This is a genomic window from Pseudoalteromonas aliena SW19, assembly GCF_014905615.1.
In the GTDB taxonomy this organism is placed as follows: domain Bacteria; phylum Pseudomonadota; class Gammaproteobacteria; order Enterobacterales; family Alteromonadaceae; genus Pseudoalteromonas; species Pseudoalteromonas aliena.
Window position 1 is genome coordinate 57672 of record NZ_AQGU01000024.1, and the last position, 57671, is coordinate 115342.

At 39.1% G+C, this 57671-nt stretch carries 50 protein-coding genes and 1 pseudogene (2 of these 51 cut by a window edge); 33 read left to right on the forward strand and 18 right to left on the reverse strand.

Going from position 1 to position 57671, the window contains the following annotated elements:
• The 5 genes from PALI_RS05280 to PALI_RS05300 form a co-directional block, all read left to right on the forward strand.
• Positions 1–571, forward strand: partial view of an iron-containing alcohol dehydrogenase gene (locus PALI_RS05280; RefSeq protein ID WP_193155132.1) — the final stretch only. Its footprint begins 575 nt before the window's first position; the window shows 571 of its 1146 coding nt (coding positions 576–1146); its start codon lies beyond the left edge, outside the window; its stop codon occupies positions 569–571.
• Between the two features lie 465 nt (positions 572–1036).
• Positions 1037–1357 carry a hypothetical protein gene (locus PALI_RS05285; protein ID WP_193155133.1) on the forward strand — a complete coding sequence of 107 codons (321 nt, stop codon included), beginning with the start codon at positions 1037–1039 and terminating at the stop codon, positions 1355–1357.
• Between the two features lie 160 nt (positions 1358–1517).
• Entirely contained in the window at positions 1518–2771 is a 1254-nt protein-coding gene (locus PALI_RS05290) for a TolC family protein (protein ID WP_193155134.1), read from the forward strand.
• A complete protein-coding gene (locus PALI_RS05295) occupies positions 2768–4021 on the forward strand; it encodes an efflux RND transporter periplasmic adaptor subunit (protein WP_193155135.1) in 1254 nt (417 codons plus the stop codon). Before PALI_RS05290 ends, PALI_RS05295 begins: the two co-directional genes overlap by 4 nt.
• A gap of 8 nt (positions 4022–4029) precedes the next feature.
• A complete protein-coding gene (locus PALI_RS05300) occupies positions 4030–7167 on the forward strand; it encodes an efflux RND transporter permease subunit (RefSeq protein ID WP_193155136.1) in 3138 nt (1045 codons plus the stop codon).
• 84 nt (positions 7168–7251) lie between these two features.
• On the opposite strand, the gene PALI_RS05305 is transcribed toward PALI_RS05300, so the two are convergent.
• Positions 7252–8487, reverse strand: a complete 1236-nt coding sequence (locus PALI_RS05305; RefSeq protein ID WP_193155137.1) for a TMEM143 family protein — start codon at positions 8485–8487, stop codon at positions 7252–7254.
• A 461-nt stretch (positions 8488–8948) separates the two neighbouring features.
• On the opposite strand from PALI_RS05305, the gene PALI_RS05310 reads away from it, so the two are divergent.
• The 3 genes from PALI_RS05310 (at position 8949) to PALI_RS05320 (ending at position 13246) form a co-directional block, all read left to right on the forward strand.
• A complete protein-coding gene (locus PALI_RS05310; RefSeq protein WP_193155138.1) occupies positions 8949–9533 on the forward strand; it encodes a YqaA family protein in 585 nt (194 codons plus the stop codon).
• A gap of 93 nt (positions 9534–9626) precedes the next feature.
• Positions 9627–10532, forward strand: a complete 906-nt coding sequence (locus PALI_RS05315) for a GGDEF domain-containing protein (RefSeq protein WP_193155139.1) — start codon at positions 9627–9629, stop codon at positions 10530–10532.
• Between the two features lie 68 nt (positions 10533–10600).
• The gene (locus PALI_RS05320) at positions 10601–13246 is read left to right on the forward strand and encodes a DUF2339 domain-containing protein (RefSeq protein ID WP_193155141.1); all 2646 of its coding nucleotides are present in this window, start codon (positions 10601–10603) and stop codon (positions 13244–13246) included.
• Between the two features lie 102 nt (positions 13247–13348).
• Here the strand turns inward: PALI_RS05320 and PALI_RS05325 are convergent, their stop codons facing one another.
• A complete protein-coding gene (locus tag PALI_RS05325) occupies positions 13349–16789 on the reverse strand; it encodes a PAS domain-containing hybrid sensor histidine kinase/response regulator (protein WP_193155142.1) in 3441 nt (1146 codons plus the stop codon).
• A 612-nt stretch (positions 16790–17401) separates the two neighbouring features.
• On the opposite strand from PALI_RS05325, the gene PALI_RS05330 reads away from it, so the two are divergent.
• The 16 genes and pseudogenes from PALI_RS05330 (at position 17402) to PALI_RS05405 (ending at position 36649) form a co-directional block, all read left to right on the forward strand.
• Positions 17402–17665: a DUF4212 domain-containing protein gene (locus PALI_RS05330; RefSeq protein ID WP_077538816.1), complete on the forward strand. Its 264-nt coding sequence runs from the start codon at positions 17402–17404 to the stop codon at positions 17663–17665.
• A 10-nt stretch (positions 17666–17675) separates the two neighbouring features.
• Positions 17676–19400 carry a sodium:solute symporter family protein gene (locus PALI_RS05335; RefSeq protein ID WP_193155143.1) on the forward strand — a complete coding sequence of 575 codons (1725 nt, stop codon included), beginning with the start codon at positions 17676–17678 and terminating at the stop codon, positions 19398–19400.
• Between the two features lie 101 nt (positions 19401–19501).
• Positions 19502–21340, forward strand: coding sequence for a DUF294 nucleotidyltransferase-like domain-containing protein (locus PALI_RS05340; protein ID WP_193155144.1), 1839 nt, complete (start codon positions 19502–19504; stop codon positions 21338–21340).
• A gap of 3 nt (positions 21341–21343) precedes the next feature.
• The gene (locus tag PALI_RS05345) at positions 21344–21967 is read left to right on the forward strand and encodes a 3'-5' exonuclease (RefSeq protein ID WP_193155145.1); all 624 of its coding nucleotides are present in this window, start codon (positions 21344–21346) and stop codon (positions 21965–21967) included.
• A 500-nt stretch (positions 21968–22467) separates the two neighbouring features.
• Entirely contained in the window at positions 22468–23739 is a 1272-nt protein-coding gene (locus tag PALI_RS05350; protein ID WP_193155146.1) for an IS4 family transposase, read from the forward strand.
• An 810-nt stretch (positions 23740–24549) separates the two neighbouring features.
• Positions 24550–25014 (forward strand): hypothetical protein, encoded by a 465-nt coding sequence (locus PALI_RS05355; protein WP_193155148.1) that lies wholly within the window; start codon positions 24550–24552, stop codon positions 25012–25014.
• Positions 25015–25069: 55 nt separating this feature from the next.
• On the forward strand, positions 25070–26746 hold the full coding sequence (locus PALI_RS05360; protein WP_226894498.1) for a methyl-accepting chemotaxis protein: 1677 nt from the start codon (positions 25070–25072) through the stop codon (positions 26744–26746).
• A 692-nt stretch (positions 26747–27438) separates the two neighbouring features.
• Positions 27439–27798: pseudogene (locus PALI_RS05365) on the forward strand (3'-5' exonuclease); the annotation flags it as partial.
• Positions 27799–27950: 152 nt separating this feature from the next.
• A complete protein-coding gene (locus PALI_RS05370) occupies positions 27951–28673 on the forward strand; it encodes an SIMPL domain-containing protein (RefSeq protein ID WP_193155149.1) in 723 nt (240 codons plus the stop codon).
• 15 nt (positions 28674–28688) lie between these two features.
• Positions 28689–28979: a hypothetical protein gene (locus tag PALI_RS05375; RefSeq protein WP_226894499.1), complete on the forward strand. Its 291-nt coding sequence runs from the start codon at positions 28689–28691 to the stop codon at positions 28977–28979.
• Positions 28980–29114: 135 nt separating this feature from the next.
• Complete coding sequence (gene epd, locus PALI_RS05380; protein WP_138584953.1) at positions 29115–30131, forward strand: erythrose-4-phosphate dehydrogenase; 1017 nt, start codon at positions 29115–29117, stop codon at positions 30129–30131.
• Positions 30132–30200: 69 nt separating this feature from the next.
• Positions 30201–31376 carry a phosphoglycerate kinase gene (locus PALI_RS05385; protein WP_077535831.1) on the forward strand — a complete coding sequence of 392 codons (1176 nt, stop codon included), beginning with the start codon at positions 30201–30203 and terminating at the stop codon, positions 31374–31376.
• Positions 31377–31575: 199 nt separating this feature from the next.
• Positions 31576–32640 (forward strand): class II fructose-bisphosphate aldolase, encoded by a 1065-nt coding sequence (fba, locus tag PALI_RS05390; RefSeq protein WP_182701777.1) that lies wholly within the window; start codon positions 31576–31578, stop codon positions 32638–32640.
• A gap of 862 nt (positions 32641–33502) precedes the next feature.
• Positions 33503–34192 (forward strand): phosphate regulon transcriptional regulator PhoB, encoded by a 690-nt coding sequence (phoB, locus tag PALI_RS05395; protein WP_006791869.1) that lies wholly within the window; start codon positions 33503–33505, stop codon positions 34190–34192.
• 65 nt (positions 34193–34257) lie between these two features.
• A complete protein-coding gene (gene phoR, locus PALI_RS05400) occupies positions 34258–35574 on the forward strand; it encodes a phosphate regulon sensor histidine kinase PhoR (protein ID WP_193155151.1) in 1317 nt (438 codons plus the stop codon).
• Positions 35575–35680: 106 nt separating this feature from the next.
• Positions 35681–36649, forward strand: a complete 969-nt coding sequence (locus tag PALI_RS05405; protein WP_138584298.1) for a PstS family phosphate ABC transporter substrate-binding protein — start codon at positions 35681–35683, stop codon at positions 36647–36649.
• Positions 36650–36883: 234 nt separating this feature from the next.
• Here the strand turns inward: PALI_RS05405 and PALI_RS05410 are convergent, their stop codons facing one another.
• From PALI_RS05410 to sfsA, 8 genes are all read right to left on the reverse strand, one after another.
• The gene (locus PALI_RS05410; RefSeq protein WP_193155154.1) at positions 36884–37120 is read right to left on the reverse strand and encodes a hypothetical protein; all 237 of its coding nucleotides are present in this window, start codon (positions 37118–37120) and stop codon (positions 36884–36886) included.
• A 31-nt stretch (positions 37121–37151) separates the two neighbouring features.
• Positions 37152–38000, reverse strand: a complete 849-nt coding sequence (gene panC / locus PALI_RS05415) for a pantoate--beta-alanine ligase (protein WP_193155155.1) — start codon at positions 37998–38000, stop codon at positions 37152–37154.
• Positions 38000–38794 carry a 3-methyl-2-oxobutanoate hydroxymethyltransferase gene (panB, locus tag PALI_RS05420; RefSeq protein WP_193155157.1) on the reverse strand — a complete coding sequence of 265 codons (795 nt, stop codon included), beginning with the start codon at positions 38792–38794 and terminating at the stop codon, positions 38000–38002. The genes panC and panB overlap by 1 nt, the downstream gene beginning before the upstream one ends.
• Before the next feature lie 31 nt (positions 38795–38825).
• Positions 38826–39311, reverse strand: coding sequence for a 2-amino-4-hydroxy-6-hydroxymethyldihydropteridine diphosphokinase (folK, locus tag PALI_RS05425; protein WP_077535824.1), 486 nt, complete (start codon positions 39309–39311; stop codon positions 38826–38828).
• A 1-nt stretch (position 39312) separates the two neighbouring features.
• A complete protein-coding gene (pcnB, locus tag PALI_RS05430) occupies positions 39313–40737 on the reverse strand; it encodes a polynucleotide adenylyltransferase PcnB (protein ID WP_193155158.1) in 1425 nt (474 codons plus the stop codon).
• A gap of 146 nt (positions 40738–40883) precedes the next feature.
• Positions 40884–41828: a tRNA glutamyl-Q(34) synthetase GluQRS gene (gluQRS, locus tag PALI_RS05435; RefSeq protein WP_138584017.1), complete on the reverse strand. Its 945-nt coding sequence runs from the start codon at positions 41826–41828 to the stop codon at positions 40884–40886.
• Positions 41829–41848: 20 nt separating this feature from the next.
• Entirely contained in the window at positions 41849–42292 is a 444-nt protein-coding gene (gene dksA, locus PALI_RS05440; protein ID WP_077535821.1) for an RNA polymerase-binding protein DksA, read from the reverse strand.
• Between the two features lie 255 nt (positions 42293–42547).
• The gene (sfsA, locus tag PALI_RS05445) at positions 42548–43267 is read right to left on the reverse strand and encodes a DNA/RNA nuclease SfsA (protein ID WP_138584018.1); all 720 of its coding nucleotides are present in this window, start codon (positions 43265–43267) and stop codon (positions 42548–42550) included.
• Between the two features lie 123 nt (positions 43268–43390).
• Between sfsA and pepB the strand changes: the two genes are divergently transcribed.
• Both pepB and PALI_RS05455 read left to right on the forward strand, forming a co-directional pair.
• Positions 43391–44686: an aminopeptidase PepB gene (gene pepB / locus PALI_RS05450; protein WP_193155159.1), complete on the forward strand. Its 1296-nt coding sequence runs from the start codon at positions 43391–43393 to the stop codon at positions 44684–44686.
• A 184-nt stretch (positions 44687–44870) separates the two neighbouring features.
• Positions 44871–45437 (forward strand): phosphoribosyltransferase, encoded by a 567-nt coding sequence (locus tag PALI_RS05455; protein ID WP_077535818.1) that lies wholly within the window; start codon positions 44871–44873, stop codon positions 45435–45437.
• A gap of 223 nt (positions 45438–45660) precedes the next feature.
• On the opposite strand, the gene PALI_RS05460 is transcribed toward PALI_RS05455, so the two are convergent.
• On the reverse strand, positions 45661–46317 hold the full coding sequence (locus PALI_RS05460; protein WP_077535817.1) for a Crp/Fnr family transcriptional regulator: 657 nt from the start codon (positions 46315–46317) through the stop codon (positions 45661–45663).
• Between the two features lie 283 nt (positions 46318–46600).
• Here PALI_RS05460 and PALI_RS05465 point away from each other — a divergent pair, with 283 nt between their 5' ends.
• The gene (locus PALI_RS05465; protein WP_193155160.1) at positions 46601–46837 is read left to right on the forward strand and encodes a uroporphyrinogen decarboxylase; all 237 of its coding nucleotides are present in this window, start codon (positions 46601–46603) and stop codon (positions 46835–46837) included.
• Between the two features lie 324 nt (positions 46838–47161).
• Here PALI_RS05465 and PALI_RS05470 read toward each other — a convergent pair whose 3' ends face one another.
• From PALI_RS05470 to PALI_RS05485, 4 genes are all read right to left on the reverse strand, one after another.
• Positions 47162–48859 carry an amidohydrolase gene (locus tag PALI_RS05470; RefSeq protein ID WP_138585756.1) on the reverse strand — a complete coding sequence of 566 codons (1698 nt, stop codon included), beginning with the start codon at positions 48857–48859 and terminating at the stop codon, positions 47162–47164.
• A 126-nt stretch (positions 48860–48985) separates the two neighbouring features.
• Positions 48986–49222: an EF-hand domain-containing protein gene (locus PALI_RS05475; protein WP_077535814.1), complete on the reverse strand. Its 237-nt coding sequence runs from the start codon at positions 49220–49222 to the stop codon at positions 48986–48988.
• A 160-nt stretch (positions 49223–49382) separates the two neighbouring features.
• Positions 49383–49610, reverse strand: a complete 228-nt coding sequence (locus tag PALI_RS05480; protein ID WP_193155162.1) for a hypothetical protein — start codon at positions 49608–49610, stop codon at positions 49383–49385.
• 24 nt (positions 49611–49634) lie between these two features.
• The gene (locus PALI_RS05485; RefSeq protein WP_138585754.1) at positions 49635–49868 is read right to left on the reverse strand and encodes an EF-hand domain-containing protein; all 234 of its coding nucleotides are present in this window, start codon (positions 49866–49868) and stop codon (positions 49635–49637) included.
• 645 nt (positions 49869–50513) lie between these two features.
• On the opposite strand from PALI_RS05485, the gene PALI_RS05490 reads away from it, so the two are divergent.
• Genes PALI_RS05490 through PALI_RS05510 form a run of 5 tightly spaced genes read left to right on the forward strand, consistent with a single transcriptional unit; the run spans position 50514 to position 55574 of the window.
• The gene (locus tag PALI_RS05490) at positions 50514–51971 is read left to right on the forward strand and encodes a sensor histidine kinase (RefSeq protein ID WP_193155164.1); all 1458 of its coding nucleotides are present in this window, start codon (positions 50514–50516) and stop codon (positions 51969–51971) included.
• A 1-nt stretch (position 51972) separates the two neighbouring features.
• A complete protein-coding gene (locus tag PALI_RS05495; RefSeq protein WP_193155166.1) occupies positions 51973–52518 on the forward strand; it encodes a hypothetical protein in 546 nt (181 codons plus the stop codon).
• Between the two features lie 2 nt (positions 52519–52520).
• Positions 52521–53870, forward strand: a complete 1350-nt coding sequence (locus tag PALI_RS05500; protein ID WP_138585864.1) for a sigma 54-interacting transcriptional regulator — start codon at positions 52521–52523, stop codon at positions 53868–53870.
• 19 nt (positions 53871–53889) lie between these two features.
• Entirely contained in the window at positions 53890–54390 is a 501-nt protein-coding gene (locus tag PALI_RS05505; protein ID WP_138585865.1) for a DUF1543 domain-containing protein, read from the forward strand.
• Between the two features lie 32 nt (positions 54391–54422).
• Complete coding sequence (locus PALI_RS05510) at positions 54423–55574, forward strand: murein transglycosylase domain-containing protein (protein WP_193155168.1); 1152 nt, start codon at positions 54423–54425, stop codon at positions 55572–55574.
• Between the two features lie 102 nt (positions 55575–55676).
• On the opposite strand, the gene PALI_RS05515 is transcribed toward PALI_RS05510, so the two are convergent.
• The 3 genes from PALI_RS05515 to PALI_RS05525 form a co-directional block, all read right to left on the reverse strand.
• On the reverse strand, positions 55677–56234 hold the full coding sequence (locus tag PALI_RS05515) for a GNAT family N-acetyltransferase (protein ID WP_193155170.1): 558 nt from the start codon (positions 56232–56234) through the stop codon (positions 55677–55679).
• Positions 56235–56434: 200 nt separating this feature from the next.
• Positions 56435–56887 carry a hypothetical protein gene (locus PALI_RS05520; RefSeq protein WP_193155171.1) on the reverse strand — a complete coding sequence of 151 codons (453 nt, stop codon included), beginning with the start codon at positions 56885–56887 and terminating at the stop codon, positions 56435–56437.
• A 182-nt stretch (positions 56888–57069) separates the two neighbouring features.
• The gene (locus PALI_RS05525) at positions 57070–57288 is read right to left on the reverse strand and encodes a hypothetical protein (RefSeq protein ID WP_138585867.1); all 219 of its coding nucleotides are present in this window, start codon (positions 57286–57288) and stop codon (positions 57070–57072) included.
• Positions 57289–57420: 132 nt separating this feature from the next.
• Here PALI_RS05525 and PALI_RS05530 point away from each other — a divergent pair, with 132 nt between their 5' ends.
• Positions 57421–57671: the start of a multifunctional CCA addition/repair protein gene (locus PALI_RS05530; RefSeq protein WP_193155173.1), read on the forward strand. 1000 nt of this gene lie beyond the right edge of the window; the window shows 251 of its 1251 coding nt (coding positions 1–251); it begins with the start codon at positions 57421–57423; the stop codon falls past the right edge of the window.

Sequence of the window (57671 nt, forward strand, 5' to 3'; positions counted from 1 at the left end):
GGTTCATACCTGTGAGCAATACTTAACGTTCCCACAAAATGCATTAGTTCAGGAAGGTTACGCCGAAGCACTTTTAAGAACGCTTAAAACACTGGGCGATAATTTTGAAAACCAAGACGATGCATGGCGTGCCAACCTTATGTGGGCGGCAAATCAAGCACTTAATGGCTTAATTGGTTCTGGCGTATCGCAAGATTGGGCAACGCACATGATTGGCCACGAGCTTACCGCAGCATATGGCGTTGACCATGCGCGTTCTCTTGCTATTGTTCAACCTTCTTTGCTACGCAACCAGTTTGCAGTTAAAAAAGTAAAGCTTGAGCAAATGGGTAAAAACGTATTTGGTCTTGCGCAATCTGACGACTTAGCAGAGCAAACAATTGCAGCAATTGAAGCGTTTTACCACAGCCTTGATGTAGCTACTGAACTTACTGAACATGGCGATGATAAAGCCGCTGCTATTGACAATATTATTGGCAAACTTGAATCCCACGGCATGATTGCCCTTGGTGAAAACCAAGCTATTACGCTAAAAGAAAGCCGTGAAATTTTAGAGCAAGCAGTTGCTTAACATTTAAATTATTAAAAACCACCGACGTTTTATTGTCGGTGGTTTTTGTAGTTCACAAAATGTTATTTATCTATTGTATATACCTAAACACCTCAAGGTGTAAGTTTCAGTTGGTGTAAAAGCGATGTAGGCAAGGCATTGATTGCAAATAATAGCTGTTCTATTTTTAAAATCAATAACGCAGTATATATCGCTTTAAGCCAACCATTTTGGCGCTCCACAGGCATTCACTCTCTGCGTTGCGACTGCTTAAAAGAAGTTGCCCTTGTTACAAAGTATCGCCTTGATATTAAGCGCCTGTGAAACGCTGAATTTTGCATCTTGAGGTGGTTTGGGTATAGATAATATAAGAGATCATTTTAATTTGTTAAAAGCGCTTTATTGTAGTTTGTGAGTAATATACTATGTGGCTTCAATTGGTTAGATATTTTACAGTAACCCTTAGTGGCAGGAACAGCATAAAGCATGCGCTCAAACCGTTTTTTAATAGTGATATTATTAGTGCTTGTACACAGCTTTATTAGCTGTGATGGCGCTGCGTATCATTTGCAAGAAGACGTTGATCATGTAACCAGTTCATTATCGCAAGACGGCTCTACAGCCGATGATAACCAAAGCGATAAAACATCAACTACCGAAATTCATGCCCACCAACATTGCCATTGTGGCTACAACAGCACCTCTAGCCATTCAATAAGCCCAGAGCAAAGTAAAGCAACTTCGCCTGCGTGCTATAACGGGTTAAATTACCCGCCAGACGTACCGCCACCTAATTTTTATAGCTAGTTTTTAATTTTAAATACTTTGTATATACGGCCTGCGCTTATGCGTTGTTTAGGTTCTGTTATATGCATATTTAGGTTACTTGATACACGTTTGGTTTGATTTTTTAATACCAATACCGTGCTCAAGTTAACTCTATTTGTTTAAAAAACGGACACGCTATATGAATAAAAAACCAATTATGCTGGTGGCGCTAATGTGCGCGCTACCTGCTTTTAGTACTTTGGCGAATGTTAAAACATTAACCCTTAAGCAGGCGCTGAGTAATACCGAACAACAAAATCCGGTATTAAAACGCTACCCTTATCATCAAAAAATATTGAGTGCGCTTAAATCTCAAGCTGCACTTTCGCCTAATCCTGTATTAAATGTTGAAGCCGAAAATTTACTGGGCACTAACGATGCGAGTGGTATTCAAGGCGCTGAAATAACGCTCGGGCTTAGCCAACTAATAGAGCTAGGCGATAAACGCCAAAGCCGTATTAATTACGCAACCGCCAATATTAAAGCCCAAGCAATACAGTATCAAAATACCCGTTTAGCCTTATTAGCAACCACTGCTGAGCGATACTACCAAGGGCTTAAATTTCAAACATTATTAAGTTTAAATAACGAGCGTAAACAGGTAGTAACCCAAGCACTTAAAGCGATTGAGCAAAGAGCTAATGCGGGGGCAGCGTCGCAAGCTGATGTAACGCGTATGCGCTATGCACTTAGCCAAGTAGAGCTTGATAAAGCGGTGCTTAACAGTGAATTTGAGCGAGCAAGTTTATCGCTTAACGAGCTATGGAGTGAGGAGCAATCCTACGATACTTTTGCTGGTAATATTAATGCAATTACTGCGCTTAAATCAGCACAAGCACTTTTAGATGCGGTTAACCAAGCTCCTGAATTTGCATTATTACAGCAGCAATATTTACAGCAAACAGCTAACTTAACACTGCAAAAAGCAAACGGACAAACCGATATTAATATAGGGGGAGGCGTGCGCTATAACCAGCAAAGCGACTCCAGCTCATTCGTGTTTTCGTTTTCTATGCCACTGCAATTAAGCAATTCAAATAGCGGCAATATTACAGCTGCTAATAACCAGCTTACACTTTTGAGTGAGCAGCAAGGGCAATTGCGTATTCAGTTACGCCAGCAGGTACGTACTTTGTACGCTTATTATCAAGGTCTAGCTAATCAGGCAAAGCTGTTATCTGATCAAATTATTCCTCAGGCACAAACATTGATTGAGCAAAGCTTAAAAAGTTATCAACGCGGGCAAATTTCGGTGTTGCAACTACTTGATGCTCAACAAGTACTTTTTGATTCTAAACGCACACTTATTACCACTCACGCAGAGCTGTACCAAGTGCTACTTACTCTTGAGCGTTTAACAGGCCAATCTTTAATTGAGACTCATCAATCATGAATAAAAATATAATCGCATTACTAGTATCACTTTCGTTTGCCAGCAGCTTTGTAAGCACAGATGTATTTGCCTCTGCTGAGCATGGCGAGTCAGGTCATAAAGAAACAGAGCAACACGAGCAAAAGCAAGGCCCGCACGGCGGCTTTTTATTAACTGACCCAAAGCTAACTCTTGAACTTAAACTGCAAGAATTTGCAGGTAATGTTGAGCTGCGCATATACGGCTATAAGCAAAATAAACCAATTAATATGAACGACTTAAACATAACAATGAGTTTAAAACGCTTAGTTGAAGCGCCGCAAAACATACAGTTTACAGCTGAAGGCGACTACCTTGTAAGCACGCAATCAATTAACGAACCACATTCGTTTGCACTTGCCGTTACTGCTAATTATAAAGGCGAGAGTGTTAGCTATGAATACGACCAACACCAACACGAAGGCCGTACCACGCTAACAGAGCGAGCTATTGAGCGCGCAGGTATTAAAACTGAGGTGGCGCAAAGTGGTGACGTTGATATTACCGATACGCTTTTTGGTGTTATTGCGCCAACGCAGCACGGCACGGTAGAAGTAATGGCGCCGTATATCGGATTGATCAGTGATATTTTTGTAAGCATTGGTCAAAGCGTTAAAAAAGGCGACGTACTTGCCAACGTAACTAACCGCGAAACACTGCAAAATTACGCCATTAAAAGCCCAATTAGCGGCGTTGTAACCGAGCAATATTTAAAGCGTGGTGAGCTTGCAAGTACCAGCGCGCTTATGCAGGTAGTTAACCTCGATATAGTATGGGTTGAGCTGTCAGCGTTTCCTGAAAATATTGAAAAACTAGCCATTGGGCAAAGCGCTAAGGTGTACGACCTACATCATCATTTAAATACGCAAGGCAAAGTGTTTTTTATAGCCCCAATGATGACTGGCGGGCACATAGCGCGTGCCCGTATAGAGCTTAATAACCCTGACGGGCATTGGCGCCCGGGCATGCATGTAAATAGCGATGTAAGTGTGGCTAAAATTAATGCCAGTGTGCGGGTAAAGCCACAAGCTATTCAAGAGTTTAACGGTCAACCAAGTGTGTTTGTCCGTAAAAACAATGTGTTTGAAGTGCGCCCCATTACCCTTGGTGCAAAAAATAGCGAGTGGGTTGAAGTACTGACTGGTTTAAACGCGGGTAGCGAATACGTAACAGACAATAGTTATGTCATTAAAGCTGATATTTTAAAAAGCGGCGCAAGCCACGCTCACTAGGAGGCACCATGATTAATTGGATAGTTTCTTTTGCGGTTAAACGCCGCATGTTGGTGCTTGCGCTTACGTTTTTATTTGCTGGATTTGGTGTATACAACATTCAAAATTTAGCGGTAGACGCAGTACCCGATATAACCAACGTACAAGTGCAAATTAATACCAAAGCGCAGGGTTTTACGCCATTAGAGGTAGAGCAACGCATTACTTATTTGGTAGAAACCGCCATGGCGGGCATACCTAAGCTTGATTACACCCGCTCGCTTTCGCGTTATGGGCTTTCTCAAGTAACAGTTATTTTTGATGAAGGCACCGATATTTATTGGGCGCGTCAGCAAATTGGTGAGCGTATTCAAAGTATTCGCTCCGACTTACCTAATAACGTAGAACCAAACCTGGGTCCTATTGCCAGTGGTTTAGGCGAAATATTTACTTATAGTGTGCATGCACAGCCCAATGCGTTAAAAGGTGATGGCACTGCTTACAACGCCGAAGACTTACGGACTTTGCAAGATTGGGTTATTCGTCCGCAGCTTTTAAAAGTAAAAGGCGTAACCGAAATAAACAGTCAAGGTGGTTTTGAGCGTCAATATCAAGTAGCGCCAGTGCCCGAAAAACTCATTGCCTATAAGCTTACTATTAGTGATGTAATTAGTGCACTTGAGGTTAATAATAGTAACCGAGGCGCAGGTTATATTGAGCGCTTTGACGGGCAATATTTAGTACGCTCGCCTGGGCAGTTAAAAACCATTGATGACATAGCTAATACCGTTATAGCTAAGCGCGACGATGCACCTGTACGCATTAAAGATGTGGCTAACGTGCTTTTAGGAAAAGAGCTTAGAACAGGTGCGGCGACTTACAACGGCGAAGAAACCGTGCTCGGCACCGCCATGATGCTAATTGGCGAAAATAGCCGCGTAGTAGCAAAAGCGATGGCTGATAAGTTAATTGATGTACAAAAAAGCTTACCCGCTGGCGTTATTGTAGAAGCGGTTTACGACCGTACTAATCTTGTCGATAAAACCATAGCAACCGTGCAAACCAACTTATTTGAAGGCGCTGTTTTAGTGATAGTGATTTTGCTATTACTGCTGGGCAATGTAACGGGGGCGCTTATTACGGCAATGGTTATTCCGTTAAGTATGTTGTTTGCTATTACTGGTATGGTGGGCAATCGCGTATCGGGTAACCTAATGAGCCTAGGTGCAATCGACTTTGGCTTAATTGTTGATGGCGCTGTAATTGTAGTAGAAAACTGCCTGCGCCAACTCGGCGTAGCTCAGCACAAACATGGCAGGCTACTTACTTTAAACGAGCGTTTAAATGTAGTGACTGCAGCTACCAAAGAAGTATTTACACCGGCTGTATTTGGCATTGTTATTATTATGCTGGTTTACTTACCTTTATTTGCACTAAGCGGCGTTGAAGGCAAAATGTTTCAGCCAATGGCGTTTACTGTAGTTGCGGCGTTAGTTGGCGCGCTTATATTTGGCGTTACCTTTGTGCCCGCTGCTATTGCTGTATTTGTTCGCGGTAAGGTTGATGAAACCGAAAACGCAGTCATGCGCGGCGTTAAAAAAGTGTATAAACCATTACTTGGTATATCGCTTAAATTACCGTGGCTTATGGTGGGTATTGCCACTGCATTAGTATTGGTGCTTGGTTTTAAAGTTAAAAATATGGGGGCAGAATTTTTACCGCAACTTGATGAGGGCGATATTGCTATGCATGCGCTGCGCATTACTGGCACCGGTATTGAGCAATCTGTGCAAATGCAAAAAGAGCTTGAGCAAGCCATACTAGATCAACCTGAGATTGCTAACGTATTTTCAAAAATTGGTACTGCCGATGTAGCAAGCGATCCTATGCCGCCCAATGTTGCCGATACTTTTTTAATACTGAAACCGCAAGAAGAGTGGCCTAATCCAGCACTTACTAAAGCAGAATTGGTTCAGCAAATTCGTACCCGTGTTAACGATGTCCCTGGTAATAATTACGAATTTACACAACCAATAGAAATGCGCTTTAACGAGTTAATTGCTGGTGTGCGCGCCGATGTTGCACTGCGTATTTATGGTGACGACTTAAGCGTACTTAAAGAGTTTGGCGAAAAAGCCACAGGGCTAATGCGTAATATTGCAGGCGCTACCGATGTACGTTTGGAGCAAATGGAAGGATTGCCAACACTTTCGGTAACACCAATGCGCGACCATATGGCGTTATTGGGTTTAAGCGTAAACGATATTCAACAAACACTTGCCGCCGCTGTTGGTGGTGTGCAAACCGGACTAATTTTTGAGGGCGATAAACGCTTTTCGTTATTAGTGCGCCTTGATAAACGTTGGTCTAGTGATGTATCTGCTCTTGCTCGTTTGCCAGTTGCTTTACCTAAAGATAGTAACCCAGAACTTGCATTTGTACCGCTTGGCGAAGTAGCGACAATCAGCATCGAAAAAGGGCCAAACCAAATAAACCGCGAAAGCGGCAAGCGCAATGTGGTAGTAACAGCTAATGTGACAGGGCGCGATTTAGCCAGCTTTGTAAGTGATGCGCAAGCAAGCATGAACGCATCACTTAACTTACCAAGCGGCTATTGGCTTGAGTACGGCGGCACGTTTGAGCAGTTACAATCGGCAAGTAAGCGATTATCGTTGGTTGTGCCTGTTACTTTACTGCTTATATTTGGTTTACTGTATAGCGCCTTTGGATCGCTTCGCGACTCATTGATTATATTTAGTGGTGTGCCACTGGCATTAACGGGGGGTGTGCTTGCGTTATTGCTGCGCGATATGCCGCTTTCAATATCAGCGGGTGTGGGGTTTATTGCCCTAAGTGGTGTCGCGGTATTAAACGGTGTGGTTATGCTGTCGTTTATTAAGCAGTTACGAAGCGACGGCTTAAGTTTGTTTGAAGCAATTTACAGCGGTGCATTACAACGCCTGCGCCCAGTACTGATGACGGCGCTGGTGGCAAGTTTAGGCTTTATACCTATGGCACTTAACACGGGAACGGGTTCTGAAGTGCAAAGGCCACTTGCAACGGTAGTGGTTGGCGGAATTATTTCATCAACGTTACTAACGCTGTTAATTTTGCCCGCGCTTTATAAGTTAGTACATGCGAAGTTTAATAAGCAACAAACAGCTTAGCTAGTTGCTGCTTAATATATATCGTAAAAAGCAGCTGAAGTTTCAGCTGCTTTTTTTTGAGTATTATTTAGTAAAAATACTACATTAATTGTATTGAAACAGGTTATCCCAGCGCTCATCCAAAATAGTTTTTGCGTGCTCCAAATTTATTGCGCTATACACATCACTAGTGCACGTTACTAAGCGCATACGTACCAGCTTTTCAAGTGCGTCGCTAATTTCAAAATCGAGGTCGCATTGATATTTTGCTTTAAACCAATGCTCTATTTGTTCATCAAGCGTTTGGGCGGTTAAGCCGCTTTCTGATTTTAGTAAAAAGGTATACGCCAGCAGGGCTTCTTTTATATCTTCTTCTTCGGCGGCGTCAATAAGCGTGTGAAAAACACCCGCGTTATTATCGAGGTTTTTAAAGTAGAGATTATCGCTCAGCGCTTTCATAAATTTTATTTTACGGTTTTTAAACTTACTCCATTCTTTAAAAATAAAGCTGCCAAAAACCCCCATACCAATAGCAAAGGTAATAAAATGTTGTTGGGTCATTGCTACAGCTTCATTTCTAAACCCACCCCAAAAAGCAAGTAAGGCAAACAGCAATACTATTGATGCACCAAGTTTAGTTATAAGTACCACTGCACCGCCAACTAAAGCTGATGAGCCAATAATGATTTTATCGATAGGGCGCATTCGTACTTCGCTATTAGGAAATAGCATTTCGAGATCAGCCTTTGGTACATTTTGAAATAGCTTTACTATGGTTGAACTGGGCTCAAACCCCATTGGCATTTTATTTTTAGCTGCAAAATACGCGCTGTCTTTAAAACGAATAAACACCGCAACACGGTCGTAATTAGTAAAGTGCAGCGGCTTTTTACGCATTCCCCAAAAGCTGGAAATGGTTTCAGTGAGTTGCGACTCGCCACGGCGATAAAAAACCACTTCTTCAAAGTCATCAAATTCAACTTCAAGGCGCACCTTAAATAGTGACTCTTCATTTAATGCCTCTTGTAAGTCTTCATTGGTGATCACTTCAAAATTAGCGGCATTAAGCACCTTAGCAAAATCTTTAGCAAACTCACGTTGGCACTGCGCTTTTTGATCAGCCGATACTGGCGCTAACGATCGCGTGTCACTGTTGGGATCAAACGGTGCGTAGTTGTTTTTAAGTGATTCAAGTACTGAGTGGTAATCGTAATGAATAAGGCTTGCTAGTAAATCGCAAAATTGTTTAAACGATGTTTGTTGTGTGTTGTTATTGAGCTCTTGGCTACACATATCAACAATATCTTGCTTTCTAAAGGGAATAAAACGCGCACTTTGCATAAATTAATAACTACTGTGATAGGGAATCTAACTGCATGGGCACATAATAAAATATTCTTATGAATATTACTAATTTGTTAATGCATTAGGGCGTGTTGAACATTGGTGGTTGAATTTGCAGCAGTGTGTTTGGTTTTTAGGCAAGGCAGAGCTTATGCAGTGTGGTTATTCCCCATAAATAGGTGATAACGCAGCATAAATACCAAACATGCACTGCCCTTTGGGTTCTTTCTAGGGACGATTAACCCTTTGTTGCTCGGTTTTTACTTAGCCCACTAGGTTACAAACCTCGCGCCGCGATTTAATCGCCCCTAGATTGAACAAATTTCAATCCACAAAGATCAATACGCCCTAAGGTCTGATAAATTTAGTGCATTGTTTTCAGCGTGTATTAACCTAAGTATGTAATTATTAGTTTGTTAAACAATCTAGTTTTATTTACAAGTGAAAAGGGAATGACTATGGCTATTCAAAAAAAACTCAAACAAAAAACACGCCAATTTATAGACTCAAAGCATATGCTTAGCGGTATTACGTTAGCGTCGTTTTTAGAGTCGACCATAGTGCCTATTCCACTTGAAGCTGTGTTAGTGCCAATGATGCAAGCGCGTCGTGAGAAATTATGGCTCATTGCACTAATGGCTACGTTAGGATGCATTGTTGGTGCGTTATTTGGTTATGCTTTAGGTTATTACTTATTTGATGCGGTTGGAGATTGGGTTATTAATACGTTTTCGAGTCCCGAGCAATTTGAAAACGTTAAACAGCAGATGCAAGACCAAGGGTTTTGGTTTGTAATAACACTGGGTATTGTGCCTATTCCGTTTCAAATAGCGATGCTTGCAGCAGGGGCTACTAAGTATTCTATCTGGTTATTTTTATTAGCGAGCGCAATAGCACGTTCAATTCGTTATTTTGGCTTGGCGATAGTGGTATATTACGCGGGTAATCAAGCTGAGCGTATTATTAGCAAACATAATACTAAAGCAATGATAGGCTTAACTATTTTAATACTTGGGTTATGGGGAATTAATACCGTACTGTAAATGAGCAGTACATGCTCCACTACTTATGGTTTTATTTACAATGGCGTTATTATACTATGATTTTTCTGCAGTATTTTGAGCCAAACGCAAGTAATGATAAAAACAATTAAACAGATACTTAACCCTTTTAATTTTGTTAAAATGGGTTGGCTAAATAAAATATTTACACTAATTTTACTCGTGTACACCATTGCCTTTTCAACTTATAGCCTTATTTATTTCCCGCCTTTACAAGTACAAAGTAACTTATATGGATTTACTACCGACTTTATTAACTTAATGGTAATAGTATTTCTTTTTTTGATGGTGCAGTGTTCTGGGCTTTCTAAATTAGCCTATTTATTTTCAAGTGCTGGATTACTTTTTTGGGCTATGGGGAATATAGCCGATGTGATTGATGAATTAGTCGTTCAGCCTTATTGGGTGAGTGTTTATTTTGAGGACTTATTTCGTACGTCAGGAATGCTATTAACATCCTATGGTTTGTTTAAAACCATGCGTTTTATGCAAAGTATTCACAACAAATTATTTTTAGAACTAACCATTGATGATTTAACAAAAGTCTCTAATCGGCGCTATTTTTATCAGCACGCTAAAAATATTAGCGTATCGCCTTATACAATTTTAATTATTGATATAGACCATTTTAAATCAATAAATGATGATTTTGGGCACGATATGGGCGATAAAATACTTAAGGAACTAGCCGGTAAGTTTAATAGTTTATTTTTAGATCAAAATGTTTTTTCGCGTTTAGGTGGTGAGGAGTTTGGGGGGTACTTACCCACTAGTAATATGGCTGAAGTAGCTAATTTTACCCAGCAGTTAATTAGCCTTGCCCAAACTATTCATATTAAAAATAATCGTTTTTTGACTGTGAGTATTGGCGTGGCTTTACAAAAAAATGATGAGCTACTTGACCAAGTTATGAAGCGAGCCGATTTAGCGTTATATACAGCAAAAAAGAATGGTCGAAACCGTGTAGAAATACATAGTTAAAATAAGGTTATACACATGTAGGGAAACATAGGTACACTAACAAAGTAAAAATAACAACAGAGTGTGCCATGGATGATTTAGTTGGTTTAGCCGTAATACTTATATTAATCGTTGTAGTCGGGGCTATTTGTGGCCTAATTGCGTTAGTGCAGCTTAATACCTTGAAGCAAAGTGTCGCGATTTTAAAGGCAAAAGTGGCTGAGCTACAATCAAGTAATGCAGCGCAAAAACAAACGCCATCATCCAATGCAGACACTCCACAACACCAGATACCAATAGTAACCGCTAAAACATACGAACCTGAATCCGTAAACTCTAGTCCAGTAATTCAACCTCAAGTTATAACTAAATCCAGCGTTAACGCGGTTAAGATAAAGCGCGAAAAAACATCTTCTATCGAATTATTATTTAATAAATTCCGCACAGGCTTTGAACAAAACTGGATGACGTGGATTGGTGCTATAGCGCTTGCGTTTGGTGGACTATTTTTAGCTAAATATAGTTTAGAGGCTGGATTATTATCGCCAGTAATGAGGCTGAGTTTGGGTGGTTTATTTGGCCTTGGCTTAATTGCAGCTGCAGCATATTTACATCATAAACGCATTGTATTTGAAGGCTTTAATAATTACATACCCGCAGCACTTGCCAGTGGTGGGTTTATTACCTGTTTTTCGTTAATTCTTTTAGCCTATAGTAACTACGCTATGCTTAGCCCCACCGTGGCATTTTTTGCACTGGCAGTTATTGCGATTAGTGCAAGTGCGATGGCACTCAGGCTAGGCCCATTATTGGCGGTATTAGGTATTATTGGCGCTTACAGCGTACCAATATGGGTTAGTACTGGCAGTGGTAACTTGTTTGCATTATTTATGTATGTTGGCTTTGTAAGTTTGTCAGCCGCGTTAGTTGCACATAAAGTACAGCGAGCTTGGTTGTGGTATTTATTATGGGCAGGGCACATTGGTTGGTATTTAGTTGGTTTTACATTACTTAAAATTAATACCGTTTGGTTAATGGGGGCGTTTGCTTTACTTAGTATTGTAGGGTTAATTGCTATACCGCGCTTAGGTCGAAAACTGAATATTATTGAACATCGCCCGCACAGTTTAAAACGCTTAATTAAAGTGCTTCCAGATCACCTCTTATTACTCGCTTTTATAGCGCCCTTAATATTTACCATGTTGATCAGTCACTTTGATATGCAGTGGCAAACAATCGGCGTGTTGAGCATTGTATTAGTATTGTTTTTAGTCCTTAAAAATAGCCGCTGGGATATTTGGCAGGGCGTAGCGTTAGTTATTTCAACGCTATTAGTGATAGGCGCTGAACGTACGCATCTTTCGCCAAACCTATTTGATGATGCACTCTTTATATTCAAAAATGAGTATGGTTTGGGTTTATTACTCGGATTGTTACTTACGGCATACGGGCTTTATTACGGTAAAAAACAGAGTAAGCGTTTGGCATTTCATGTAACGGCTGCGTTTAGTGTATTTGTAATGATAGCTACTTTATATACGCTTATTCCTAATTCTGCGTTAAGTACTGCATATCCACTTTGGGCCGTTGTACTGTTTGTAGTGGCGGCTATTTTAATAAAGCTCGCGCAGCATAATACAACGCTATTTCAGCGTTTTACTTATTGGGTAGGCGCTAATGCCAATATTACGTTAGCAATTACCATGCTACTAAGTGACAGCGGTTTAACTATTGCACTTGCTGTACAAGTATTACTTATAAGCGTACTTATTAAACGCTATAGCGTGCCTATGCCGCATTGGCCTATAAAAGCCTTGGTTGCTGCGTTATTACTGCGCCTTACGCTTTCACCTTGGACGCCAAGCTACGATGCGCTAACAGTATTTGGTTTGCATTGGAGTATTGTGGTTTATCCGTTATGTATTGCGTTATTTTTTGCCGCTGCTAGGTGCTTTAAAGTATCTCAATTAAAAGTATGGTTAGAAGGTGCGGCGCTTCATTGTTTAGCGCTTTTTATTACCACCGAAACAAGTTATCAGTTAGTAGGGCATTATCCGCAATTTGATTCACTTAACTTTTACGAACAAATACTCCTTACCTGTAACTGGCTGGCATTAGGGGGCGTGTACTTACACAGGGCAAAACTTGCTGGTACTTTAGCTAAGTTATACCAAGTGGCGGGTTTTACGCTTGCAGGGTTAGCAGGGCTTTTTGCTATTAAAACACTGCTTGACGACAACCCATTATTTGAATCACTTTACATAGGTGAGCTGCCAATACTTAACTGGTTATTACTATTGTGGTTAGTACCTGCAGGATTAACGCTTTGGCTAGCCAAGCTTGTAAAACCAATAAATGCTAAAGCTACGCCATTTATATTGGCCGTTGCGGGTGGATTTATATTATTGGCAATAAACAGCTTTATTCGCCAATACTGGCAAGGTCCTTACATTTACTTATCAAAAGGCGCAAGTAATGCAGAGCTTTATAGCTACTCTGTTATTTGGTTAGTATTGGGTGCGGGTACTGTTATTTTTGGTCATTTAAAAAACCAGTTATTAATACAAAAAGTAGGCTTAGGCATACTAGCTGCCGTTATTGTTAAAGTGTTTTTAATTGATATGGCTAACTTGGAGGGCTTACTTAAAGCGCTTTCGTTTATTGGTTTAGGGCTTTCGTTGGTGGGGTTAAGTTGGTTGTTCCAAAAGCTTAGAAGCCGAGTAAATCCAGTTTAATTTTATGAACACTTTATAAAGCAAAGCCCAGTGAAGATACTGGGCTTTTTGTTTTACTCGATTACTTGATAGTTTTTAACTAGAACACTTGTTACTCGCTTATTATGTGCTGTGGTTAAGCAAGGCTTTTAGTTTGCCTGGTTTAATTGGCTTACTCAAATAATGAATATTGGCCGCTTTAGTTTCTTGTTTCAGCTCGGTGTCGCGCACGGCGGTAATTAAAATAGCGGGTATTTGGCTTTGCCAAATTTCACGCAGAGTTTTTATGAGAGTTATGCCGTCGCAATCACTACCTAATTGATAATCCATTAAAATAACATCGGGTGCCCCATTTTGTTTCGCGTAAGCTAATGCATTATCCACGTTATCAAATAGTGTGTAATTGGCCTGCCATTTTTGGAGTAAGCTTGCCATGGCTGCTAGGTTTTCAGGGTCGTCATCCACGGCAACTATATTAATTGCTGCACGATTTTCTATTAAGCTACTTGTGGTATTTTTTTGTTGTACAAACTGAATATCGCCGTAAGGCACTTCAATACTAAAACGACTGCCTTTATTGGGTTTTGAATGAAGATGTAGTGGTAAGCTAAGTAAATCAGCCATTCTTTTAACTACGCCTAATCCTAAGCCAACTCCTTTGTTATCGCGTGATTCAACGCGGTAAAAGTCATTAAAGATTTTGGCTTGCTCAACTTCACTAATACCTGGGCCGGTATCCCACACTTCTATCAGTAAATTATGTTTACGGTTTCTACAGGCAATTAATACGCGGCCTTTATCGGTGTATTTAACGGCATTAGACACCAAATTTTGAATAATTCGGCGCAAATAAGTTATATCGCTGTGCACTACTTGCTGATTTGAACGCACACTCAGTTTTAGCCCTTTATCGCTCGACATAATAGCGTACTCACTTTGCAGTGGCGTTAAAATATCTTCAATATAAAAGTGGCGTGGAGTGGGTGTCATCGCTCCTTGTTCTAGTTTGGCTATTTCAAGCAAGGCTGACATTAAATGCACGGTTGAGTCGAGACTATCACCTAGTTTGTCAAAGTTATTTCGGTTGGAGCTATCGAGTTGTTTTTCGTTTATGGCTGCAAGGTATAAGCGTGCTGCATTTAATGGTTGCAAAATATCGTGACTAGCAAGAGCTAAAAAGCGTGTTTTACTGTCGTTAGCTTGCTCTGCTTCTCGCTTGGCTAAAGTAAGTGCTTGCTCTGTTTGCACGCGGCTATCTATTTGTGCTTGCAAGTCTTTATTAATTGTTTGCACTTCTTGAGTACGCGCTTCAATGCGGTTTTCAAGATCCATGTTTACTTCTTCAAGCGCATTTTGTGTACTTATGTGGGTTGTAATATCCGAAAAGCTGGTAACAAAACCGCCATCGGGCAGTGGATTACCAATCATCTCAAATACTTGGCCATTTCGGCGGTGACGAATAAAGTGATGGGAGCTGCCGTATCTCAAATGCTGTACACGTTTTTCTACTTGGCGTTCTATTTCACCAGGGCCACATTCACCGCGCTCTGCGTTATATCTAATAATATTTTCTATGGGTTGGCCTACTTCCAAAAAACCTTCTGGGTAGCCAAACATTTCGCTGTAACGCTTATTCCAAGCTACAAGATTTAAGTCTTTATCAACAACCGAAATACCATGACTTAAATTTTCAAGTGAAGTAAATAACAGGTTTTGGTTAAATTGCAGAGCTTGTGTGGTTTCGTCAAAAAAGTTTACAACCTCTTCAAATGCCATGCGTTTACCGGAGGAAACCGTGTGTATTAACGCTTGCGCCGACGATGCGCCCAGCACGCCCGTCAATGCGCGTTCGCAGTAGGCAATAAACTCAGGCTCTGGGTGAGCGTTGTTATCACTTAGGTGATGAGCAAGTGCGTAATGCGCTAATATTTGCTGGCTACGTTGGATCCCTAAAAAGGTTTGCAGTAATATTTTAAAGTCGTAAACCGTGGCTTTTACGTCTTTATTGAGTCGTCTTGATAAAATTGCCTGATCTTTTGGGTTAACAAAGGCAGCCGCCTGAATCTTATCAATTAAGCGCTCCTCTGCGCCTAATGAAAAGCTAATGTAACAGCCTATGTTAGCAAAAAGCGCGATGAGCGTACCTCGTGTAATAAGTGTTTGCTGAAGCTCACTGGTAAGTGTGTTACCGGCATCTAAAATTGGCAGCATTAAAAATAGTATCCAGCAAATAAAGCCTGCAACTAAACCTGCATAAACGCCATAGGCATGACCTTTTCGCCAATATAAACCGCCTACAATTGAAGGTAGTAATTGTGTAACAAGTGAAAATGCCACTAACCCCATACTCGCTAATGCACTGCTGTGGCCAAACCATTGTTGGTAAAAGTAGGCCAAGATTAAAATGCCAGCAATAGCGAAGCGTCTTACGAGTAAAATTTGCGATTTGTAGCTGGTGGTAATTAAATTACGTTTAAATTTTCGACGTAGTATTAGCGGCAGTACTACATCGTTTGAGATCATGGTGCTTAGCGTTAGTGTTGCGACCACTATCATTGCAGTGGCGGCCGACAATCCGCCTATAAATACAAAAGTGGTTAAAAAGGCATTGTCGTTAATTAATGGTAGGGCAAGTACAAAGCTGTCGGGGGAATAACCACTGCCAATTTCGGGATGGATAGCGGCAGTGGCAATAGGTAAAATCATTGCTGCCGTTAATAGCAAATACAGCGGAAAAGCCCAGCGAGCAGTCAGTAAATGGCGTTTGTTTTGATTGTCGACAACGGTTACATGAAATTGGCGAGGCAAACATATAATAGCTGCCGCAGCCATGAGTGACTGGCCTATAAAGTTAAAACTAAAAAAGTTAAAATCGGCCCAATGATCCCAAATAGAATTTGTTACTTTATTTGTAGTTGCTTCAGGCAAATTAAATAAAGTAAATACTGCAAGCCCTGCAACAGCCATGAGTGCAATAAGCTTTATCATCGATTCAAACGCAACAGCAAGCATTAATCCCGAACGATATTCTGTTACATCAACCTTGCGGGTGCCAAAAAATATTGCAAATAAGGCCATGATTAATGTAGCCGATAGAGCAAGCATATCGCCCGATATTTTAGTGCTACTTTGCAGCAATAAAAAACTACTGCTGAGCGCTTTTAATTGCAGTGCAATATAGGGAATTGTAGCCAGTAGTGCGATAACAGTAACCATAATGGCAGTGGTTTGACGCTTGCCATAACGGGCTGAAATAAAGTCAGCAATAGTGGTTATATTTTGCTTTTTACTTACTAATACCAGTTTGCGTAAAAAACCTTGTCCGAAAAAAAATAATAATGCGGGACCAAGTAAAATGGGTAAATAACTCCAACTGCTTGTAGCCGCTGTGCCTACCGACCCATAGTAAGTCCATGAGGTACAATAAATCCCTAATGAAAAAGAATAGACAAAGGGGTGGTGACTGATGCGTTTTGCTAAAGGCGTTGTTTTATCGCCCCAGTTAGCCAGCCAAAACAGCACCCCTATATATCCTAAAGCAACAATAATGAGTACGGCAGTCATGTTGTTATTAAACCTTATTATTTAACCTGAACTCTGGATAATAAATCTATCTCAAGCAGCTATTTTTAGCGCTAACTACGTTGAATTTACTTACAATAGGTCCGCTATTGATGCGTAAATTCGCCTTGTTTTCATTGAAAACCTCTGGCTAGAAAAAAATAAATTTAAATATCATTATGATTCAATATATTAGTAAATATCTTAACCAGAGTTCAGGTTATTTAAATTTATACCTAAACTCGTAAGCACCTACACAATACCAGAACTGAGATTAAGTGTGAGTGTTCAATTTTGTCTTGCCTAATTCTCTTTTTTTATCACATTGAAAAATAACAATAAAAAATCATCGTGATAAAGCATAAGACTAATGTCGCATTCACTTATAACTCATTAACTCAGTAATAAATTCGATTTATAAAAATGCTGTAATCGATTGTAATTAAATAATAATTTAACTTTTATCGGTGTTTTTTTTGCTGCAGTTTACGTAAACGTTAATAAGCTGTTACGACTATGGTCTCAATTCAATATGTAACCAGCGTTGCTAAATTAATAGGTGAAGATAAAAAACCACTCATCGCGATATTGCGGTGCTTAAAGGGGAAAATAAAAATGGCTTTTAAAGATGAAGAACAAGCAAAAGCTTATTGGGCAGAAAACATTTCGCTGTTATTTAAACTATTAGCAGTGTGGTTTATTGTGTCTTTTGGCTTTGGCATATTATTGGTTGATGTACTTAATGAAGTGCATTTTTTTGGGTTTAAACTTGGCTTCTGGTTCGCCCAGCAAGGCGCGATTTATACCTTTGTTGCTTTGATTTTTGTGTACGTTTTCAAAATGAATACGTTAGATAAAAAATACGGCGTAGACGAATAGGAGCTAAGCAATGGATGTTCAAACACTCACGTTTATAATTGTTGGTTTAAGTTTTGCGCTTTATATCGGCATAGCAATTTGGGCCCGTGCGGGTTCAACTAAAGAATTTTATGTCGCGGGCGGCGGCGTACCTCCTCTTGCTAACGGTATGGCAACAGCAGCAGATTGGATGAGCGCCGCGTCGTTTATTTCAATGGCGGGTATTATTTCGTTTGCAGGTTATGATGGCAGCGTTTACTTAATGGGGTGGACCGGTGGTTATGTATTATTAGCTATGTGCTTAGCGCCTTACTTACGTAAATTTGGCAAGTTTACAGTGCCTGACTTTATTGGCGACCGTTACTATTCACGTACCGCACGTTTAGTGGCAATTGTATGTGCCATATTCATTTGTTTTACCTATATTGCAGGGCAAATGCGTGGCGTAGGCGTGGTGTTTTCACGCTTTTTAGAAGTAGAAATTGAAACCGGTGTTTACATTGGTATGGTGATTGTATTTTTCTACGCCGTACTTGGCGGTATGAAAGGCATTACCTACACGCAAGTAGCGCAGTACTGTGTACTTGTATTTGCCTACCTTGTACCAGCCATTTTTATCTCGATGATGATGACGGGTCACTTCTTCCCACAAACAGGTTTTGGTGCCACGTTAATTGGCAGCGACGGCGTATACGTACTTGATAAACTAGACGGCTTAAGCGCTGAGCTTGGTTTTGCACAGTACACCGAAGGCTCTAAGAGCATGATTGACGTGTTTGCCATCACAGGTGCGTTAATGGTAGGTACTGCTGGTTTACCTCATGTAATTGTTCGCTTTTTCACTGTACCTCGCGTAAAAGACACGCGTATTTCTGCCGCATGGACCCTTGTGTTCATCGCGATTGTTTATACTACAGCACCTGCGGTTGCAGCCTTTGCGCGAGTAAACATGGTTGACACTATTAATGGTAAAGACGGTAGTGGCACAGCTTACGCAGAAGCACCTGCATGGATTAAAAACTGGGAACGTACGGGCTTAATCACGTTTGATGATAAAAATGGTGATGGCAAAATGTTCTACACGGCGGGTAAAATCACCGATCCGAACAGTGCTAACGAAGTAAACGTAGACCGCGACATTATGGTATTAGCTAATCCAGAGATTGCTAACTTACCAGCGTGGGTAATCGCACTTGTCGCCGCAGGTGGTATTGCCGCTGCACTGTCTACAACAGCAGGTTTACTACTGGTTATTTCGACCTCCGTTTCGCACGATTTACTCAAGCGAACCCTCAAGCCCGATATTACCGATAAGCAAGAGTTACTTGCAGCGAGGTTGGCAGCCATGGTTGCTATTGTTATCTCCGCGTACTTTGGTATTAACCCGCCTGGATTTGTGGCATCGGTAGTGGCATTCGCCTTTGGTTTGGCGGCAGCGAGTTTCTTTCCTGCAATTATTATGGGTATATTCTCTAAAACAATGAACCGAGAAGGCGCAATTGCAGGCATGGTAACAGGTATAGGCTTTACAGCTGCTTATATTATTTTCTTCAAGTTTGTTAGCCCTGAGCTAAACAGTCCTGAAAACTGGTTCTTAGGTATTTCGCCTGAAGGTATTGGCTTAATTGGTATGATTATTAACTTTGTAGTTGCTGCACTTGTTCTTAAATTTACTCAACCAACACCTGTTGAAATTCAAGAAATGGTAGAAAGTATTCGCAATCCTAAAGGATCTGCAGAAGCACACGATCACTAAGCTCACTTAAAAAATCATAAAAGCCCGACTTAAGTCGGGCTTTTTATTTGTACAAAAAATGAGTACATTGGTGTTGTGTATACTTTTTAATGAGTACAAAAATGAGCGTAGAACAACAAGAAATAGCCCAGTACGTGTGCTTGCAAGCGCCATTTAGCCTAATTGATAGCAGTGCATGTGAGTACTTTGTAAGTCATCTCGATATTATTTACCTCACTCGCGAAAACCAAGCGCAATGGCTACAAAGTGAAAGCCCACGGTTATTTTTAATTCGCTCAGGTTTATACGATCTAGTTGATGCTAAGGGCGATGTTGTAACGCGTTTAGCACAAGGAGATTATTTTGGTTTTCCATCGTTATTAACAGGTGAAGCGATTCAAAATAGGCTCGAAGTACAAAAAGAAGGCATAGTGTATATGCTCTCCCAAGTGCATTTCGATTTTTTGCGTCGAGAATACAAATCTTTTGAGCAATATTTTGTGCGTGCTCACGCCAATCGGTTATTGTCATCTCACTATAAAAGTAAAAACGATAGCTGGTCTGAGCGTAAAATATCAGAGTTGATGACGCGCACAGCCATTACACTTACGCCCGATGCTAGCATTAGACAAAGTGCTAAAAAAATGAAACAGCATGGCGTATCGTCAATTATGATAACGGAGCACTTACATTTAGTTGGCGTGGTGACCGACCGCGATTTGCGTAATCGCGTACTCGCTGATGAGGTCGATCCGCAAGATGCAGTCAGCAGTATTATGACCGCCAAACCCAAATTTATATTTGAAAATAATCGGGTGTTTTCAGCGCTACATTTAATGCTTAAATACAATATTCATCATTTACCCGTACTTGATGAAAACCATAATCCTATTGGTATGCTTACAAGTACCGACTTATTGCGCCAGCAAAAAAGCGACCCTGTACAACTTATAGGGCGTATCTATAAAGCGCACACAATTACCGATCTAAAACGCTATGCAAAAGAAATTCCCGAACTACTTCGCAGTTTTTCATACAATATTGACGACATATCGCTAATTGGTAAATTATTGAGCGGCTTAACCGATGCGCTTACATCTCGTCTGATTCATTTATTTCAAGAAGATCATGGCGCAGCGCCAACCAGCTTTAGTTTTATTTGTTTTGGCTCACAAGCACGCGAAGAGCAAACTCTACATTCAGATCAAGATAACGGCTTATTACTCCCTAACGACTTAACGAGCGAGCAGCAAGCTTACTTTAAAAGCATGGGAGAGTTTGTCTGCGAGCAACTTGTTGAATGCGGTATTAGACGTTGCCCTGGCAATATTATGGCAAGTAGCGATTTGTGCAGAATGAGTGTGAACGACTGGAGTGAGCGTTTTTTTAAATGGATAAAAAGCCCCACGCCTGATGCGATGCTTAACTGTAAGATATTTTTTGACTTACGATTTATTGAAGGTTCAAACGCCTTATATACCGCTTTTTGCGAGCAGCTAATTCGTATATCGCGTAACGACTTATTTTATGCTGCTATGGCAACTGACATTAGTAGTAACAGCGTACCTATTGGTTTATTTAATAAATTTAAAACCGAAAAAACCGATAAAAATAATAAATACATAGATTTAAAAAAACGCGGTGTCGTGATCATAAACGACATAGTGCGGTTATACGCTTTAAAAGCCGGTATTAGGCGTGCTAACACGCAAGAGCGGTTGGACGCGCTGTTAAAACATAAACTGATCAGCAAAGAAGATATATACAATCTAAAAGATTGCTGGCGATTTTTAACGCAGCTTCGCTTAAGTACGCAAATAAACGAAGAGGGCTTGCCGAGTAATTGCATTAATCCTAATAAATTAAACTCACTAGAGCGTCATCAGCTAAAAGAAGCGTTTTACCTTGTTAAGCAAGCGCAGCAAGCAGCCGCGTTTAAATTTGCTCGCGGCAGTTTGTAGAGCATGGTAAAACAACTACTTACTCGGTATTTAAAGCGCCGCAGGTTACTAGGCAAAAACGCCTTACATCAACGTTACTTAGTGATTGATTTAGAGCTTACCGGCCTTGATGCCAAACAGCATGAAATAGTGTCTGTAGCGTGGGTGGAAATAGATAATCAATGTATAAAAATGAGTGAGTCGCAGCACATTATCAATAAAGACGTTATAAGCCTAGAACAAAGCCCTGTTTATCACGGTATAAATGACGATGCGGTAGCAAAAGGGCAAAGTTTACACAGTATACTAACGCAACTAAGCAGCCACTTTAGTGATTGTATTTTAGTGTTTCATAATGCCATGCTCGATTGGGGCTTTTTAAAAATAGCCTTAAAAAATGCTAATATAACAACGCGGCCTAAACTGATACTCGACACCCTCCACATCGAGAAAAAGCGCTTACTCAACCAATCAACTGAAATAAAACAAGATGATTTAACCCTTAATGCCTGTCGTATACGTTATAAGTTACCAAGTTATCATTGTCATCATGCATTGACCGATGCACAAGCGACTGCCGAGTTACTGCTAGCCCAGTGCCATCAAATAAGTCGTGGTAAAGAGCTAAAAGTAGGCGAATTAACCTAGGTTGGTTTGAGCTAAAAACGTTGAACTATTGTAAGCAACTTAACTATGGCTAATTTTTTCATAACTTATTTATATAAAAGTCACACTGTGACAAAGCTATTACATTAACTTGCGCAGAGATAGATAAATATCATGAGCTAAAATGTTTAGAAATAGGCTCGGATGAAGATCATATTAATTTTTAGTTCGGTCGGCATAGTGATGAATTTATGTTCCTAAAGTACCTTACACTCATCTGCTTATATATGGGGTCTATTTAACGTTAAGAAAATCACGCTAGTATTAGGGCATGTTGACCTTTGGTGATTGAATTTACAGCAATGTGTTTGGTTTTTAGGCAAGGCAGAGCCTATGGTGTGTGGTTATTTCACATAAATAGGCGATAACGCAGCATAAATCCCAAACATGCGCTGTCCTTTGGGTTCTTTCTAGGGACGGTTAACTCTTTGTTGCCTACTACATGGATGTCATAGGTAAGATCTTAAGAAATTGAGCTTCAAATGAATGCTAACATTTTTATTAATAAGTTAAAAAGTATCCTAAGTGAAAAAAAACTGAACCGACTTGGTAAACAAGTCGCATTTACTAAAAGAGAAAGAAATATTACCGCACTTCATATGGTTGTTAGTCTTGTTGCTGCACTTGGGGATAAAAAAATGATCTATTTATCCGAAATATTAAGAGTTTATAATCAGCTAACAGGGCAGTCTATTAAGTATAAGCCTTTTCATAACCAGTTAGTTAAACCTGAACTAGCGGAACTAATGCGAGAGGTAACAAATAAAGTTTTTAATTGTTGGATAAATGATGCGCTTAAGTACACGAAAAAAGATTTGTTCAAGTTTGATAATATTTTAATTCAGGACGGTAGCTCTATTATGCTTCATCGTTCTTTAAAAGATGTTTTTCCTGGGCGATTTTCAAATACGTGTCCAGCAGCTATTGAATTGCATGCTACTTTAAATTTAACGCAAGGTTGCTTTGAAAAAGCAGGTATAACACCAGACAGTTACTCTGAACGTGAAGAACTTCCAACATTTAAAGAGCTGAAAGGACAGTTGTTACTTGCTGATAGAGGATATTATTCAGGTAGTTATATTCATGAATTAGATAAAGCAGGAGGGTTTTACGTATTAAGAGCGAAAGGATTAAAAGCAGTCAGAGTACATAATGCTTTTAAGCAAAATGGACAGGAATTAACAGGAAGTCATTCCCCAAAGTTATGTGAATTGCTCCCCGAATTACCTAAAAATGATCTTATTGATATGCATGTTAGCATAAAAAACAAGCTAACAAGAGTTGTTGGGTATTGGTCAAAAAAAGAAAAACAATATACATTTTTAGTCACTAATTTATCTATTGATGAATCTACAGCGACTGAAATAGGCAAATTATATAGGTTACGCTGGCAGGTTGAATTACTTTTTAAGGAGTGTAAGTCTTATAATAATTTACGCGGCTTTCAAACATCAAGCGCAACCTTACAAGAGGCGTTAGTTTATGTAAGTTTAATTGTAACCACGCTTAAAAGGTTCTTAACTGGCTGTATTGAAAAGATATTCAAAACCGAAATGTCTACAATGACAGTAGCAAAAACAACGGGTGTTTGGTGGATTAGCATATTAACAGCGATTATTAGGAAGCATAGGAAAGGATTGTTAAATGCAGTTAATGGAGCATTTGACTTTCTGAGGAAAAATGCAGCTAGGGCGCACCCCAAACGCGATCGAAAAACAGGAGTATTTCAATATGGGGTAGAGCCAAATTTTTAAGGCTGTACTTAATATTTTTCTTAAGTACCTACCTATGACATGGATGTGGGTAAGGGGTGTGAGCAGGACGCGGAAGCTTTGCTCGGTCTTACAGGGATGGAAGCCATTAGAGTAACGCAGGAGCAGTTACCGAGCCCACTCGATTACAAACCTCGCGCCGCGATTAAATCGCCCCTAGATTGAACAAATTTTAATCCACAAAGAACAACATGGCCAAGGCAAAAAAATTGTATCTAGTTGTTCTAAATAAAAAATTAACGACGTTATAGTGCAATTTAATTCGTTAAATTGCTCAAAGATTTATGCAGGTTGGTATTAAAGCTAAGGTAATAATTACAAGGGACTTCACTGTGAACATCAGCTGGTGATATTCTAAATAACCTGAACTCTGGATAATAAATCTATCTAGAGCAGCTATTTTCAGCGTTAGCTGCGTTGAATTTACTTGCAATAGGCCCGCTATTGACGCGTAAATTCGCCTTGTTTTCACTGAAAATCTCTGGCTAGAGAAAATAAATTTAAATATCATGATGATTCAATACGTTAGTAAATATCTTAACCAGAGTTCAGGTTAAATAATAATTCTCACTCACGACAAAGTGAATTCTACACATGTAGAAATGCCCGTCCCCAAGGTATTTACTTGTTAGAAATGTACCACTCTTATTACTTGACTGATCTTATAAAAAAACTAATATATTAATAAATTGAACTTAATTTGTTAACTTTTTAGAGGTATATGTTTTTTAAAGTAGTGCTTTCTATTAAAAATTTATCGAAGTTAATACTGCTTATTTGAAAGAGAAAAGTATGAAAAATAAAATTTTTAAATTTACAGCGTGTTTTTTAATATTTTTGACTCCAGCGGTTCAAGCTGGTGATGAAGTGAAGCATATTCCCGGCATTTTTATTGGCACTACACATTTTGACAGTGAAAGTGGGTTCACGTTTGGTGTTGAGTATGAATATAAACTCACCCAAGAATGGGGCGCTGGAGTGGTGTATGAGCGAACAAATGATGCGCATCATGGAGATGGAACTGCGGTTGCTTTAGCTTCACTTTATTATCATCCGACTAGAAATATTCGTTTAGGCGTTGGTTATGGTGAAGAGCGTATAGGCGGAGCACATCCTCATAATGAGGATTTATATCGTATTAGTTCAGCTTATGATTTCCATATTGGTGATTTTGGTATTGCACCAACGATAGCCGTTGATTTTATTGATGATGAAGAAGCAATTGTTATCGGTTTAGCTATTACTCGACCTTTTTAGCTTTATTTTGTAACAGTAAAGTTAGGTTTAAACCTAAAATATGAAGGGGTCTAAAATGTTAAACAAGTTATCTATTACACGTAAAATATACCTACTAGGAATATCCCAAATATTATTAATGATGGTAATTGGGATTGTATCTTTAACACAAATGAACAAAATTGGTATAGAGCTAGTTGATATAGCCGAGAGAGATATTCCGCTCAGCAACATGCTTACTATAATGTCTGAACACAAATTGGAACAAACGATATTTTTTCAGCGAGCTTTATTACACGCAAGTTTAGATCCTAATGACACCAATGAAAAAATTGAGAATAAACTCACGTCACTAACACAAAAAATTCAAAATGAATTTAATAAGTCAGAAAAATTTGTCACTGATTCTATTGATTATTTACACAGTGAAGAGGCAAAAGCTAGTTTTACTACGTTAGCGGATGACTTGAGGCTTTTAAATAAAGAATACCAAAATATTTCGATGAATATTAATGACGTTATAAAGTCCACTAAAACGCAATCCGTTGGCAGCTTGGATGATAAAATAAAGTTAATAGAGGTCGCAGAAGATAAATTTGAGGAAAAACTTGTAGCGTTACTCTCTCAGATCCAGCAGTTTACTTTAAACTCAGCTTTGCAAGCTGAAAATGATGAAAAGCAAGGTATTCACCTTATTCTTTATATATTTATATTCTCCGTTATTGTGGGTATCGTTTTATCATATATGATTAGCAGAGCAATCGCTTTGCCTGTGAATATGCTAAAAAATAGATTAGTTGAAATAGCCGATGGCGATGGTGATTTAACGTTAAAGCTTGATGAAAGTGCCGGCGATGAAACTGGCGATACAGCGAGAGCCTTCAACAAATTTTTATTAATGCTAAGAGAAACTATAAGTGAAGCTAATATACATTTATCGCAATTAGATGACTCATCAAAGTTTGCTGTAACTGTTATGCAAGAAACGCTAGTTAATGTTGAAAAGCAAAAAGCTGAAACAGAAATGGTTTCAACAGCAGTAGAAGAAATGAACTGCACGACTTTAGAAGTTGCGAGTAATACTCAGAATGCTTCAGATGTTACAGAAACAGTCAAAGAGCGTGTATTAAAGGGCAAGGCAGAAGCTTCTGAAGCAAAAGTTGTTATTCAGCGTTTAGCTAAAGAAATAGATGAAGCAAGTACCGTAATAGAGTGCCTTGTTACTGAAACAAATAATATCGGCAGTGTTTTAGATACAATACAAAGTATTGCTGAACAAACTAATTTGCTTGCTTTAAATGCCGCAATAGAAGCTGCTCGCGCAGGTGACACTGGTAGAGGCTTTGCTGTTGTTGCCGATGAAGTGAGGGCACTTGCTCAACGAACACAAGTGTCAACAGTTGATATACAAGGGCTCGTTACTCGCTTACAAAGTGAGGCAAAAAATGCGGTTGTTAGTATGAATAAAGGGATTAGTAGTGCTGACGAGTGTCTTAAAAAAAGTACCGAGACATCAGAAATATTTGCAAATTCAGCCATCGGAGTTAATGAAATTACTGACTTGAACTTGCAAATTGCTACTGCGGCAGAAGAACAATCTGCTGTTGTAAGCGAAATAAATCAGAATTTAATTAATATTACTGATATTGCAATAGAAACATCCACAGGCGCAAAAAACACGTCAGAAGCAAATGAAAGTATCGCCCGATATATTGCTAATTTAAGAATTAATTTAAATAAGTTTAAAGTTTAAAGTTTAAACTCCTAAGGGTTTATACAATCTGCATAAACCATTGAACAATTTAATGGATTTAATTACGGGCTAACGTTGTTAAAACTTTTTATATAATATAACTATGGATTGTTGAGTTTTCACATTAGAAGCCAAATTATTGAACACGCAAGTGCTAGGGCGTGTTGACCTTTGTAGATTGAAATTTGTTCAATCTAGGGGCGATTTAATCGTGGCGCGAGGTTTGTAACCTAGTGGGCTAAGTAAAAACCGAGCAACAAAGAGTTAATCGTCCCTAGAAAGAACCCAAAGGGCAGCGCATGTTTGGCATTTATGCTGCGTTATCGCCTATTTATGGGGAATAACCACACACCATAGGCTCTGCCTTGCCTAAATACCAAACAGTCTGCTGCAAAATTAATCACGGCGTGAGGTTTGTAATCGAGTGGGCTCGGTAGCTGCTTCTGCGTACTCTAATGGCTTACATCCTAGTAAGAATAAGTAACCTGAACTTTGAATAATAAATCTATCTCGAGCAGCTATTTTCAGCGCTAACTACGTTGAACTTACTTGCAATAGGCCAGCTATTGACGCGTAAGTTCGCCTTGTTTTCACTGAAAACCTCTGGCTAGAGAAAAATAAATTTAAATATCATTATGATTTAATATATTAGTAAATATTTTAACCAGAGCTCAGGTTAAGTAAAAACCGAGCAAAGTTTACACAGTATACTAACGCAATTAAGCAGCCACTTTAGTGATTGTATTTTAGTGTTTCATAATGCCATGCTCGATTGGGGCTTTTTAAAAATAGCCTTAAAAAATGCTAATATAACAACGCGGCCTAAACTGATACTCGACACCCTCCACATCGAGAAAAAGCGCTTACTCCATCATTCAACTGAAATAAAACAAGATGATTTAACCCTTAATGCCTGTCGTATACGTTATAAGTTACCAAGTTATCATTGTCATCATGCATTGACCGATGCACAAGCGACTGCCGAGTTACTGCTAGCCCAGTGCCATCAAATAAGTCGTGGTAAAGAGCTAAAAGTAGCCGAGTTGACGTAGGTTGGGTAGAGGACCGCGACACCCAACGATAAAATGCCTTATCGGTTAACATCGAGGTTTAATGATAAACGGTTTACTTTTATTGTCGCCTTTATGGTTATAGATACAGGGGGGGCTCATTATTTAACTAATTATCACTTCAAGGAATGAACATGAAACTCATTACCGCTATTTTTTTGACATTATTCCCACTCATCACTTTTGCTAATTCAAGCTTACCTGCTAATCGTCATATTGCAGTGCAAGGTACTGCTGAGATATTGGCAGTGCCTGATATGGCTAACATTTCTTTTGAAGTAATAAGCACTAAAGATACGTTGCTTGAGGCGAAACGTGACGTTGATAACCGAGTTAATTTGCTAATCAAAGGAGCAGATAAATATGGCATTGAGCAAGGCGATATTTTTATCTCTGGTTTAACAAGTCATATAAATAATATGATTGGTATAGAAACAGGTACCGTTTCAGGTGAAAGGTACCTAGCGCGAAAAAGAATTAAAGTAACGTTAAAAGAGATTGAAAGAACAGATGATTTTATTGAATTTGCACAAAGCGTAAAAATAAATAATGTTATGGAAATTGAAAGCTTATCTTCAAAAAGATCTAAATTAGAGGCAAAAGCAACACAAGCAGCAATAGATAACGCCAAAGCTAAGGGAAGCATACTTGCTGAAGCATTTGGCGCTAAACTTGGAAAAGTTTATAGTATTAATTCAACTGCTAATCATCAAAGATACCCTACAAATAACGTTAAGAGTTTTATTTTTTCAGGTTCGGGTGCTAACTCAAATCCATTTGAACAGGTGCGGTATGTGGATGAAACAATCATTTTTACATCATCAATAAGTGTAGTGTTTGATTTAGAAATAAAATAACAATGAGGACACACAATGGAATTAAACTATTTATATATTGGATTTGGTGTTATTGCGTTACTGAATGTAATAGTGAGTGTGTTTTTGGTAAAGCGAGATGACTTAGAAGTGTTTCAAAAAGCTGCTCAAATACTATTAGTATGGTTAATTCCGTTGTTTGCAGCAATTGGTTTATGGCTATTTTATCGTACGCAAGATAGGAGGGTAAACGTGCCTAAAGCTTTGGTGGAGGTGCAGGAGATAGCACAAATATTGGCGGTGGCTTTTGAACAAGCGTTAATATGTTGCTTAAACAAAGGGTTCTAATGGGCACTTTTTAAATGTTAATTCAAAGTTTCTAATGCTTCCCTCTTATAATCAGACCCAAGGTCGATTACAATACGGCCATCTAAAAGGTGTACTGCCTTTATCTGCACGTAACTAGAGTGGATTTTATATTTCATGGCAATCAAACTTGCAATTAATGGTTTTGGTCGTATTGGTCGAAATATTGTCCGCGCGTTATACGAGTCTGGTTTGAGCGACGATATAAAAATTGTTGCGATTAACGAACTTGCTGATCCTGAAGCTATTGCTCATTTATTAAAATACGACACATCTCACGGTCGTTTCTCTTTCCCTGTAAAACTTGGTGAAGACACCATTAGTGTGGCAGGTGATACCATTGCACTTTTTTGTGAAGAAAACCCTATTGAATTGCCTTGGCAAACGCTCGATGTAGATATTGTACTTGAATGTACAGGGGTTTATCACTCGCGTGAACACGCGCAGTTACATATTACCGCAGGCGCTAAAAAGGTATTGTTTTCGCATCCGGCCGATAACGATGTTGATGCCACGATTGTGTACGGTATCAACGACGATGAGCTTAAAAACGAGCATACTATTGTGTCTAACGGCTCGTGCACAACTAACTGTGTTGTGCCGGTTATTAAAGTGTTAGATGATGCATTTGGTATTGAGTCGGGCGCTATTACAACCATTCATGCATCGATGAACGATCAACAAGTGATTGATGGTTATCATCATGATTTACGCCGTACACGCGCTGCAAGTCAGTCTATTATTCCGGTAGATACAAAGCTTGCCCGTGGTATAGACCGCATATTACCTAAATTTAAAGGTCGCTTTGAAGCCATTGCTGTACGTGTGCCAACGATAAATGTAACAGCCATGGATTTGAGTGTAACGGTTAATGCTGATGTGGATTTAAATGCGGTAAATAACGCACTTAAAGCACAAGCGAAAGACCGCCTTGAAGGTATTTTAAGTTACACCGAAGAGCCACTTGTATCAGTTGATTTTAATCACGATCCACATTCTTGTATTATTGATGGCACGCAAACACGTGTTAGTCATAAACGACTGATAAAATTATTGGTGTGGTGTGATAATGAGTGGGGCTTTGCTAATCGTATGCTCGATACCGCGCGTGCGATGATGACAGTAAATAAGTAATTTGATGTATTAACATAATAACTTTAAACGTATTTTTCAGGTTCAGTATCGTTAACTAAGGAGATGTTCATGTCGGTCATAAAAATGGCAGATTTAGATTTAAACGGCAAACGCGTATTAATTCGTGAAGATTTAAATGTACCAGTTAAAGCAGGTAAAGTGACGTCAGATGCGCGTATTCGTGCAGCACTACCTACTATTAAATTAGCGCTTGAGATGGGTGCTAAAGTAATGGTTATGTCACACCTTGGCCGTCCTACGGAAGGGGAATATGATGAAGCGTTTTCGCTAGCACCTGTAGCTGATTACTTAAACGATGCCCTTGAGCAAACTGTACGCTTAGAAAAAGATTACCTAAACGGCGTTGATGTTGCTGATAACGAAGTCGTTGTGTTTGAAAACGTGCGCTTTAATAAAGGCGAGAAGAAAAACGACGAAGCGTTATCTAAACAACTAGCAGCGCTGTGTGATGTATACGTAATGGATGCATTTGGTACGGCTCATCGTGCACAAGCGTCTACCCATGGTGTTGGCTTATTTGCTGATGTTGCCTGTGCAGGTCCGTTATTATCAGCTGAACTTGAAGCATTAGGCAAAGCACTTGATAATCCAGCTCGCCCATTAGTAGCGATTGTAGGTGGCTCAAAGGTATCAACTAAGTTAACTGTTTTAGATTCACTTTCTAAAATTGTTGATCAGCTTGTAACCGGTGGTGGTATTGCTAATACTTTTATTGCAGCAGCAGGTCATCCTGTTGGTAAATCGCTTTATGAAGCCGATTTAATGGATGAAGCAAACCGTTTATGTGCAGCAGCTAAAGCAAACGATGGCGAAATTCCAGTACCTACAGATGTAGTGGTAGGTAATGAATTTTCTGACTCTGCAGTGGCTACGCTTAAAGATGTAAGCGAAGTAACAAGCGACGATATGATTTTTGATATTGGTCCTGATACAGCAAGCAAACTTGCAAAAATTATTGCAAATGCGGGCACGGTTGTATGGAATGGCCCTGTTGGTGTGTTTGAGTTTGATCAGTTTGGTAATGGCACACGTGCTATTGCACAAGCGATTGCTAACTCAAATGCATTTTCAATTGCTGGTGGTGGTGATACCTTAGCTGCGATTGATAAATACGGCATTAGCGACAAAATATCTTATATTTCTACCGGTGGTGGTGCGTTCTTAGAGTTTTTAGAAGGCAAAAAGCTGCCAGCAGTTGAAATGCTAGAATCTCGCGCTAAGTAATTTTAGTTGCGTAAGGTGAGGGTAATAACCCTCGCCGACAATTAATTATTAAATACCTCTCACCCTAATTTAATAGTTAATTTATACGGAATATTACTGCAAAGCAGTGGTTTTTCGTGGCGTTGTAATAACGCCAAACTAACAAATCCGTTCAAACTAGATAGTAGGGAACTACTATCGATAAATTGGAGAATACCCAATGGCTTTAATCAGTATGCGACAACTTTTAGATCATGCAGCAGAGCATGGTTACGGCGTACCTGCTTTTAACGTTAACAATCAAGAGCAAATGCGCGCAATAATGGAAGCGGCAGACAAAACAAACAGCCCAGTAATCGTGCAGGGATCAGCGGGCGCACGTGCTTATGCTGGTGCTCCATTTATTCGTCATATGATTTTAGCAGCCGTTGAAGAATGGCCACATATCCCCGTTGTTATGCACCAAGATCACGGCACATCGCCAGGTGTATGTCAGCGTTCAATTCAGCTTGGTTTTTCATCTGTAATGATGGATGGCTCGTTAATGAGCGACGGCAAAACTCCTTCAAGCTACGAATACAATGTAAACGTGACCCGCGAAACTGTTGCTATGGCGCATGCTTGTGGCGTATCGGTTGAAGGCGAGCTAGGTGTACTTGGTTCACTTGAAACGGGTGAAGCAGGCGAAGAAGATGGCGTTGGCGCAGAAGGTATTTTAACAACTGAGCAAATGCTAACAGATCCTGAAGAAGCGGCTGATTTTGTAAATAAAACACACGTTGATGCACTTGCAATTGCTTGTGGTACATCGCATGGTGCTTATAAATTTACGCGTCCACCAACCGATGATATTTTAGCAATTGATCGTATTAAAGCAATTCATGCACGTATTCCTAATACGCATTTAGTAATGCATGGTTCGTCTTCTGTTCCACAAGAATGGTTAGAAATAATTAACCAGTACGGTGGTGAAATTCCAGAAACGTATGGTGTACCAGTAGAGCAAATTGTTGAAGGTATTAAATTTGGTGTGCGTAAGGTCAATATTGATACCGACTTGCGTTTAGCATCTACCGGTGCAATTCGTCGTCATATGGCGTTAAACCCATCTAACTTCGATCCACGTAAATACCTAGCTGAAGCAACTAAAGCAATGACAGAGATTTGTGTTGCACGCTATAACTCGTTTGGTACCTCTGGTCAGGCAAGTAAAATTAAACCAATTTCACTCGATGAGATGCATCTTAAATACTTAAGCGGCGAGCTAGATCCTAAGATTAGATAATAGATCGTTGTTTATAACCGTTTAATTAAAAAAGCCAGTAACCTTGTTATTGGCTTTTTTAATATGTGATGATTGCGGTGAATAGATCACAGTATTACTGATACCAATCTGCATAAATCTTTGATCAATTTAATGAATTAAATTGCACTATAACGTCGTTAAAAATTTTTATTTAGAACAACTAGATACAAAAATTTTTGCCTAGTTCTAGCGTAATTTTCTTAACGTTAAATAGACCCCATATATAAGCAGATTGGTATAACGTATTTATTTGGGATCACCGGTTTACTAACAAAGCTATTTTTGGATCATTGCTTTACTAAGCCAATAGCACTTTGATGGGCTTTTAGACTCAAAAATAATCTGATTGTTATTTATTTGTACAAACAATCAACAACTTATAATTTTGACTAGGTACAACTCTGATCTGGAGGTGGATCTGCTTGGTAAAAATTTGATCCTTTACCTTTTGCTTAGTAAAAATTAGATCTATTAATGTACATTCTGATTGTTATATCAGCATATTTATAGGTTTTTAAATGACTATTTAGTTATTTAAAAAACATCGATCTATAAAAACAGCTTTGTTAGTAAAATAATGATCCCAATAAATTGGCTACCCAGATCAATAAATAAAATGATCTAAAAGTCTAAAAACTACATTTTGTAAATTTATCGTAAATCACTTTTTTACTGACTCAAATATTATAAAGATTTTAAGAATATGACGTTAATGAGTTTTTTTGTCACTATTTTGTGTTTTTTTTACCATCATTTTAATTTACACGTTACACTTTCATAAAAATGTCATACTTAGTCATAATAATGAAAACTAATTCGATAGCCTAAGAGATAAATTGGAATGTCACGTAAAGTACTAGTCGTAGATGACGAAGCTCCTATCAGGGAGATGTTAGTTTTTGTTTTAGAGCAAAATGGATTTCAAGCAATTGAAGCAGAAGATTACGACTCTGCTATTGCAGCCATGGTAGAGCCGTACCCAGATATGGTTTTACTTGATTGGATGTTACCTGGTGGTAGCGGTATTCAAATTGCTAAAAAGTTTAAGCAAAACGAACATACCCGCCAAATCCCAATTATTATGCTTACAGCCCGTGGCGAAGAAGAAGATAAAGTACGTGGCCTTGAAGTAGGTGCAGATGATTACGTTACCAAGCCGTTTTCGCCGAAAGAATTAATGGCGCGTATTAAAGCAGTTATTCGCCGTGTGTCACCAACCTCGCTAGAGGAAGCTATAGAAGTGCATGGCTTACGTTTAGACCCTATTTCGCATCGAGTTACCTCAGAAGGAAATGAACTTGATATGGGGCCAACTGAGTTTAGATTACTGCACTTTTTTATGACTCACCCAGAGCGTGTTTATAGCCGTGAACAACTACTTGATCATGTATGGGGCACTAATGTTTATGTAGAAGATCGAACGGTTGATGTGCATATTCGTCGGCTGCGTAAAGCAATTGGCCCGTTAGGGCATGATCGCTTGGTGCAAACTGTACGTGGCGCGGGCTATCGTTTTTCGAGTAAACTATAATATATTGAAAAAGAAACTTATTTGTAACGTACGTGTGTATTACTACTCTAAGGTAAAGTGAGTGTATGTATCGAGTTGTTAATAAGCAGGCGTTAGTAAAGCGTCTGTTTATCTATTTTTTACCCTTACTACTAATTGGTGTGCTAGTTGGCGCACCATTTTTGCTTTTATTTTTAGGATCTTTTTCCCTCCTTATTTGGCATTACCATCAACTATACCGTTTGAGCGATTGGCTTTTAAATCAGCGCAGTTTTAATCCGCCTGAAGGTGAAGGCGCGTGGGAACAAGTATTTGAAGGCATTTACCACCTGCAACATCGCAACCGTAAAAAACGTAATGAACTTGCCGATTTAATTCGTCGTTTTCGCGATGGAGCTGAAGCCGTACCCGATGCCGTTATCGTATTACAAAATGATTTAAGTATTGTCTGGTGCAACCAATTAGCGCTTAAAGTACTTGGTCTGCAGTGGCCAACCGATCATGGTCAACGGCTTGATAATTTAATTCGTGAGCCTAAGTTTGCTAAATACATGCACAAAGGTGAATTTGACGATGCTCTCGAACTTGATAACGGGCATGCTGTAGAACAAATACTTGAGTTTAGGGTTATGCCGTACGCAAGCACACAGCTTATGGTTGTGGTGCGTGATGTAACGAGGTTGAAGCAGCTAGAACAAATGCGTAAAGACTTTGTTGCCAATGTATCACATGAGCTACGTACACCGCTTACAGTCGTTACAGGCTATCTTGAGATGATGGATAGCGACATGATGCCGCCACCGGCTATGTGGGGTAAAGCGCAAAAAACCATGCTTGAGCAATGTAAACGCATGGACAGTTTAGTGAGTCAGTTATTATCGCTTTCGCGTATTGAGGGCGCACGCCGTCAAGATAACGATAAAGCGATTAATGTCCCTCTGTTACTTAGTTATATTAAAACCGAAGCGCAATCAATTAATCAGGATAAAGGCCACGAACTGATTTTTGATATAGATGACCGTTTAGATATTAAAGGTTCTGAGGATGAGCTACGTAGTGCGTTTTCTAATTTGGTATTTAATGCAATTCATTACACAAAACCTGGCGGTAAAGTAAACGTGTGCTGGCAACGTAAAAATGATCAGGCGTGTTTTACAGTAACCGACAATGGTGATGGTATCGCCGCAGAACATATTAACCGTTTAACTGAACGTTTTTATCGAGTAGATAAAGCACGTAGTAGAACAACGGGGGGGTCAGGCTTAGGCCTTGCAATTACAAAACACGTACTAACCCGCCATGATAGCCAGTTAAATATTACTAGCGAATTAGCTAAAGGGTCGTGTTTTTCTTTTTGTTTTTCAATAGATAAGATAGTTCCATTAGCTAAAGAAATAGCTTGATAAGTAAAGTCATAAAAGTGTCACTTAAGAGTAATCTAACTGTCATGTACTCACTTTAGAGTGGGCAACAGTTAGAAAATGGAACGAACAAACCGGAGAATCCACCATGAGATTTAAAAACTTAGTTGCCGCAATGGGTGTGGCTGTTACAACTTTCGTATCTGCACAAGCAGTTGCACTAGACAAAGATATCCCTGAGTACCAAAAAATTAGTGGTGTTTCAGGTAACTTTTCATCGGTAGGCTCTGACACTTTAGCCAACATGATGACGTTCTGGGCTGAAGAATATAAACGTATTTACCCAAATGTAAATATTCAAATTCAAGCCGCAGGTTCATCTACTGCACCACCTGCATTAACCGAAGGTACTGCTAACCTAGGTCCAATGAGCCGTGCAATGAAATCAAAAGAAATCGAAGCGTTTGAAAAACGTTACGGTTACAAACCAACAGCAGTTCGCGTAGCTATTGATGCACTTGCTGTTTACGTACACAAAGATAACCCAATTGAAGGTCTTCGTATTGACCAAGTAGATGCTATTTTCTCATCTACTCGTAAGTGTGGTGCTTCTGAGCAAGTAAATCGTTGGAGTGAAGTTGGTTTAACAGGTAACTGGGCAGCACGCGATATTCAACTTTATGGACGTAACTCGGTATCAGGTACATACGGTTACTTTAAGAAAAAAGCATTGTGTAAAGGTGATTTCCGTAACAATGTAAATGAGCAACCAGGTTCTGCATCAGTAGTACAATCAATTTCATCGTCACTAAATGCAATTGGTTATTCTGGTATTGGTTATAAAACATCGGGCGTACGTACAGTGCCACTTGCTAAAAAAGGCGATAACTTTGTTGATGCAACACTAGATAACGTTGCTCAAGGTAAGTATCCACTGTCTCGCTTTTTATATGTTTACGTGAACAAGCACCCAAATAAACCGCTATCACCTATGGAAGAACAATTTTTAAGAATGGTACTTTCAAAAGATGGTCAGCAAATTGTAGAAAAAGATGGGTATGTACCACTATCTGCAAAGTTAGTTAAAGTAGAGCTTAAAAAGCTTGGTTTAAACTAATACCAATTGCATTAAATTAGTGAGCTATTATAGCGATAAGAAAATAGCGCAATAACAAGGCTAAAATTATGATACATAGTTGTTCTATGTATCATAATTTTTAACGTAGTGAGTGAGTTATTTAATACGCTAGAATGATCATGTTTTTAATAAAATTGGTATAATAAACCATAAGTAATAAAAAACCACTCATTGAGCGGTTTTTTTGTGCCTAAAACTAAAAACTTTAGGGAATTAAATACTACCTAATTTTTCTGCCTGAGCTTTGCATTGGTTATAGCTTTCAACACATTTTCCTGAGCATACTTGCAGTTTTAAACCTTCGCCACTTGATTGCTGCTCGCAGGTGCTTTCGCACTGATAGTTTTGTTGAGCACATTGATTAAGTTCTGGATTTTCTATCTTATTTTGGCAACCGGCTAAAAATACAAAAGCTAGGGCGACTACGCTTGTTTTTATTAAAGTGTGCATGTTAATCCTTAAAAAGTGAGTCGCAATAATATTAAATTTCGACCTGTATGTTGTCGATCAATCTAACATTACCAAAATAGGCTGCGGCTAAAATAATAAACTTGGTATCTTTGAGTTTAGCAGTTTTTAATGTATCTCGTTGAGCTATCTCAAAATAATCTGGTTTTAAGCCAGCCTGTTCTAGGCTTTGTTTTGCTGCGTCTTCAAGCTGTACAAAGTCTTTTTTGCCGTTTTTTAACTGCTCAGCGCAATGTTTTAATGTGTTAAATAAAACCGTTGCAGTTTGTTTTTGCTCATCTGATAAGTAACCATTACGCGAACTCATAGCAAGGCCAGAAACTTCACGCATTGTAGGTACACCAATAATTTCTACCGGAATAGACAAGTCATGCGCCATCGTTTTAATTACTTGCAGTTGTTGAAAATCTTTTTCGCCAAAGCAGGCGTAATCAGGTTGAACTAAGTTAAATAACTTAGTAACAACCGTTGCAACACCTCTAAAGTGGCCTGGGCGTGAGCCACCGCAATAACCTAATGAAATACCCGGCACATCTACAAAGCTTTGCGCACCCAATCCATTTGGGTAGATTGTGTTTACACTTGGGGTAAATACAATATCAGTGCCTAGCTCTGCAAGGCCATGTTTATCTTCGTTGAGCGTTCGAGGGTAGTTGTCTAAATCTTCATTCGCGCCAAACTGCATCGGATTTACAAAAATACTAACAACCACTTTATCGGCCAGTGTTTTTGCTTTCTCTACTAGAGAATAATGCCCACGGTGCAAGTTACCCATAGTTGGCACAAGTGCCACGCTAAGACCAGCTTGGCGCCATGCCTTAATTTGACTACGTAACGATTTTATTTCAGTGATTGACTGCATTATTTAAACTCATGTTCAGCGCTAGGAAATGCGCCACTTTTAACGTCGGTACAATATTTTTGAACAGCTTGAGGCATATTGCCTGTTTCCAATAAAAAGTTTTTAGAAAATTTAGGAATATAGCCCGCTGAAATACCAACGAGATCATGCATTACCAATATTTGGCCATCAGTTAAGCTGCCTGCACCAATGCCAATAGTTGGGATGCTTAGTGCATCTGTAATACGCTTTGCGAGGGCGCTTGGAATGCATTCAAGTACTAATAATTGTGCGCCTGCGGCTTCGAGTGCTTTTGCATCATCAATTATTTTTTGTGCTTGAGCTGCTTCACGACCTTGTATTTTAAAACCACCAAATACATGAACAGACTGCGGTGTAAGGCCTAAATGGCCACACACAGGAATGCCTTGTTGCGTAAGCGTTTTAATACTCTCGTAAAGCCATTCTCCGCCTTCGAGCTTTATCATATTCGCGCCAGCACGCATTAGCTCAGCGGCATTTTTACACGTATCACTCACGCTTGAGTAGGTCATAAATGGCAAGTCTGCAATCACAAATAATTCACGACTACCCGCACGTACACAACGGGTGTGGTATGCAATATCTTGGTTGGTTACACCCAGGGTGTCATCGCCACCTTGCAGCACCATGCCTAGAGAGTCGCCTACTAAAATAACTTCAACGCCGTTATCATGAAATAACTTTGCAAAACTGGCGTCGTATGCCGTTAACGCAGTAATTTTGTTATTTTCTGCTTTCATTTTATTTAAAGTAGAAACGGTGATTTTAGACATAATATTCCTCGCAGGCATCAGCCTAAGTTAATTACAGAGGTAATTGCTGTAAGTCGTTGAGCGGTAAGTTATCTGCAATAGCTTGTAATGCAACACCGCTAGGTAAAATAAGTTCAGGTGCCAGCTCTAATAGTGGATACACTACAAACTCACGAACGTTTAAACCGTAATGTGGAACGGTTAAACGTTCGGTATTTATTACTCGATCGCCAAATAATAAGGTGTCTATATCAAGTGTGCGAGGGCCCCAACGCTCGGCTTTTCTAACACGGCCGTGCTCAAGTTCTATGCGTTGTGTTAAATCAAGGAGCTGTTCTGGTTCAAGGCTTGTTTTAATACACGCAACGGCATTTATGTAGTCGGGTTGATCTTGCGGGCCCATAGGTTTACTCGCATAGTAATGCGATACGCTCACAAACTCACAAAAAGACAATTGCTTGATTGCGGTTATCGCATTATCAAGTTGCTCTTTTGGTGAGTTTAAATTAGCACCTAAACCTAAATAAACACAGTGCATATTATTGCTCTGTTGGCTTTTTAGGTGCGCGGCGGCGAGGTCGTTTACGTGGTTTTGGACCCCCTTGATGACCTAGATTTTTAACCATGTCTTTTTGGCCATTTATATCTTGGCCCAGGTATTGTGTCCACCACTGTGCAAGCTCTGTATGCAGTGTTTCGCCTGCACTTACGCGTAATAATAAAAAGTCGTAAGCGGCTTTAAAGCGAGGTTGTTGCGTTAATCTGTAAGCTCGTTGACCAGCTCGCTTATCTAAACGATGCTGAATGTGCCAAATATCGCGCGCACCAAGTGTAAAGCGCTTTGGTACTGCAATATGTTGCGCACTTTCGCTTAGTACTTTGTTCATTGCCTGTGCAAAAGCATCGTACTCAAGTACCTGCTCTCGTTCTTGAATTTGTTTAGTGTGTTTTAATAACGGGAACCAAAGTAATGCAGCAAAGATAAATGCAGGCGTTACTTTTTTATCAGCAATGATACGTTTGTCGGTATTTTGGAACATTTGCTGAACTAACATATGTTCAAGACCATTAGGGTTCTGGTCTAAAATTTGATCAAGTTCCGGAAATAACGCTTTGAACAAGCCATATTTACGTAGCATTAAAAAGTTTGCTTCAGCTTTGCCGTTTAAAAACAGTTTTAGTACTTCTTCAAACAAACGCGCTGGCGGAATATTATCAAGTAAACTTGCTAATTCAGCGATAGGCTTTTCACTTTTTGGCGCGATACTCATGTCAAGTTTGGTCGCAAAGCGAACTGCACGTAACATGCGTACAGGGTCTTCACGGTAACGTGTTTCAGGATCGCCAATCAGTTCAATTTGTTTTGCTTTAATTGCAGCTAAACCGTTAGCGTAATCGTGAATACTAAAATCGTTAATAGAGTAATAAAGGGCATTGATAGAAAAATCACGACGCTCGGCGTCTTCTTCAATACTGCCAAATACGTTATCACGTAGTAATTGACCTTGATCGCTTGACTGGCTTATTTGGTTTTTATCTTCTGGCGCTTCGTGGTGTCCACGCATTGTCGCCACTTCAATAATTTCACGGCCAAATACAATATGTGCTAAACGAAAACGGCGGCCTATTAAGCGACAATTTCTAAATAGTTTTTTTACTTGATCTGGGGTGGCATTGGTAACAACATCAAAATCTTTTGGCTGCTGGCCTAACAATATATCGCGAATACAACCACCAACTAAGTAGGCATCGTAACCACCGTCTTTTAAACGATAAAGTACTTTGATTGCATTTGGGCTAAATTGTTTGCGAGAAATACCATGCTCACCACGAGTGATCACTAAAGGTTCGCTGCTTACAGAGGCGTTTTCGGCACTGGTATTTGGGCCGATTATTTGTCTGCAAAATTGAAAAAGCTTGGAAATAATAATCTGTCTCCTAGAAGGTGTTGATTGGCTCGCCATCGCAATCAAAATTACAGCAAGTAGTTGGTGTTATAACGCATCACTTGCTGTTTAACGTAAATAGCATATATTTAGGCGGCTATCATATACCAGCAGGGTTTAAAAATTAAGTTGATGTGTTGAAATTAAGCTGTTTTTAGCAATTTTTATTTACTTAATAGAGTAAATTGGATGACTTGGCTAGTTGGATGTTGAGAAATTTGTATTTCAGGCACGCGTGGAACTTGTTTTAAGCTAAATGTATCGACTCCCCAAGCCATGAGTTGCTCAATAGATAAATCCATTAAATTGGCATGAGTGGGCAGCCCTAAAAACTCAAATGCACTTATTAAGGCTGGTTTTGGGTTGCTTTTACTGATAGCTGGGGCATAGTTTTGTTTAGATAGTTTAAATCCAGGCTCTGCCACAGCTAACGGTAAATGGGCAAATTCAGGTATCGCTGCATTTAGCTGCTTAAACAAACTAATTTGCCGTGCTGTTGGCTCAATTAAATCGGCGCCTCTAACAACACGATTAATGCCTTGCTCAATATCATCAACAACCACAACAAGTTGATATGCAAATAAGCCATCGCTACGTTTAATTAAATAATCCTCATGGGCGAGGGCGGTATTAACGGTTATATCGCCTTGAATTAAATCATTAAATTGAGTCATTGCATGACACTGGGTTAAACGTAATGCACTCGAATCAATAGTGTTATTGAGCGATTTGCAATGACCTTGGTAAATTCCCCCAAGTGCTTTTATTTGTTTGCGGGTACAGTTGCAGCCGTAAACAAGTTGCTGCTTTAGGAGAGAGTCAACAATTTCTTGATAGAGAGTAAGGCGCTGCGTTTGATACACAACGGGTTCATCCCAGTACAGGGCATAGGCTTGTAAAGTATTAAGGATGTCGGTATCCGCGTTTTTTATAACGCGGGTGGTGTCTATATCTTCGATACGGACCAACCACTTACCTTTGTTTGCTTTAGCATCAAGGTAACTACCCACAGCCGCTACAAGTGAGCCAAAATGTAATGGCCCAGAAGGAGACGGTGCAAAACGACCGCGATATTTACGCATAGGCGCAGTAACGGCTGTAGGAGACATAACTAATTAATAGAGGTTAATTAGCTGCGTCCAGATTGCTTTTCTTTGATTTCAGCAAGCGTTTTACAGTCTACGCATAAATCGGCAGTTGGGCGCGCTTCTAAGCGGCGAATGCCAATTTCAATACCACAAGACTCACAAAAGCCAAAATCATCTTCTTTAATCAAATTAATTGTTTTTTCAATTTTTTTGATTAATTTACGTTCGCGGTCACGCGTTCTAAGTTCTAAAGAGAACTCTTCTTCTTGCGCTGCGCGGTCAACTGGGTCAGGAAAGTTGGCTGCTTCATCTTGCATGTGCGACTTAGTGCGATCAACTTCATTGCGAAGATCGTTACGCCAAGTTTCTAAAATCGTTCTAAAATGAGCACGTTGTGCATCATTCATGTACTCTTCACCTGGTTTTTCTTGGTATGGTTCTAAACCGGCTTGAGCCAATAAACCATGTTTCTTTTGGTCTGGCATAATTCTCTCCTAAATCCTTAATTTAATGCCTCAGCATTAGCCGGCGGTATAAATAACAGAATCTTATACCCTAGGCAAATTTATTTTTAATTAATCGAATTAGCTTCAACCATGTTTACTGATCAAAAAGTGTATTAATCGTTTATTTACACTTTTATTCATTCATGTATTCGCTTTTTAAAACTTGCCTAGTTATGTGGGCAAAAACTTTAAAAACAAGTTAATTATTATAATTACTATGTTTAATCTTATCGATTATTCTACAAATGCGATTTTTTTATGAAGTAAAACATCATGAGCTGAAATTGCTGCTTTGTATGCTAGTACTTCAACACCAGCCGTTATTGCTTGGCTTAATAGCTTGGCATACTTTTCATCAATATGTGCGGCCGCACTTACTGTATTTATTCCTTCATGCAAAACGGCAAACAGTAATACGGCGCGATGACCTTGTTCGACCACCTCTATGAGCTCACGTAGGTGTTTTTGTCCGCGCAGTGTTTGTGCATCGGGAAAATAACCTTGCCCGCTGTTTGGGTTGTTTTGGCTCAGCAAGGTGACAGACTTCACTTCTACATAGCAGTTAGGTTTATTGTTGCTTGTAAGCAAAAAGTCGATACGGCTGTTTTCATTGCCATATTTTACTTCACTTTGTAATTGTTCGTAGTCGGTGAGCTCACTTATCACGTTATTGTTTATTGCTTCTTCGACTACTTTATTAGCCATTGCTGTGTTTACACAAATAAGTTGCGTTAAATTATTTTGCGTAAGCTCTAATGAATGTGGGTATTTTCGTTTAGCGTTGTCGCTTGTTGAATAAAAAGCCGTAAAACCTGGATCTGCACATCCGGTCATTTTACCTGTATTAGCGCAATGGGCGGTAAATTCTGAGCCGTCACTTAGTTGTAAATCAGCTAAAAAACGTTTGTAGCGCTTTAACAAGGTGGCAGGTTGCAGAGTTGGCGTGTACTTCATGATAACTTCCAAAGCGTAAATACTGCACAGCAGTGTGGTTTATGTTATTTATCTCAAGCTGTTGGGAACTTAAGCGCTCTATAGTAAACTCGGTGGCACATTTAAGTGCAAAGGTATTCTAACATGAGTGAAAAATTTGTTGTTCAACTAAGCGAGCAGTCTGCACCAAGCCATTGGGGCGATAATGCATCGTTATCTTTTAACGAGCGCGGTGCAACGGTGCATTTGTCTGAACAAGAAACATTAAAAAATGTTCAAAAAGCAGGTCGTACTATTGCAAGCCAAGGCGTTAAAAACGTTGAATTAGCAGGCGATACTTGGTGTACAGAGAGCCAATGGGCTTTTTATCAAGGTTTTGTAACACCAAAATCATTAAACGGTGTTGAGTTTGTTGATAACACACAATCAGATATTAAAGAACTTGCTCATTTAAAAACGTCAGCAATTTGGGCGCGTGAAATGGTTAACGGCACTGCCGATGACATTTATCCAGAAAGCCTTGCAGAAAAAGCGGCTGAGTTTATTCAATCATTAGCGCCTGAACATGTAAGTTACCAAATTATTAAAGGCGATGCCTTACTAGAACAACAATGGATTGGTATTCATGCTGTTGGCCGTGGCAGTGTACGCCCACCAGTATTGCTTGAGCTTGATTACAACCCAACAGGCGACGAAAATGCACCAGTAAGTGCAGCACTTGTTGGTAAAGGTATTACGTTTGACTCAGGTGGTTACTCAATTAAATCAAGCGAAGGTATGCTTGGTATGAAATGCGACATGGGCGGCGCAGCAACAGTAACTGCAGGTTTAGCATTAGCTATTAACCGTGGTATAGAAAAGCGTATTAAACTGTTTTTATGTTGTGCTGAGAACTTAATTTCGGGTCATGCATACAAATTAGGTGACATTCTTACTTATAAAAATGGCACGACTGTTGAAATTGTAAACACTGATGCAGAAGGGCGTTTAGTACTTGCGGATGGCCTAATGGCTGCTGGTGAGACTGGCGCTCCACTTATTATTGATGCAGCAACACTGACTGGTGCAGCGCTGGTTGCTGTTGGTCAAGAGTACAATGCATTATTTTCACTTGATAAAGAGCTTGCACGCGAAGTTGAAGGTTTTGCATCTCAAGAAATGGAAGCGGCTTGGCCATTACCTCTTGAAAAATGGCATCAGCAAAACTGCCCATCTCCTTATGCTGACACGGCGAATAGCCGTGCACAAAAAGGTGGCGGTTACGGCGGCGCTTCAAATGCGGCAGGCTTTTTGTCACGCTTTGTGCCAAACGACGGCAAAGGCTGGGTACATATAGATTTAGCCGCTGCATTTAACATGGGCAGCACAAGTCAATGGGCAGCAGGGGCAACAACTCAAGGTATGCGTACGGTTGCGCGAACTTTACTAGAAAAAGCATAGTATTTATTAAATTATGCATTTTATACCTTAAATAGGCACTAACAGGTGCCTATTTTTTTGTGTGTGGAGCAAGCAATTTTATTTCATTTGCGGTAAAATCCGTCGCCAACACCTGTTTGAGTTTAATTTTTGCTTAACTCTAAGCTGCGCTCAAGCGTTATATCCACCACTGGGGTTTCTAATTATGTCAGATAAGTGCTACATCACAGCTCAACAGCTGCTTGAAGATTCGTTCCGCGTAGCGGCACAAGTATACCAAGATGGCTTTCGTCCTGATTTTATTATTGGTATTTGGCGAGGTGGTGCACCAATCGGTATTGCTGTTCAAGAATATTACGATTACAAAGGTATTGAGACTGACCATATTGCGGTACGTACATCGTCTTATTACGGTATTGGTAAGCAATCAAAAGAAATTAAAGTACATGGCTTACATTATATTGTAGAAAACGCGAATGCTGGCGACTCACTTTTAATTGTTGATGATGTATTTGATTCAGGTCGAAGTATTGTTGCATTAAAAGAAAAGCTTTCAGAACTTATGCGCTTGAACTTACCACGCGACATTCGTATTGCGTGCCCATACTACAAGCCAAAAAATTCAAAAGTAGACACTGTACCAGATTATTATATTCATGAGTCTGAAGAGTGGTTAGTGTTTCCGCATGAGCTATCGGGTTTAACACCGGATGAAATTATTGAAGGTAAATCTGATCTTGCGAAAATTCATGACATTTTGCTAGAGAAGTAATTAGCAATTTGTATAAATAAAAAAAGGCCGTCAAGGCCTTTTTTTATGCATGAAATTTAGTTTATACCAACCTGCATAAATCTTTGAACAATTTAACGAATTAAATTGCACTATAACGTCGTTAAAAATTTTATATTTAGAACAACTAGATACAAAAATTTTTGCCTAATTCTAGCGTAATTTTCTTGACGTTAAATAGACCCCACATATAAGCAGATTGGTATTAAAGTTGAGCAAAACTGTCTACGTATTTACTGAGCCTAGGTATATCGACTGCTTGTAGTCCATCGGTACTTCTTAGCACGAGATCTTTTTCTACCAGTTCTGTTACAACGCGCCTGTAAGCTCGCTCCGTGGTGGCAAAGCGCTCAGCTTCAGCGTTCACAGTAGGGTAGGCTCTAAGTAGCGTAGGGTTATTGTTCTCGGCTCTTAATAAACAATCTTTTGCTATGTTGTAGCTCAGTGGTAGCAATAGCTTATCTAAATTGATTTTTTGATTCTCTTGAAATTTAGCCGCTATAGTTTGTGCTGTGTATAAACTTAGTTCTGGTTTTTCAAGTAATAAAGCACGCCAATGCCTTAACTCAATAAGGTTATAAGTTACATCACTAAAACAGGTCACCGTATAAATACACGGATTATTGTTCAGCGCTTCTATTTCACCAATAAGTGTATTGTTACAATCCAATTGTCCTAATAGTAGGCGTCGTCCATTACCTACGTCGTAACTAAACGACACAGTGCCACTGCGTACAAGCACAAGCTTGCTTAAAGGCTGATCTTGGTGGATCAGGACTTCTTTTTTTGATTGTTGATAGCTACTACCTGCAAAGGTTAATAGCTGTTCAACAAGATAACTAGAAAAATGGTATTGAAACATCAATGCGCTCTTCGGACAAATGTCCTATTTATTACACCTTAATGACGTTAGCATTACGGCTCTAAGAATTTATGCTAACTTGCTACTATTATTAGTTTTGCTAATAATATTATTTACCTTCATTTCCCGTGTAATGATTTAGGAAGTTGTTGGCAGTTGCCGACAGTTTTTTTAAGGTTTTTTGAGCAAGTTGGCTTTTTTATTTCGTTGTAATTTTGCAATACTTATAAGTGCCATAAGTTAGCAGTAATGTAATGCTAACCTAAAGCCTAGGAGAGAACAATTGAGTTGGGAATATTTAGGTTATATTGCATCAGCTTTATTGGTTGCATCATTAACAATGACCGATGTAGTAAAGCTACGTTGGTACAACATGTTTGGTTGTATGGTATTTACGGCATATGGTGTTGCCATAGATGCAGCGCCAGTGATTTTTACTAATGGCTTGTTGTCACTCGTAAATATTTATCACATCATAAAAATATATCGCCAGCCTAAAGTTGAAGCTCCTAAAAACTAATACCAATTGCGAGGCTGCAATTTAAAAGGGGTTAACTTACGTTAGGGCGTGTTCACCTTTCGTGATTGATTTTGCAGCAGACTGTTTGGTATTTAGGCAAGGCAGAGCCTGTGTCGTGTGTTATTCCCCATAAATAGGCGATAACGCAGCACAAATGCCAAACATGCGCTGCCCTTTGGGTTCTTTCTAGGGACGATTAACTCTTTGTTACTCGATTTTTACTTAGCCCACTAGGTTACAAACCTCGCGCCGCGATTAAATCGTCCCTAGATTGAACAAATTTCAATCCACAAAGGTCAACACGCCCTAACCCTTTTTTAGTTTTTATTTATCGATAGTCTGTTCGGTTGTATCTTTTTTATAACGAAGAGTACCTGCAATCCATGTTTGCAATACGTTTGTTTTATAAATTTCACTAACGGGTACTTTAAAGTAGTCTTTATCTATCAAAATAAAATCAGCCCATTTACTTTGCTCTAAGCTACCAATCTTAAATTCTTGATGTGCCGCATATGCGCCCCCTAAAGTAAATGCACGTAGCGCATCTTCCCTGCTTAGTATTTCGCTTGCACGCCAACCGCTGTCAGGAAGCTGGCTATGATCCATGCGCGTTATAGCAGAATAGAGCCCATCAAAAGGGTTTGCCAACTCGACGGGGTAATCAGATCCTGCTGCGACAACCGATCCTTGCTGTAAAAATGTTTGCCAAGCGTAAGCGCCGCTTAATTGTTTGTCGGTTAAGCGTTGCTCCGCCATGTGCATATCAGATGTTGCATGTACGGGTTGCATGGATGGAATTATTTTTAAAGCCTTAAAGCGAGGTATATCATCGGGTGTCACTATTTGTGCATGCTCTATTCGGTTTCGTAGCAATATACCCCCTGTTTTTTTGAATACATTTTGATAAGCATCAAGTACAATTTGGTTTGCCTTGTCGCCGATTGCATGGGTGTTTGCACTAAAACCTCGCTTAAAGCTTAGCGTAAATAATTCTTCAAGCTTTTCTTGAGTTTCGAGCATTAGGCCATGATGCCCAGCTCTGTCTGCATATTCTTCAATGAGTGCTGCACCACGAGAGCCAAGTGCGCCATCGGCGTATACTTTCACACTGCGGATTGACATAAAGTCGTTCGCATCTTTGTATCTGCCAGCTTTTAACATTACTTTTAGATCAGGGCTCGCGCCACTTAACATAGCAACAATACGCAGAGGTAAATTACCTAGTTCGCTGCGATTTTTGTAAACCTCCCAAGTGGCTTTATCAATTCCAGCGTCATGGGTCGATGTAATTCCTAAACTGAGTAAATGCTCGCCTGCTGCATCAAGTGAATCGCTAATATTTTGTTTTGAAGGCGCAGGCATATGTTGAGTTATTAATGATTCCGCTTTATCGATAAATATGCCAGTAGGATTCCCAAATTCATCTTTAATTATTTCGCCGCCATTTGGCGCAACGGTTTGCGCGGTAATACCGGCAAGTTCAAGTACTTTTGAGTTAACCCATATTGCATGGCCATCCACTCTGGAAAGTACAACGGGTTGGTTATTTACTACATTATCTAAATCGGTAGCAGTAGGAAAACCTGTGTTGTGCCAAAGCTCTTGGTTCCAGCCTCGGCCAATAATCCAGCCTTGTTTATTTGCTGCAAACTTTTTTAATTTGTCGGTAATTTCGTTAACAGACTTTGCGCCACGTAGATCTAGTTGCGATAAATTATTGCCCAAGCCAATAACATGGCCATGTGCATCAACTAAGCCAGGTAATAGTGTATTACCTTTTGCATCAATGAGTTCTGCATTGGGAAAGCTGTTTTTTAGTTTGTCGTCGCCTATTTTTACCACTTTGCCATCTTTAATAACTAAGGTCGAAAACTGCTGTATTTCACCTTTTTGCATTTTACTCTTATACAAAGGTGTATAGCCATTAGCGTTATAGATAACTTTTGTTTGTGCGATAGCATAATGTGAGCTTGCACAAAGGCTGGCGAATATGAGTGGTTTGATTATTTTTATGAGTGACATAGCTGCTTAATTTTTATTGTTAATTAACCTACACTAACAAACTCACTTTTGGAATACCAATGAATTGATTAGGCGTGCTTTTAAGGCTTATTTCTTTGTGTAACTTGTTTGTGTCATTATAAATATTCAGTAAAGATTATTGGTTAAGTAATTTTTGAATTCGATTAATGAAATTTGTCTATTTTGATCTTTATCCCAGATCACAAACATACTCAGTAGATGTGGTTGAGGCTCAAGTTCGTCATAAGTTAAGTAACCGCTTTTATTAATGTCGAGGTGATCAAAACGTTGTTTTACATCAAGTGCGGAGGCATTAAAGCTCAACAGTATTAAAATGCTCGTAATAAAGGGGAGTATCTTCATGGTATTCCTTCCAAAAGATTATTAGTAATTTAAAAAAGTAGGTAAAGCATTTGCCATAATTTAACTCCCAACAATAAATCCTTTTACACATTCCCTCAGGGATTATGGCAAATGCTTTAATTCACTTTACTTGATAAAACCTTAAGTAAAACTTAACCTGTTAAGGTTTAAAGCTTCCAAACTCACTTTTAGAGATCATGTCATCATCATTGTTGTCTAAATCAGCAAATTGTTTCATCACTACTTTATCTTGCGTTGCTTCACTAATTGATATTTTACCATCCATGTCTTTATCTAAATGGGCAAAACGCACATTCGTTGGTGATGCCAAAGCAGTGGCACTCACTGCTAAAAAAATTAATGAAAAAGCAGCTATAAGTTGTTTCATAATCACATTCCTTATTAAATGAGCTTATTGGATAAATTGTTTAAATTCGTTTAGTGACAATTGACCATCTTGATTTGTGTCTATTTGCGAAAAATTTTCATGCAATACGGCATCTTCACCTGCTTCAGCTTCGCTCAATGTACCGTTACTATCTTTATCAAGTTCGTTAAAAGTCGCGTGAACATCCATAGCGTACGCGTTAGCAGCCAATAGACTTAATGCTAGTAATGATGAAGTTACTAAAATACGGTTGTTCATAATTATTTCCTTATTGCATATAGTAATTACCCTTAATACAAAAAGGGTGCCAGTAATTATTTTAGCTAATTTTCAATTGGTTAGGTTTTAAAGGCACAATAGATAAGAAAAAATTACTGACTCTAATGTAATTTTTGTGTGCTTGTTACTGCACAATTTTATGAGTTTGAGCGTGGTTTTATTAACGTTAAATAGACACATATATAAATAATCTGAACTCTGGATAATAAATCTATCTCGAGCGGCTATTTTCAGCGCTAACTGCGTTGAATTTACTTGCAATAGGCCCGCTATTGACGCGTAAATTAGCCTTGTTTCCACTGAAAATCTCTAGCTAGAGAAAATAAATTCAAATATCACCATGATTTAATACGTTAAGTAAATCTCTTAACCAGACTTCAGGTTAAGCCGATTGGTATAACTCAGTAGATTACATTGCTGCTATTTGGCGACAAGCGGCTTTATTTTACGATTAGTCGCATTAAATTCAGCGAGTGTATAAGGTAGACGCTTAATAATACCCATTGATTTAAATTAGTACGCTATTATAGCGATAAGAAAGCAGCTCAATAGCAAAGCTATCGTTATGATATCTTAAATAAAATTGGTAAAATCAGCAGCTTCACTCTAAAGGGGCTAGATGCAATGTCTGCAACCATATCTAAAAAATATCAAGCAATGCTTAACTGGCGACCTAATTTAATAGGGCAGTTTGCAATAAGTATGCTGCTTTCGTTACTCCCGCTTTCTATTGTGGTAATTGTTTTTTTAAATGCGCTTAACAAACAGTTGGCTGCTACTCAAAGTATTGTCAGTAATAACTACCAAGTAACCAAATCGTTCAATATTTTAAAACAAGAGCTCAATAGCCTTGAGCGTGCCACTAGGCAAAATTGGGTGTTAAAAAGTGAATCGCTCGATAAACTCATTGTCGATAAATGGCAATCATCCCTGCAAAGTATTGATGAACTGAAGTTGATTAATTCCGATCGTGATTACACTCAGCAGTGGCAGCACTTATTTACCGTTTTACAAGCCGCACATGTTGAACTTATTGATGAAAAACAACAGCAAGCAGAATTGTTTTTGCCAGTAAGTGATCTTGTCGCCGAGCTGACCTTATGGCTGCGAGATAAAAACGAAGCGCAAATTACCAGTAACCAAAACGAACTAACAAGCTTGCAAGCGTCATTTATCAATTGGTTGGTGGCACTTATTCCACTGACTTTAATTGTTGGCGGAGGTTTTTTGTGGCGCATAAGTGGGCGGCTAAAAGGGCTAACCACGGTTATTGATAAGCTGGGGCAGGGGCATTGGCAGCAAAAAATATCTGTCACAGGTTCAGCTGAGCTTGTTGAGCTAGGAGAGAAGCTTCAATGGGTGCAAGCGCAATTACACATGCTTGAGCAGCAAAAAGATACTTTTTTACGCCATGTAACTCATGAGCTAAAAACGCCGCTTGCTTCAATGGTCGAAGGCACGGATTTATTAACTGATGAAATAGTAGGCCCTGTTACCGATGAGCAAAAAGCGGTGCTTGAGCTCATTAGCCAATCTATGGTGCGCCTTCGCACAATGATTGATAGCTTGCTAAGTTATAATGCCATTCGCACCAGTAAAGATAGTCTAAGTGAGGTTGAATTTAGCCTCCTTATTAATAAAATTAGCAATCATTTTGAACATCGCTTGACTGCGCGTGAGCAGGCTCTACAGTGGCAAAATACTCTACCTAATAAGCCACTTGCTTTACCCAGTGAACTCATTGAGATGATTTTAATTCAGCTTATTTCAAATGGCTTAAAATTTTCACAAGATAAGCAAAGCGTCACTATTAATTTAGCGCTTGAGCAAAACCAACTTTGTATTGCTGTGCTTGATGAAGGCTGCGGTATAAAGGAGCAAGAAAAAACTCATATTTTCAGTGCTTTTTATCAAGGCAAACACAGTAAAAGTGTTACGTTACAAGGCAGTGGACTGGGATTAACTATTGTAAAAGAGTCAGTTGAACAATTAAGAGGAACACTCACCGTTGAACATAATGAGCCTCATGGTTGTCGGTTTTTAATTCAAATTCCTATTACAAAAAATCCAGGAGTTAGTTAACATGCGCTTGCGTTACATTGCTATTTTTTGTGTGCTCAGTGTCAGTATGGTTATATCGGGTTGTAAAATTAATAACGGGCAAAAAGATCGCGTGTTAATAACACGAGAGCCTGTAGTTGCCACTAACATAAAAAACGATAAAAAAAACAAACCAAATCCAAAGCCTAAGGCAAAAATTGAACCCGGTTACCCAACCACAGATCAAGTTATTGCATGGCATGCTAATCAATGTGGCGGATTTAAATTAGTGCCTAGCAAACATATTTTTACTGGCGAGAGCGAGCTTAAACGCTTTTTTAAGTTTATGTGTTTAAATATAAGTAACGACCCAAATACAGTGATGACTAAGTTGCTTAAGCTCGATCTTGCTTACTTTTGGCCTGATGATATAAAGCAATATTTATGGCTTCAAAAACAGCACATTACTATGCAAATAAATGCTAAAAAAGAGCAGCAAGCACTGAATAATAAAATGCAAGAAACCCTCTCATCGTTAGCAACTATCGAACAGCAGCTTTTACTACGTGAAGAAATTAAGGAGCAGTAATTATGGCCGCAACCAAACCGCAAGGTGCAAAAGTACTATTAGTTGACGACGACGCTAGCTTATTAAAACTGCTCGCTATTCGTATCGAATCAAAAGGATACGAAGTAACTACCTGTGAAAGTGGTTTAACCGCACTGCAAATACTAAAAGGCCAAGTATTTGATGCAGTAATAACCGACCTACGAATGGATGAAATGGACGGTATGGCTCTGCATCGTCAGCTGCAAAGTCGCTATCCTGCATTGCCTGTAATTATGATGACAGCGCATGGTTCAATTCCTGATGCCATAGAGGCAACTAAGCAGGGCATTTTTGCATTTATAACCAAACCAGTAGATAAAGACGAGTTATTCGACAGTCTCGCCAAAGCTATAGAGATTCATGGTGTTAACGCCGATGAAGCCGCGCCTAAAAGTAATATTGTAACGCGCAGTGGCGCTATGCTGCATTTACTAGAGCAAGTAAAGCTACTTGGTCCAACACAGGTTAATGTACTTATTTCGGGGGCCAGTGGTACAGGTAAAGAATTACTCGCCCAAGCTATTCATCAGCATAGTCATGTAAGCGATGGGCCCTTTGTCGCTATAAACTGTGGCGCGGTACCGAGTGAACTTTTAGAATCAGAATTATTTGGTCATAAAAAAGGCGCGTTTACGGGGGCGATTAAAGATCACCAAGGTTTGTTTCAACAAGCGCAAGGTGGCACGTTATTTTTAGATGAAATCGGCGATATGCCACTTAACCTACAAGTTAAGTTACTGCGTGTATTACAAGAAAAAACTATTCGTCCAGTGGGCTTTCAAGAAGAAATAGCAATAGATGTGCGTATTGTATCGGCAACACACAAAAACCTCCCAGAAGCTATTTTAAACCAGCAATTTAGAGAAGATTTATACTATCGCTTAAACGTTGTTAATTTAAAACTACCGCCTCTTTGCGAGCGCCGTGAAGATGTAAGCCTGCTAGCCCAGTATTTTAGCGCCAGCATTGCTAAACGTATGAACCAAAGTGAAAAGCATTTTGCTAACGATGCTATGCACGCATTAGTACGTTACGATTGGCCTGGTAATATTCGCCAACTACAAAATGTAGTTGAACAGGTTGTTGCGCTGACCCCAAGTGAGGTAATATCAGAACAATTGGTGTTAGCTGCTCTAAATAGTAATGAAAAAAACCTAGCCCCGCTCTCGTTAAACGACGCTAAAAAAGAATTTGAGCGTGATTACGTGATTAACACTCTAAAAATGGCGGCAGGAAATGTAGCTGAAGGCGCTAAGCTTGCTAAGCGTAACCGTTCTGACTTTTATAAGTTAATTAAAAAGCATAACATTGACGTTGATAATTTAAATTGAATTTTTAAAGGAAGTAAACATGCAGTTATTTATGGTGTACTTAGGGGGGCGAATTCAGGGTTGCCATATAGAAATGCACGATATTCGATTTGTAGTGGGGCAAAACATTGAGCAAACGTATTCAAAATTAAAAAGCCAATGGGTGGGTGACAAAAACAGCGTTCATATGGATAGTTACATGGCGATTAACCATATTGATGGCTTTAAAGTTGAGGTTGTTGATACGTACGTTGAGCAAAACAAACAACTCTATTTTGTAAACTTAGGTGCTTACCGAAGCGATTCACTTGCTGAGCAGCACGATTTTGCACTATATGTTGCAAGCAGTGCAGATGAAGCCAAGCAGCGCGCAAAAGACGATTTACTTGCAGGGCTTAGTCATATTCATAAAGATGATTTACACGACGTAGATGACTGTTTTGCTATCGATTTACTCGACAGCCAATTGAATATAAAGTTAACCCCCAGTGGTGAAGCACAAACTATAAAGCCAGATTGGTTTGGCTATCATATATTGTAATAATAATTTTACTTGGTTCAATAGGGATATTTGTGAAAAAGTATGGCTTCTTAGTGTTTATTTTATTATTGACCGGTTGCGAGTCAATATCGCACCTAGCGCCAGTAAGGGATCTCAATAAACTTGCGAAACAAGTAAAAAACAACCCCACCGATGTTAAAGCAATTGAAAAACAAGTAAAAAAAACGCATCGTTCAATTAAGCAACAAGTGGGGAGTGTTAGCCAGCTATTAGCAACGTTAGAAAATGTAGTTAGTCGTAAATGGGGTAAAAAAAATACTCAGCAACCAACGCGCAGAAAGTATGTAAAATACAGCAATGATTACCAAGCACGCGCCGTTATTGATTTTGACCGTAATATGGTGCAGGTCGAAACCATAGCCACTAAAAATACCAATTCGCTTCTAACTCAAGCAATTGTAATGACATTATTGACCTCAAGTGATCCACATAAAACAGACATTTTTACCAGTGAATCGCCTATTTTAGGGGATGAACCTTTTTTGTATCAACAAGTGCTCGATGAAGACGGACTCCCCATAAAATACCAATGGCGGGCAAGTCGTTTTGCTCGTTACTTAGTAGATACCAAAGTGCAAAAAAAACGTAGTGATGGTCATTCAATCACATCAGTGTCTTTTCCTCTGGTAGAGCAAAACGCCCACTTACGAAAGCAAAAATACAGTGATTATGTATTAGCTGCGGCAAAAAAATATCAGCTTCCCGCATCGCTTATCTACGGTATTATTGAAACAGAGAGTCACTTTAACCCTTACGCAGTAAGCTCTTCAAATGCGTATGGATTAATGCAAATAATTCCGTCGCGCGCTGGAAGAGACGTCTATCAAAAAATAAAGAAAATACCTGGGGAGCCGAGTAAAGAAGTATTGTTTGATCCTAAAAGAAATATAGATATTGGCAGTGCGTATTTAAGTGTACTAAAAAATAGCTATTTAAATAAAATACAAACCAAACAAAACCAACATTACGCCATGATTTCTTCATATAACGGTGGCGCAGGCAATGTACTAAAAATATTTAATTCAAATAGAACAATCGCATTTTCAAAAATTAACCAACTAACGTCGAGTCAGTTTTATAAAATACTCACAACTAAGCACTCTAGAGCTGAATCGAGACATTACTTAGAAAAAGTGACCGTAGCAGAAAAAGCATATCAATAAGTTAGATGGGCCCTTACTTAACTAGTTACTTTTTATGATCGAGTTTGATCAAGTCTGTAGTTTTTTAGGGCCGCAAGCGGGGGGGGGAAGCTTATTCTATAGTTATATTTCACAGTACTCCGACTGAATTAACCCAAAGCATTTAAGATTGTGAAACTGATTTTTCCAGTAACCACTTTGACGCCTAATGCCTTCTTCTTTGAATCCAACTTTTAGAAGAAGAGATTCAGATGCAGAGTTTCCAGGAACAGTGTCTCCTTGTATGCGATTAAGTTTACCGCAAGATAAGTCACCTGAAAATGCCGCCTTAACTATTCGGTGGACCGCTTCAGTGGTAAAGCCCATGCCCCAATACTTAGGCAGTAAATCATATCCAAGAACAGCGCTCTTCATTTTAGGACTCCAAGTATTAAAGCCACAAGTACCGATAAGTTGATTTGTTTCTTTTAGGCGAATAGCCCAACGAATACCAGAGTTTTCTTCAAAGCGAGAGTTGAAAAATTCAATTAAATTAATCGCCTGTAACAGTTCAGTGAAAGCTTCTAAGTCATAATATTTAACAACTAAATTGTTCGAGAACAACTCAAATAAACTATTTGAATCTTCTTTTGATAACTGATCTAATCTTAAGCGATTCGTCTCTAAAACAGGAAATGACAATCTAAACCCTCCGTGAAATATAACGAGCCGATAGATTAACTCGTTTCAAATTTATTTGTTATTGATAAACAAACCATAGCTGAGTTCCTGTTTTGGTTCAATCGGCTACTTCAATTTCAGATGAAATATTAAAAGGAGTTTTGGTGCTGTTTTAATTGGCATTTTGGACTATATTACAGGTGTGTGAGTGGCTTGTGAGATTACTGAACCTCAGATTGTGGATTACCATATATTTTAAAGTATTGGGAAAAGATGTTTTTTCGAGAAACGCCTTTGGGTTGTGAAATAAATGGAAATAAAAACGCTTTTTTATCCAATATTTCTACTTTCCATTGAGTTTCACCAATAAAATAGAAGGTTAACGTATTGGGTTCTTGAATATTATAATCTCTAAAAAATCCTGTTGAATACATACTTCCAATTGTAGCTGAATCAATAATATCTAAATTTTCATCCAAAAGATGAATGTGAAGCATATCTTCATGAGGGGTGTCGTCCGTCATAAATACAAGGTACTTACAACCTGTTTTAATACAACGTTCCAAATAACTCCCGTCAATACTTTTACCTGTATTCGTGTTGCCTAAAAATATACAGCTTTGCTGTGAGGAAGTAGGCTGTGTATTAAATTCTTGACTGTCGAGTGTAATCATATTTTTCACCAAGTCATACTCACGCCAAAAGCGGCTAATGCACCTCATCAGGTTTTACAATTTCAGAATAAACGATATTTTGCTTCGTTTTAGATAGCTCATCAAATATTTTTTAATCTTTTTGTAATTCATTTTGTATGCTATTTTCCCTTTCTTGATAATAATTAACTCTTATAAATCAGTTATTTCTCTTGCTCTTCTTTTTCACTTTTGGCGGCCATTTTAAATGCCACAATAACTAGCCCAAACATAGCAAACGGTAGTGCTGCCAACATGTATTCAACCACATTACTGTCTTGAAAGTTTGCTTGTAGTAAAAAGTGACCTGCTACGCACATTAAAATAACGACCAATAAAATAGGCAGTAACATAAGTTCTTTTTTTGATGAATGATTTTTCATTGAATACGAGGCTGTAGCTAAAAATAATGCGCCATTGTAATGAGCTTGTTTAGGCTTGGCAAACTCCGCAGAATTTATTAATTAATGATATGATTAACATCAAACAATTTTATTAATGTTTATGGGAATAAAGTGAAAAGTAACTTAAAACAAGTTTACCTCGTTGGTGGTGCAGTGCGCGATAAACTGCTAAATATAAAATCAAAAGATAACGACTATGTAGTGATTGGTGAAACACCAAAAACGATGGAGTCGCTTGGTTTTGTGCCAATAGGTAGCGACTTTCCAGTTTATTTGCACCCAAAAACAAAAGAAGAATATGCACTAGGGCGCACAGAGCGCAAAAGCGGCAAAGGCTATACCGGTTTTGTGGTTGATGCCAG

Coding starts and splice junctions, on each gene's coding strand:
- PALI_RS05285 (WP_193155133.1), top strand. CDS start 1,037: ATGCGCTCAAACCGTTTTTTAATAGTGATATTATTAGTGCTTGTACAC.
- PALI_RS05290 (WP_193155134.1), top strand. CDS start 1,518: ATGAATAAAAAACCAATTATGCTGGTGGCGCTAATGTGCGCGCTACCT.
- PALI_RS05295 (WP_193155135.1), top strand. CDS start 2,768: ATGAATAAAAATATAATCGCATTACTAGTATCACTTTCGTTTGCCAGC.
- PALI_RS05300 (WP_193155136.1), top strand. CDS start 4,030: ATGATTAATTGGATAGTTTCTTTTGCGGTTAAACGCCGCATGTTGGTG.
- PALI_RS05305 (WP_193155137.1), bottom strand. CDS start 8,487: ATGCAAAGTGCGCGTTTTATTCCCTTTAGAAAGCAAGATATTGTTGAT.
- PALI_RS05310 (WP_193155138.1), top strand. CDS start 8,949: ATGGCTATTCAAAAAAAACTCAAACAAAAAACACGCCAATTTATAGAC.
- PALI_RS05315 (WP_193155139.1), top strand. CDS start 9,627: ATGATAAAAACAATTAAACAGATACTTAACCCTTTTAATTTTGTTAAA.
- PALI_RS05320 (WP_193155141.1), top strand. CDS start 10,601: ATGGATGATTTAGTTGGTTTAGCCGTAATACTTATATTAATCGTTGTA.
- PALI_RS05325 (WP_193155142.1), bottom strand. CDS start 16,789: ATGACTGCCGTACTCATTATTGTTGCTTTAGGATATATAGGGGTGCTG.
- PALI_RS05330 (WP_077538816.1), top strand. CDS start 17,402: ATGGCTTTTAAAGATGAAGAACAAGCAAAAGCTTATTGGGCAGAAAAC.
- PALI_RS05335 (WP_193155143.1), top strand. CDS start 17,676: ATGGATGTTCAAACACTCACGTTTATAATTGTTGGTTTAAGTTTTGCG.
- PALI_RS05340 (WP_193155144.1), top strand. CDS start 19,502: ATGAGCGTAGAACAACAAGAAATAGCCCAGTACGTGTGCTTGCAAGCG.
- PALI_RS05345 (WP_193155145.1), top strand. CDS start 21,344: ATGGTAAAACAACTACTTACTCGGTATTTAAAGCGCCGCAGGTTACTA.
- PALI_RS05350 (WP_193155146.1), top strand. CDS start 22,468: ATGAATGCTAACATTTTTATTAATAAGTTAAAAAGTATCCTAAGTGAA.
- PALI_RS05355 (WP_193155148.1), top strand. CDS start 24,550: ATGAAAAATAAAATTTTTAAATTTACAGCGTGTTTTTTAATATTTTTG.
- PALI_RS05360 (WP_226894498.1), top strand. CDS start 25,070: ATGTTAAACAAGTTATCTATTACACGTAAAATATACCTACTAGGAATA.
- PALI_RS05370 (WP_193155149.1), top strand. CDS start 27,951: ATGAAACTCATTACCGCTATTTTTTTGACATTATTCCCACTCATCACT.
- PALI_RS05375 (WP_226894499.1), top strand. CDS start 28,689: ATGGAATTAAACTATTTATATATTGGATTTGGTGTTATTGCGTTACTG.
- epd (WP_138584953.1), top strand. CDS start 29,115: ATGGCAATCAAACTTGCAATTAATGGTTTTGGTCGTATTGGTCGAAAT.
- PALI_RS05385 (WP_077535831.1), top strand. CDS start 30,201: ATGTCGGTCATAAAAATGGCAGATTTAGATTTAAACGGCAAACGCGTA.
- fba (WP_182701777.1), top strand. CDS start 31,576: ATGGCTTTAATCAGTATGCGACAACTTTTAGATCATGCAGCAGAGCAT.
- phoB (WP_006791869.1), top strand. CDS start 33,503: ATGTCACGTAAAGTACTAGTCGTAGATGACGAAGCTCCTATCAGGGAG.
- phoR (WP_193155151.1), top strand. CDS start 34,258: ATGTATCGAGTTGTTAATAAGCAGGCGTTAGTAAAGCGTCTGTTTATC.
- PALI_RS05405 (WP_138584298.1), top strand. CDS start 35,681: ATGAGATTTAAAAACTTAGTTGCCGCAATGGGTGTGGCTGTTACAACT.
- PALI_RS05410 (WP_193155154.1), bottom strand. CDS start 37,120: ATGCACACTTTAATAAAAACAAGCGTAGTCGCCCTAGCTTTTGTATTT.
- panC (WP_193155155.1), bottom strand. CDS start 38,000: ATGCAGTCAATCACTGAAATAAAATCGTTACGTAGTCAAATTAAGGCA.
- panB (WP_193155157.1), bottom strand. CDS start 38,794: ATGTCTAAAATCACCGTTTCTACTTTAAATAAAATGAAAGCAGAAAAT.
- folK (WP_077535824.1), bottom strand. CDS start 39,311: ATGCACTGTGTTTATTTAGGTTTAGGTGCTAATTTAAACTCACCAAAA.
- pcnB (WP_193155158.1), bottom strand. CDS start 40,737: ATGGCGAGCCAATCAACACCTTCTAGGAGACAGATTATTATTTCCAAG.
- gluQRS (WP_138584017.1), bottom strand. CDS start 41,828: ATGTCTCCTACAGCCGTTACTGCGCCTATGCGTAAATATCGCGGTCGT.
- dksA (WP_077535821.1), bottom strand. CDS start 42,292: ATGCCAGACCAAAAGAAACATGGTTTATTGGCTCAAGCCGGTTTAGAA.
- sfsA (WP_138584018.1), bottom strand. CDS start 43,267: ATGAAGTACACGCCAACTCTGCAACCTGCCACCTTGTTAAAGCGCTAC.
- pepB (WP_193155159.1), top strand. CDS start 43,391: ATGAGTGAAAAATTTGTTGTTCAACTAAGCGAGCAGTCTGCACCAAGC.
- PALI_RS05455 (WP_077535818.1), top strand. CDS start 44,871: ATGTCAGATAAGTGCTACATCACAGCTCAACAGCTGCTTGAAGATTCG.
- PALI_RS05460 (WP_077535817.1), bottom strand. CDS start 46,317: ATGTTTCAATACCATTTTTCTAGTTATCTTGTTGAACAGCTATTAACC.
- PALI_RS05470 (WP_138585756.1), bottom strand. CDS start 48,859: ATGTCACTCATAAAAATAATCAAACCACTCATATTCGCCAGCCTTTGT.
- PALI_RS05475 (WP_077535814.1), bottom strand. CDS start 49,222: ATGAAGATACTCCCCTTTATTACGAGCATTTTAATACTGTTGAGCTTT.
- PALI_RS05480 (WP_193155162.1), bottom strand. CDS start 49,610: ATGAAACAACTTATAGCTGCTTTTTCATTAATTTTTTTAGCAGTGAGT.
- PALI_RS05485 (WP_138585754.1), bottom strand. CDS start 49,868: ATGAACAACCGTATTTTAGTAACTTCATCATTACTAGCATTAAGTCTA.
- PALI_RS05490 (WP_193155164.1), top strand. CDS start 50,514: ATGTCTGCAACCATATCTAAAAAATATCAAGCAATGCTTAACTGGCGA.
- PALI_RS05495 (WP_193155166.1), top strand. CDS start 51,973: ATGCGCTTGCGTTACATTGCTATTTTTTGTGTGCTCAGTGTCAGTATG.
- PALI_RS05500 (WP_138585864.1), top strand. CDS start 52,521: ATGGCCGCAACCAAACCGCAAGGTGCAAAAGTACTATTAGTTGACGAC.
- PALI_RS05505 (WP_138585865.1), top strand. CDS start 53,890: ATGCAGTTATTTATGGTGTACTTAGGGGGGCGAATTCAGGGTTGCCAT.
- PALI_RS05520 (WP_193155171.1), bottom strand. CDS start 56,887: ATGATTACACTCGACAGTCAAGAATTTAATACACAGCCTACTTCCTCA.
- PALI_RS05525 (WP_138585867.1), bottom strand. CDS start 57,288: ATGAAAAATCATTCATCAAAAAAAGAACTTATGTTACTGCCTATTTTA.